The organism is Pseudooceanicola marinus, assembly GCF_020177265.1.
Lineage (GTDB): Bacteria > Pseudomonadota > Alphaproteobacteria > Rhodobacterales > Rhodobacteraceae > Pseudooceanicola > Pseudooceanicola marinus_A.
Genome location: NZ_JAIVMC010000010.1, coordinates 1 through 57,671, shown reverse-complemented (window position 1 = coordinate 57,671; position 57,671 = coordinate 1). Strand labels below are relative to the sequence as shown.

Here is a 57,671-nt window from a genome sequence, read left to right as displayed (position 1 = left end):
CCAGGAACGGCCCGCCATTCTGCACGAGGACGGCACCCGTCGGGACCTGTCGTCGGTGGTGAACGACATCACCGGCGCCGCGCTGACCGCCGCCGGTCTGTGGCGGATCGGCGAGGTGGACCCGCTGTCCCTGCCGGTGCTGGACCCCGAGGCCCGCGTTGGCCCCTGCATCGGGCGCGTGGGCAAGATCATGTGCATCGGCCTGAACTACGCCGACCATGCCGCCGAGGCGGGGATGGACCTGCCGGAGGAACCGATCCTCTTCATGAAGGCCACCTCGGCCATCTGCGGCCCCAATGACCCGCTGATCATCCCCAAGGGCAGCACCGCCACCGACTGGGAGGTCGAGCTGGGCGTGGTGATCGGCAAGACCGCCCGCTACGTCGACGAGGCCGAGGCGATGGAGCACGTGGCCGGCTACTGCCTGGTCAACGACGTGTCGGAACGCGACTTCCAGCAGAAACGCTCCGGCCAGTGGGTGAAGGGCAAGTCCGCCGACAGCTTCGGCCCGCTGGGACCCTGGATGGTGACCCGGGACGAGATCGCGGATCCGCAGGCCCTGCCCATGTGGCTGGAGGTGGACGGGCACCGCTATCAGGACGGCTCCACCGCGACGATGGTCTTCGGGGTGGCGCATCTGGTATCCTACCTCAGCCAGTTCATGACGCTGGAACCGGGCGACGTGATCTTCACCGGCACGCCGCCGGGCGTCGGCATGGGACAGAAACCCGACCCGGTCTACCTGCGCCCGGGCCAGACCCTGCGCCTCGGGATCGAGGGGCTGGGCGAGCAGTGCCAGACCACGGTGCCCTGGGACGCGGTCTGAGCCAAGGGGGATGGCAGAGGGGGGCCTTGCCCCCCGTCCCCGTGCCGGAGACTCCCCCCAGAGTATTTCAGACGAGGTGAAGACAGGGGGGATGCGCGTGCGAGGCCACCATCGCACGGGGGGATGGGCGGTGCGCCCGCCAGGTGGAAAAGGCGGGCACCCGGCAGGGCTCCGTCCCCCTGTCTTCACCTTGTCGAAAATACTCCCGCCGGAGGCCTCGGCCGTCAGGCCGAGACAGGGCCGCGCCGCCTCTACCAGCTTTCGCGGTCGGCGATCTGCGCCTCGCGGAAGCGCACCACCAGCCCGCGGAACCAGAAGACCACATGCGCCGCCAGCGGCTCGGCCTCGAAGCGCAGGCGCAGCAGGCCGGGCTGGCCGGCCAGGGCCGCGGGCGGCGTGCCGACCTCGGTCACCAGCTTGTAGGAGCGTCCGCCGCCCACCCGGTCCACCGCCGGGATCGCCAGCAGCTCGGTCGTGGAGGTATCAAGGGTGTCGTACTGCCCCGCGTGGCGCAGCTCGACCCCGGTCAGGCCCTGCTGGAACTTCTGCACGTAGCGTTCCGGGAACTGCCCCGTGAGCCGTGCCCGCCCCGTATCGGGCAGGAAGGCGCCCAGGGGTTCGCCGGAGGCCAGGTAGGCGCCGCGGGCCAGCCCGCTGCGCGGCAGGAAACGGCCCGAACCGCTGGTCAGCTCCAGCTCGGCCAGTTCGTAGCGCGAGACCTGCAACTGCTGTTCCAGCGTCTCGACCTGTTCTCGGGCCACCGCCGCCTTCGCCGGATGGTCGCCGCGCACCGTCTCATAGGCCAGACGGGCCCCGTCGAGATTGGCCTCCAGCATCTGGGCGCGGTCGGCCAGCAGCGGGTTCTCCAGCCGTGCCAGGGGCGCGCCCGGTTGCATCTCCCCGGCAGGCGCCAGCGCCTGCAGGAAGCCAGCCGTGCGGGCCGTCACCTGGTAGCGCCCGCCGTTGTCCAGCGCCACGGGCAGCACCAGCACATGCGGCGCCTTAACGAAGGCCAGGGCAATCACCAGCGCCGCGAGCAGACCGAGGCGCATGCCCGTCCGGGCGCGTTTCGCGGGCTCGTCCAGCGCCACCTTCGGCACCCGGTCGCGCATCATCGGCACGGCGAACATGGCCATCGCTCCCCAGGCCACCAGCACCACGCCGAGCCCGAGATAGCGCGGCATCAGCGCGAAACCGATGACGAAAAGGATCCGCAGCCGGTAGAGCAGGCCCAGCACCGCGTAGCCCAGCATCGCCCAGTGCCGCCCGGCCTGCGGGTAGCTGCCCGCCCGGCCCAGGGTCATCACCCAGACCCGCGCCTCCTTGAACACCGCCGCCGCCCGGGTCGCCAGGTTGCGCGACCGGATCAGGTCGCACATGACGTAGTAGCCATCCAGCTTCACGATCGGGTTGGCGTTGAACAGCAGCGAGTTCAGCGTGGAGAAGACGAAGATGTTGCCCACCAGGACCTGCAGGTAGCTGCCCTCGACCAGATACCAGGCGATGAAGGCCACCAGCCCCACGCCCACGTCCACCGCGATGCCGGCGGCGCTGATCGCCAGCCGGTGACGCCGGTGCGCGCTGACGTCGGCCTCGGAACAATCCACGTAGGGCATCGGGTAGAGGCCGATGACGTAAAGCCCCCCCTTGCGCAGCCGCACGCCGTAGCGCGTCGCGGTCAGGGCGTGGCCCAGCTCGTGAATCACCTTCAGCAAGGGCGCGACGATCCCGAAGGTCGCCAGCGCCTGCAGCGAGAAGAGGTTGCGGTAGCTTTCCATGATGGCCCAGTCGCTGCGGATGCCCAGCATGAAACAGGCCAGCGCCATCAGGGCCAGAGCCCAGAGATACCAGGGCGCCACCATGCGCCGTGCCAGGGGAGCCAGACGCGGCTGCCAGGGCGCCAGGTCGATCAGCGGGATCGACATGAAGACCGGGTTGAAGGGCTTGCGCCGCAACTGGTCCTCGTCGCGCATGCCGCTCATCTGGCGCAGGAACCCATAGGCGTCGCGCAGCTCCTCCGCGCCCATGTCGCGCCGGGCCTCTTCGTCGCCGTCGTTGATCGCGCGCAGCCGGTGCAGGGCCAGTGCCAGCTTGCGCGGCAGGCTGAAGATCCGCCCCGAGGAGCGATCCTGCGCCAGGTAGAGCCTGCGGTCGCGCCCGTCCGCGCTGAGCCGCAGGGCCAGCTGGCCTACAAGCGCAAACCCAGGTACTGCCATGCCTTCACCTTGCCCCATTCGACCACGTAGCGCGACAGCGCCCGGATCCGCATCACCTCGCCCGCCTCGACCCGGGCAAAGCCCGTCAGCCCGACGATCAGCTCATCCCGCCCCGGCTGGGTCAGCCGGGCCCAGGCGCTGAGTTTCTGGTCGCCGCCCTCGCCTTCCGTGGCCTGCACCGGTGTCTCCACCTCCAGCGGCCAGGTCTCGCCCGACAGACCGCGGAAGTAGACCTCGCCGGTCAGACCGGGACGCAGAAGCGGTGCATCGACCCGGGTGACGGTCAGCGAGACGGCAAAGGCATCCTCGGGCTGGATCGTCGCCACGGCATCGCCCGTGGGCAGGAAGCGGCCCAGCACGTTCGACCCAAGGGACGAGATCACCCGGCCCGCCTCGGGTGCCCGCACCTGAAGCCGGTCCAGCCGCGATTGCAACTGGTCGAGTTGGCGGCGCAGGGCCTCCTGCCGCTGTTCGGACAGCACGTAGGCGCCGTAGTCATTGTCGGCCAGGGCGGTCTGGGCGGTGGCGGCCTCCACCGCCAGCTGCAGCCGCGCCTGGGCCGCCTGTTCCTCGATCTCCGGCGCACCGAAGACCGCCAGCACCTCCCCCGCGTCCACCGCCTCGCCGACCTCGACGCGCATCTCGCGCAGGTAGGCGTCGAAGGGCAGCGTGACCGCGCGCGCCTGGGCCGGCTGGCTGAGCGCGGAGGCGGTGACGATCAGCGGCGCCGGCAGCGCCAGCCAGACGAGGCCCGCCAGCGCAAGCGCCAGCGCGGCCCCCTTCAGCACCCGCGCGCGGGCCGACCGGCGGGCCTTCGACGGGCGGCGCCCGGCGACGGTCACCAGCTCCGCCAGCCCGGCGGTGTCGGCCTCGGGCGAGGGGTCGATCAGCAGGATCGCCGGGGCCTCATGGCCCACGGCCGGCAGGTCCAGCAACAGCTCTCCTGCCTCCATCATCCGCGCCAGAAGGGCGGCATCCAGGGCGCTGTCGTCCAGGTCATCGGCACGGATGCGCAGCGGCTCGGCCGGCTGGCCCTCCTCCGCGCGGTAGCTGGCGATGATCTGGCGGATTTCGTCGAAGACCGGGTCCAGCGCCCGATCCGACACGCGCAGGGCACCGACGCCCCGGCTGCCTGCCCGCCCGTCGCAGAGGGCGACGGCGGCGGCGCGCGCAATGCCCGCCTCGACACAGGCGTCGGCCACGACCTGCGCGGCCGCGGCAGGCGACATCTTCTCGGCCCCGGCCATGCGGGCCAGCGCCAGCAAGGCCGCCGATCCGGCACGCGCCTGGGCGGCCTGGGCCGCCTTGCTGCGCCCGGTACCGGCCTCCGCCGGTCCCGTCGCCAAGGCGCCCGCCGCTTCGCCCGTGATCGCCATCCCGGACTGACGTCCCGCCTGCTCCGCCCGCAGCTTGCGCGCCGCGGCCAGGCAGTCAGGGCCCGAGGCCTTCAGCTGATCCATCAGCCCCGGCAGGTCGGTGACCGAGGGCACCTCCGAGAGGATCCAGGCCAGGTGTTCGCCGTCCTGCGGCAGGATCACCAGCAGGCGGTCCCCCACGCGCCGGATCACGGCCTTGTCCGAGCGCAGCTGGACGATCAGCGCCTCTGGGATGTCCTCCGGCAGGGTGCCATGCAGAAGCACGCCCTGTCCGGCAGGGTCGATGCAGAACAGGGCGTCGAGCGTGTCGATCACGGGATTAACGGTCTTTCAGGGGATCAGGCTTCGATCTTGCCGAACTGCTCTTCGTAGGCGCGGATCGACTGGGTCAGGATCACGGCCAGGCGTTTCGCGGCGAAGGGCGACATGACGATGCGGTTGGCCAGCTTCACGTCCACTTCCTTCTGCTCGTCCATGGTGCCGCGCCAGTGCTGGTGCGTGCCGAAGAGCAGGAAGAATTCCTCGCGGTTGGCGGTCGCCGTGCCGATGTTGGCGTAATGGCTCTGCATCTCGCTGTCGTCCCAGGCGATCTTCACGCCGTTGATGGTGCCGGTCGCGGTCTTGGGGGTGGTATCGTCGCTCATGGTGGTATCCTCAAGTCTCGTGGGTCCGGACGCGCGCGGCGCCCGGGTTTCAGGCCGCTTCAGACGGCGCTTCGTTTTCATTGTCCGCCTGCACGCGGTTTAGCAGGAAGGCGATGATCTGGCGAATGACCATTTCAAACTCCGGCGCATCCAGGTTCCAGACCCCGGCGAACTGCCCCGCGATGCCGGCGCGCAGCGCGTCATCCAGGACCGAGCTTTCGGCACCGGAGTTGACCATCACCGCCAGGGCGCCAACCACCTTCTCGGAGGACAGGTAGTCCATCAGCTGATTGACGAAGACCAGGGTCTGCACCTCGTCGCCGAAGCCCTCGGCGATGAAGTCGCCGCCCAGGTCGCGCTCGGTCATGTCGAACTGCGCCACCGAGAAGGCGGGCAGCATGTCGAAGGGCGTGCCGATGGCATCGTCCAGCTGGGCGCGCGACACGACGTCGATGGCGCCAGGCCCGGCGAAGTTCGACTGCCACAGGGTGCGGAAGGCCGTCTCGCCCTCGAACTGCAGCGGCGACCATTCGGCGTGGAACTCGCCCGCGTAGGCGTCGGAGAAGATCAGGTCCTCGGCGGTGTTGCCGAAGAACAGATCGCCGCCCAGGCCGCCCACCATGATGTCATTGCCCGCATCGCCGCTGATCAGGTCGTAACCGCCGGTCTCATAGGCGAAGTTGGTGTCGATCAGGGTGATCTCGAAGAGACCGCCATCGGCCATCTCCTCGTAGCTGCGCTGGAAGATCACCGTCTCGCCGATCAGGAAGTCCTGGCCGTCGTTGCCATTGATCGTGTCGGCGCCAAAGCCGCCCATGACGAAGTCATTGCCGCCACCCGCATGGATCACATCGTCGAAGCCCAGGTCCATCCGGGTGCCGATCATGTAGTCGATCCGGTCGACCGCCGACTGGCCCGCACGGCGCGTGGCCGGGTCGGTGAAGGTCAGCTCTGCGATGTCGGCAATGATCATGTCGTCGGTGTTGCCGCCCATGATGCTGTCGGCGCCCGCCTGGCCGACGATCAGGTTGTCGCCCGACATGTCGCCCGCGCTGATCGTGTCGTCGCCGCCCAGATCCTCGTTGGTCAGGACAAGGGTACGCACGTCCGAACGGTTGATGAAGGTCATCGTGCCGTCGTCGCCCATCACGATGTCCTCGCCCGCGTCGACGTAGATGTCGTCATTGCCGAGGTTGCCCATCACCAGGTCGGACCCGGTGCCGCTGTCGATCACGTCATCCCCGCCGAAGTCCAGCAGCGTCGCGGTCAGCGACCCCTCGCCCATCACATGCGAGGAAATCCAGCGGCCGTTGTCGCCCAGGATGGCATCCTCGCCCGCGCCGGAGCGGATGGTGTCACCCAGGGCGCCGCCCAGGATCACGTCGTCGCCCGCGGTGGAGGTGATGCTGTCCGCCCCGCCCTCGCTTTCGTCGAAGGTACGCGCATCGCGGACCACGTTGACCAGCGATCCCGCGTCGAGGATCAGCACGCCCTGATCGCCGATGATGGCATTGTCGCCCGAGCCCGCCGCGATCACGTCGCCGCCGTCGCCGCCCAGGATCGCATCGGCGCCCGCGCCGCTGCTGATCGTGTCGCCGGCGCCGGTGTTGGTGTCGGTCGTGGTCAGCTCGGTCAGGTGGGTGTCGGCCCAGTGGATCTCGCCGCTGTCGCCGATCACCCGGTTCTCGCCATCGCCCAGGTCGGCCACGTCCGCATCCCCGCCGAGGATGAAGAAGTCATTGCCTGTGCCCGAGGTGAGGCTGTCGGCCCCGTCGCTGTCGAGATAGGCCGAAACCAGATCCCCGTCCTGCGTGCCGGAGGTGTCATCCAGCAGGTAGGAGCCCGAGTCGCCCAGGCCGCGGTTGTTGCCGTTGCCCGCGTCGATGGTGTCGGCGCCGGTGCCGCCGATGATCACATCGTCGCCCGATCCGGTCTCGATCACATCGTTGCCGCCCAGGTCCTCGTCCGAGGTGCGCATCTCGACCGTGCCTTCGGTGTCGAAGGCCATGCGGCCATTGTCGCCCATCACCCAGTTGGTGCCGCCTGCAGCGCGTACCGTATCGGCACCCACGCCGGCCAGGGCGACCAGCGCGTCATAGCCCGAGGTGATGCTGTCGTCGCCGCCGATGGCGGGCGAGGTGGTGAACAGCTCCAGCGTGCCTTCGGGGATGTCGAAGTGGATCTCGCCATTGTCGCCAAGTGCCACATTGGCCCCGTCGAAGAGATCCGCATCGTCGCTGCCGTCGCCCAACAGGACCGTGTCAGCGCCCGCCCCACCATAGACGCTGTCGTCGCCACCAGTGCCCGGATCGGTGGACAGCAGGTCGTAGCCCGTGCCCACGGTCACATCGACGGTACCGCTGTCGCCAAGTGCGATATTGGTGCCGTCACCCAGGGTGGCGTGGTCGTTGCCGCCGCCCAGGATCGCCAGATCCAGTGCGTCTGCCGCGCTGCCGGTGGTCAAGGTGTCGCTGCCGTCGCGCTCATCATAGGCCGAGACCAGCGAATAGACGGGGGCCGCCGGGTCGCTGACGTCGCCGGTGATCGTGCCACGGTCGCCGAGGACGAAGTTATCCGCCTCGCCCGCCGCGATGCTGTCGGCGCCTTCACCGCCGATGATCACGTCATCGCCCGCACCGGTGGTGATCGTGTCGTCATCCCCGGTGCCACGTGCCGTGGAAAGCGCACGGAAGCTGACCCCCTCGGTCACATGGATCTCGCCATTGTCGCCCAGCACGATGTTGCGCCCGTCACCCAGGTCGGCCTCGTCGCTGCCGTCTCCCAGGATCGCGATGTCGGTCCCTGCGCCGCCGGTGACGGTATCATTGCCGCCGGAGCCCGCATCGGTGGTCAGCAGGTCGTAGCCGGTGCCCACCGTCACATCCAACGTGCCACTGTCGCTGAGCACCATGTTGGTGCCATCACCCATCGTGGCGTGGTCATTGCCGCCGCCGAGGATCGCCAGATCCAGTGCGTCTGCCGCGCTGCCGGTGGTCAGGGTGTCGTTGCCGTCGCGGTCGTCATAGGCCGAGACCAGCGAATACACGGGGGCCGACGGTTCGCTGGTGTTGCCGGTGATCGTGCCACGGTCGCCCAAGACGAAGTTGTCGGCCTCGCCCGCCGCGATGCTGTCGGCGCCTTCACCGCCGATGATCACGTCATCGCCCGCGCCGGTGGTGATCGTGTCGTCATCCCCGGTGCCACGTGCCGTCGACAGGGCGCGGAAACTGACGCCTTCGGTCACATGGACCTCGCCATTGTCGCCAAGCACGATATTGCGCCCGTCGCCCAGGTCGGCCTCGTCGCTGCCGTCTCCCAGGATCGCGATGTCGCGGTCCTCACCGCCGGTGACGGTGTCATTGCCGCCGGAGCCCGCATCGGTGGTCAGCAGGTCGTAGCCGGTGCCCACTGTCTCATCGATGGTGCCGCTGTCGCCCAGGGTCAGGTTCACCCCGTCGCCCAGATCGGCCCAGTCGGCCCCTGCCCCGAGGATGACCATGTCGCGATCATCGCCGCCGGTGACGCTGTCGCTGCCATCGCTTTCATCCATGCGCGAGGTCAGCGCATAGACCGGAACCTCGGTGTCCAGCGTATCGCCGGTGATCTCGCCGCTGTCGCCCAGCACCAGGTTGACCCCGTCGCCGGTGGAGATCGTGTCGCTGCCCTCGCCGCCGACGATCACGTCGTCGCCCGAACCCGTGGTGATCTCGTCATCGCTGGAAGTGGCGAAAGTATCGGAGGAGGTCACCACGACCTTGCGGCCGGTGTACTCGTCGTTGGCCTCGACCGTGATGGTGCCGTCATCGCCCAGGACGTAGTTTACGCCATCGGCCAGTTGGGCCACGTCGCTGCCCCCGCCAAGGGCGATCATGCCGTCGCCGCCGGTGGAAGTGATGGTGTCGTTGCCGTCATCTTCGGTGCCGGCGGTCTCGATCTGCGTCGCCAGCATGGCGATCAGATTCAGCGCATTGGCATCCTCGGCCCGCTGTGCGTCGGTCGGGTTCGCCCCGAGCGGCACATAGGTGCGCAACGCGTTCAGCGCGATCGGGTCCAGGGTGATCGTCCCCGCATCGCCGATGGCGACCAGGCTGGCCGCCGCGGAGGTGATGGAATCGTCGCCGAGCGAGCCCACGGCCACGTCCTTCAGATCCGCCGGGGCCGCGGTGCCGTAGTGGCCCGCGTCGTCGGCGCCGAAGGTGATGATGTCATCGCCGTCGTTCTCGTTCGCCAGGCCCGTCAGCTCGCCGTCGGCAATCGACAGGGTGCCCAGGTCGCCCAGCACCATGTCGGCGCCCAGGCCCGCGCTGATCGTGTCGTCGCCTTCGCCGCCGATGATCAGGTCGTTGCCGCGCCCGGTGGTGATCCGGTCGGCCCCGCCCCGCGCAGAGGCCATGGAGACGATGCCGGTGACCGCATCCAGGATCTGCGCCCCGGTGATGGTGGCAAAGTCGCCGACCACCACGTTGGAGCCGTCCAGATCCTCGATCACCTCGATGGTGCCCTCGGACGAGCCGCCGGCGATCAGCACGTCATTGCCCATGCCCCCCGCCAGGCTGTCGGTGCCATTGTTGGCAGAGGTGATGAAGGTCGAGGCCACGCCGGTGACCACATAGCTGGCCGACATGGTGATCCGGGCGAAATCGCCCACCAGAAGGTCCGCCGACAGGCCGCCGTCCAGCGTATCCTCGCCGCCGCCACCCACCAGGATGTCCGACCCGTTGCCGCCCTTCAGCAGGTCATCGCCATCGGCGGCATCGGCCACCGTCAGGATCATGCTGGAGGTCTGCGACTGGCCGGGCGTCATGGCCAGCAGGTCGATCTCGGACCCACCGGAGGTGGTCAGGGCGAAGGTCCCGCCGGTGGCGATGTCATCGCCCTGCCCGCCGGTGACGGTGTCGCTGCCCAGCCCACCCTGCAGGATGTCGTCGCCCATCTGGCCGTGCAGCACGTCCTCGCCGCCACCGCCGATGATGATGTCCTGACCGTCCTTCAGCGACAGGGCGAAGATGTCGTCGCCACCCTCGGTGCCGCTTTCGCCGGCGGCCTTGCCCCAGCCCCAGACCTCGGTCGTGTTGCCGTCGACCTTGATCAGGTCGCCGTCCGCACCGCCTTCGATGAAGATGTCGTCGCCGCCCGCGCTGATCGTGTCCGACCCGGCGCCGGACAGGATGGTCACGTCGCCCTCGTTGTCGCTGTCGATCTCGATCAGGTCGTCGCCTGCGCCGGTCATCACGATCTTGGTGCCGCCGGCACCCAGGGTGATCGTGTCGGCGTCGCTGCCGGCGGTCCGCTGGGTGCTGGCCGTGTAGCCCTCCATCAGCGCCTTCAGGTCGAGGTTGTCGCCGCTGACCCCGTCGGACGCCCGCAGCCCGCCGTCGGCGGTGTATTCCAGGCCCAGCAGTTCCAGCACCTTCGCCTCGCTCACCCCGCCATCGGCGAAGGTGGTGATGAAGAGATCGCGCATGCCGTAGTCGTCGTCACCGATATAGACCACGTTGCCGCCGTCGATGTTGACGTTGTCCTGCCCCTCTTCGCCGAAGATGATGTAGGTACCGCTGGCATCTTCCGCGGTGATGGTGTCGTTGCCGTCGCCGGCAAAGACCACGTGCAGCCCGGTGGACGGAAGCGTTATCTCGTCGTCGCCTTCCCGGGTGTAGGTGATGGTCGAGGCGGTGCTGCCGTCGGATTTCGGTTTCACCCCGGATAGGTCGATGCGGTTGTTGCCCGCCCCGGCCGGCAGGATGATCGCCGCCGCATCCTGGTCGATCGTGCTTTCGACCCGCTTGCCGTTCTGGGTGTAGATCAGCGTGTAGGGAGAGTTCGGCCCGTCGATGGAGACGGAATCGTCGCCGTCCTCGTAGATGTCGGTCATCGAGGCCCCGGCGCGCGAGCCGATGTTCAGGATCGCCGTACCGCCCGTGTCGCCGATGTCGCTGGACAGCGAGGTCAGCACCGGCAGTCCGCCGAAGTCGATGTTCTCGTTCACGTCGATGATCGTCCAGCTACCGCCGAAGCTGAACAGCCACAGGTCGATCTCCACCCAGACATCCAGGCTCAGGTTCACGCCACCGTCGCCGATGAAGATCGTGCCCAGGAAACCGCCGAGGCTGCCGGCATCGGCGGCGCTTTCGACCACCGCGATCAGCTCCGGCAGGCGCAGCTTGCCGTCGTGGTTGGGGTCGTTCAGGCCAAGCCGGAAATAGGCGCCGCCGTCCAGGTCGGCCCCGGCAATCCCCAGGTTCAGCGACACGGCGAAGCCGAAGTAGACGTCGATGATCGAACCGATGCCGCTTTCGATGTAGATCCCGTCCAGCAGGCGTTCCGCGTCCATCGTCTCGACGAAGTTCACGATCCCGCCCAGATCGTAGCCGACGGTCAGCCCGCCCTTCAGCTTCAGCGTGACCGAAGCCTTGAAGGCGCTTTGCACCATGTCCGCGACCCAGCCCGGCAGACCGATGGCATCAAACAGCTCGTCGGCCAAGTTGATCTGGCGATAGGGCAGGTTGAACAGGGTGAAGTGCAACTCCACCAGGCCGACGTCCTCGTAATTGCCCAGGAAGATGTCGATGACCGAGAAGGGATCGGTCAGCAGCGGGAACTCGACGGCAAAGCCCTGCGTGGTATTGCCGAAGATCCCGAACTGGCTGGCCGAAACCGTGCTGGTCAGGTCGGTCGAGATAGACTTCTGGTCGATCGTGTTCAACCGGGCCTCGCCGCTTTCCAGATCGTCGGTGGAGCCGGAGAAGTCGTAGTCGCCGAAGACGACCACCCCGCCCGTCGCCTCCAGGTCTTCGAGGAAATCGTTCAGGTCGGTGATCACCTGACCGATCGTCTGCACCATGCGCACGATCGGGAAGGCGGTGGCGAGGCCGTTGAAGATGACGTTGAACGGGAAGGTGCTGTCGAGGAAGCCGAAGAATTCCGCGGCCGGGTCGATGAAGCCACGGATCGGGTCGAGGACCGGCGCCAGGATGCCTTCGTAAAGCTGGCTGAGGTCGATGCGGACGTCGTGGAAGGCGAGGGCCGTCATGTCCAGCCCGTCTTCGAGGGTGTAGACGGCGCGGAATTCCAGCTCGGTGGCGACCGAGGGAATGAACTGCACACCGCCCAGCAAGAGCGGCTCGCCCGTACTGGGATCGAGGATGTCGCCCTGAAGCGACAGCATCACGTCGATCCGCGCCTCGAAGCCGAAGTCGATCATGTTGCCGGTATCGAGCTGCGAGAAGTAGACCACCTTCTCGTAGCTCAGCGGGTCGCCGTGGCTGTCGGTGATGTCGATGCCGCCGAAATCGCGGTAGGCGGTGGTGGAGGTGATGGCACGACCATCGCCCTGCTGGCCCGGATCGGTGATCGTCAGGCCCTGATCGCCGTAAAGATCCACGTAAAGCTGGGCGGACAGGCGCAGCTCGCCGTCGCCCGCATGTTCCGAGGCGGCGGAGTCATACAGCGGATCGCTGGTGTCGGCCTCGGTCGTCGCGGTCACGCCCAGGATGCCGAAGAGTTCCATCGAGGTGGTGAAATCGCCCGCGTCCACGGCGAAGTCGATGACCATCTCCGACTCGTCGGTGTCGTTCAGCAGGAAGAACCCGTTGCGGTCGTAGCCGAAGCCGATGTTGACAGAGTAGCCCAGGGACATCTGCAACTCGGCGCCTTCGGCCATCTCCAGGTTGAAGCCCGGGATGCCCAGGTCGAAGCCGATGTCGAGCACCTCGTTGAAGATCTCGGCGGAGAAGTTCAGCGCGCCGTAGACATAGCTTTCGTCGGTGCTGCCGTCGGTGTTCAGGTAGGCGTGCAGGTACTGGGTGTCCGTGGTGCCCAGCAGGTCGTTCAGCGCATCGTTCAGGAAGCCGGTGATCAGGTCCACCGTGGTCGGCATGGTGCCATCGGCCAGCGGTGTTTCCGCATAGGCCATCGCGGCCTCCAGCACGTTGATGCGGAAGTCGTCGAAGAAGGTGACACCGGCGCCGATCTGCTCGCCCACGATGGGCAGGTTGATCGATCCCAGGAAGTCGTCGATCGCCGACTGCATCATGTCCAGGATCATGTCCAGACCGTCGAGGACCAGCACCGGATCGTTCAGCAGAGCCGCGACATTGATGTTGTCGAGGAAGCTGGACAGGTCCGGGAACTCGATGTCCGGCATGTAGATCTCGGACAGTCCCGCGCCCGAGGCCAGGTCGATCAGCGCCCCTTCGAAGACGTCGGAAACACTCACGCCGTCGTCCAGCAGGTCGGACCAGCTGGCCCCGTCCTTCAGATTGACCAGGGAGACGTTCCAGGTCAGCCCGTCGGTGGCCGGATCGAACAGGCCGATGCTGTCGCTCAGCGGCAGGTTGACGTCGATGCCAATGGAGATGTCGACGTCGAACAGGTCGGCATAGCTCAGATCGGGATCCTCGCCGATGTCGAACAGATGCGACAGGTCGTACTGGCCCTCGTGTTCGTCGCCGTCGATGTCGTTGAATCCGAAGGAGATATAGGCCGGATCGCCCGATCCGTCCGCCGCGCCGATGAAGGCATGGCCGTTGTCCACCGCGACCTGCAGCGGGCCCAGGGCCAGGGTCATGTTCAGACCTTCGGTCACGCCGGCGAACATCGACAGGTTGATGCCGCTGGCCTCGGTATCCAGGTAGGCCCGGATCGAGCCGTCCTCGACCGCCTCGTAAAGAACTTCGGAGGTCAGCGTGCCGGCACCGTAGCTGCCGTCGCCCGATAGGCCCAGGGCCTCGGCGATATTGGCCCCGCCCAGATCGGTCAGGGCAAATTCGATCTCCTCGGAGATGTCGACGCCCATCAGGGTGAAATCGTAGGTGTCGTAGCCCAGCACGGCGTCGAAGCCGGTGGAGACCAGGACGACATTGCCCGATCCGTCGCCAACCGCATGCACCAGCTGCGCCACCAGAACGGTGGTGCCCGGCGCGCCGGTCTCGAAGACATCCGAGCGCGCCACCGACAGCTCCGCCAGGGCGGCATTCACGGCCGCGACGAATTCCTCTTCGGTGCGGCCGACCACCGCGTCGATCTCGACGGTCACCCGTCCCTCGCCCACGCCTAGGTCGAAGCTGTAGGCGGCCTCGAAATCGCTGATCTCGCTCAGCGCGATGGTCTGCAGCCCGTCCACCTCTTCGGAGGCGGTCTCGGCCGCGCCGGTCAGGGCCTCGGCGCCGGTATCATCAGTGGCAGAGGCCAGGCTGTCGGTCAGGCTGACCTCGCCCGTGGCCTCATCATAGCTGAAGCTGACGGTGTCGCCGAAGGCGCCCTTGACCGCCGTGTCGACCAGCGCCACCACCTCTGCGATGGTCTCGGCGCCATCGAGGTCGATATCCACCTTCTCCAGCACGCCCTCGGCATTGACCCGCGACACGCGCAGCTCGGCCCCGCCGCCGGGGCGCATGTTGACCGTGCCGACCGTCGCCAGCGCCGAAATCGCAGTGGAGGCCGAGGCCACCGTGGAGGGTTCGGCCAACAGCGTCGACAGGTCCAGACCGAAGACGAAATCGAGCGACAGCAGCGGATCGAAGACGATCTCGCCATCGCCCGAGGCATCCACCAGTCCGGTCACGGTCGCGGCCAGGTCCTCACCCACCACGTCGGCCAGTTGATCGCCGATCAGCTCTGCTAGGTCGATCTGGAAGGGCAGGCTCTCGCTATAATCGTCCAGGAACTCGAAGCTGAGACCGAAGACCAGGGTGGCGGCCTCCTCGTCCCAGGTCAGTTCCACGGTGTCTTCACCGAAGAAGCTTTCGAGGAAGCCGTCCAGCTCATCCAGGGCGGCCTGCGGGTCGTTGCGGATCTCCTGCAGCTTTTCCAGGAAATCGGCGGAGAAGCTGATGGTGTCGAGAAGCGAGAAGTTCAGCAGCGGAATGTCGGCGGCGAGGAAGGGCAGGTTGTCTTCCAGGGCGTCGCCGACGACCACCAGCATGTTGGCGATGGACACCAGGCTGTCGAGAATGTCGTCGCCTTCCAGCGCCGCCAGCCCTTCGAGGGCCGCTTCGGCGTCGGGGTCGTTGGCGATGATCGCGATCTCGGCGGTGTCGCCGATCGCGGTCAGGTCGGTCACGGTGACACCCAAGCCGTCGATGACGTCCTCGTTCAGCCCGTTGATGCCGGCCACGTTGATCGACACGTCGCCCAGCAGGGCAGAGAACTGCGCTAGCACGTCGTCGCCGTCGTAGCCATGGGCGTTGACGAACTGCACCGCGCTGCCCGACAGCGCGGCCTCGCCCGAGGCATCCAGCGCCAGGCCCTCGCCGTCGGTGACGATGGTGCCGCCGAAGTCCAGCCGCCCGATCAGGCCCTGCAACCCGGTGGCCAGCGTGGTTTCCACCTCGCCGTCATCGCCCAGGTCGACCTGGTTCACCACCGCGTTCCACAGGTTGTTGAAACTGATACGGCTGCTGGCCGAGCCGTCGGGGTTGCTGCCCACAAGGCTGGCGTAAAGCTCGGCCCCGAAGGCCACGTGGTTGAGGGAGGAATCCTCGCCGCCCACGACGATGGAGGCGATACCCAGATCCGCCGTGCCGGTGATGTCGCTGGCCTGGGCGTTGACCGTCAGCTCCAGCGAGACGTCGGTCAGGAAGGCATTGTCCATCACGCTGTCGATGATGCTGTCGCCCTGCCCTGCCGCGCCCTGAAGCGCGTTGCCGCCAGCGGCGATCAGGTCGCTACCCAGGTCGGCCAGGTCGATTCCGAAGGCGGAGGTCATCGTGCCCGACAGCGAGGCCGTCAGCAGCGCCGACAGGTTGGTGTCGCCCAACATGCCGAAGCCCAGCTCCTCGGCGGTGAAATACACCTCATCGTCGCTGGTGATCTCTGCGCTGGCCGTGACCTCGGGCAGGCTGAAGATCAGCGCGCCATCGTCGGTCAGATCCAGCATTGCGCCGGCCCAGATGTCCTGCAACTCGGCGTTGACCCAGGCCAGCAGCCCGTTCAGCGTGGTAGCTCGAAGGATCGCGCCATCCGCGACCGAGACCTCGACCTGGCGGTCTTCCTCCGCGTCGATGGCAAAGGCCAGCCCGTCGCCGTCGGTGTTGGCCGACACGCTGACGCCGATCCCCTCGGCGGCCAGCGCGGCGTTGAAGTCGGCGATCAGATCGCCCAGATCGGTCCAGCCGGTCTCGGAACTGACATCGACCTTCCGGTCCACACCATCGACGGTGAAGGTGAAGCGCAGGTCGGTCACGCCCGTCAGGTTGTCGAGGTCCAGCGCATTCAGCTCGAAGGAGGTGACGGCATCCTGGAAGCCCAGGAAGCTCTCCTGCACGGAGGTCTCACCATCCGGCGCCGCGCCGGAGCCAGCCAGCACTGCCGCATCCGGGTCGCCGGCATCGACGTAGTAATCCAACGCGGCCAGAGCGTAGCCGTCGAAGCCGAGGGCCGAAAGGCTCACCTCGTCCCGCAGGGTGCCGCCGGTCTCGGTGACGCTCGTCAGGGCGAAGCTGGTGTAGGTTTCCGCGCCGCTGTCGGGATCCGTGGTGCGCTGCGACGTGGTGGCCTTCAGCGCGCCCAGCGACGAGACGGAGAAGGTCATGCCGTACTGGGTGCCCAGCAGGGAAGAATTCAGCAGCGCGGCCAGGGCGTTCATCCGTTCGGCCACGCTCAGGGAGGTGTCCTGCAGCTCGGGCGCGGCGGTCAGATCGACGGTGACGTTCAGCGTGACATCGGTGCCCTGCTGCACGGCAAAGGTCATGGTGCTGTAACCGGCCAGCGCATCCATCTGCGCATCGGTCAGCACGTCGGCCTCGAAGGTGACGATCTCGTTGGTCAGCAGCGTCTCGATGGTCTGCGCATCGAAGCCCAGGACGCCCTCGTCGATGACGAAGGCCGACACCAGGTCGTCGAAGACCGCCGCGATCGCCTCGGCCGCGTCGGTCAGGCTGATGTCGGTCATCGGGATCTCGATGTCGAACATCGTGTCGGTCAGCACGCCCGACAGCGCGGTCCCGGTGTCGGTGAGGAAGTCGATAAGGTCGCCCGTCGACATGGTCGCCAGCGCGTTCACCAGGTTCTCGAACACCTCCTTCAGCTCGTCGCTGAGCACGGTGGCCGAGGTGTCCAGATCCAGGCCGAGGTCGATGCTGTTCAGCATCGTGTCCAGGATGTTGCCGCCGTTGCCGTCCGACAGCACGGCGGAGACGGTGACATCGGTGCCAAAGGTCTGCGTCGCGCCGGAGAAGTCGAGTGTGCCGGTCAGGCCCACGTCCAGCATGCGATAGCTGGTGCCTTCCTCGATGGCGGCATAGTCGCTGCTGCCGGCCTCGGCCAGAAGCACGTCCAGCGACAGGTCGGCCCCAGTGGTGGTGCCGTAGAACTCGAAGTCGAGAGAGCCCAGCCCGCCGGAGAAGTCGATCGCGCCGCCCAGGTCCAGGTCCTCGGCGCCGGTGACGGCCAGGCGGAAGCTGGCGGTGTCGACGCTGTCGATGCCCAGCTCCAGCAGGCCCAGCGTGGCCGACAGGTCGCCGGTCAGCGGCAGAGCCCCGCCCACGGTCAGCAGCGGATCGAATTCGAAATTGTCGACGTGCACTTCCAGCGCGTTCAGCGCGGCGGTACCTGCGTCGACCTCGATCGAGGCGGAGATGTCGAAGCTGAAGCCGTTGCCGACGCTGCCGGCGGCGTTCAGGTCGAAGGGCAGGTCCAGCCCCGGCAGCGCATCGGCCAGCAGGGTGGTGAAATCGGCGCTGAAGTCCTCGGACAGCAGCGTGACCTCGGCGGTGACGGACCCGTTGCCGCCATCGGAGAAGGTCACCAGCGTCTCACCGTCCACCTCGATGTCCGTCAGGGTGAAGCTGAGGGCGGAGACCGAGCTGTCCAGCGAGGGCACCACGAGATCCAGCAGTGCCTCGGCGTCGGCCTCGGCGTCGGTCGCGCCCTGGTCATCCAGGTAGTCGACCAGTTCCGACATCAGGTCACCGCTGAGGACGCTGTCGCTGTCGAAGATGGTCGACAGGCCGGCGGCATCAATCGTGTAGCCCAGAGAGGTGGAGCCGCTGCTGGCCAGGCGGTCGTGGAAGGTGTCACTGAACAGGTCGTCAACCGTGCCCGCCAGCCCCGAGCGCAGCTCGTCCAGCGCGCCCTGGATCCGGGTCACGGTATCGGTAACCGCCGACAGGTCCTCGGTGTTGTCCAGCAGCGGGTCCAGCAGCGCCATCGCCGCCTCGCCCGAACTTTCCAGCGACTCCAGCAGATCATCGGCCTGCTGCGCCTGATCGTCGAAGGACTGGGCCAGACCCAGCATCAGCTCGGTCAGGTCCTGGGTGCCGCCCAGGTCGATGGTCAGGTTGGCATCGAGCATGACACGGGGTTCAAGAGGGATCGCGCGCTGATCGACTTCGAGCGACGGTTCTGCACGGAGCTTGCGTTGCTGTCCCATTCTGGTCCCTCTGGCCGTTCAGGCCCCAACAAGAATCAACCTTACCGTCAGAAGCTGGCGGTGAAGGAGAAAGAAATGTTCTGTACGTCGTCGCCGTCGCGTTTCTCGATCGGTTCGGCAATCGAGGCGGTGAATTCACCCATCTTGGTCTGGTAGGCCAGCGAAAGGCCCACCGACTGGCGCAGGTGCGCGCTGTCGTCGACGTTCGGGCTGTCGATGCCCGGCAGGTCGGACAGGGTCGCGGCATCCCAGAAAGCCCCCACGGCCAGATCGGGGCGCGCGGTCGGCACCATCACCTCCAGCGTCGCCGCCACGTAGCGGGTTCCGCCCAGGGCGTCGCCGGTGGAGGCGTCGATCGGGCCGATGCCGCCGTAGGCGAAGCCGCGCGGCATGTCGCCGCCCAGGAAGGCGCGTTCGTTGATCGCCACATAGCCGTCGTCGCCTTTGCGCACCACGCCGCCCGACAGGCCCAGGTTCAGGACCGCGGGGCCGAAGACCGGCTGGTAGATGTCGACATGGGCCGTGGTCTCGGTGAACTCGCGGCTGTCGCCCAGGCCCGAGGCCCGGATGGCGAAGCCGAGGTCGGCGCCCGGCTCCAGCACCGACTTGCTCTGCCGGTTGCTCCAGCTCAGCGAGGCCTCAAGTCCGGTCGCGTCGCTGTCACCCATATCCGCCTGGATCAGCGGCGACAGGGCGTCATCCGCCTCGCTCAGGTCGTCGGCGACGTGAAACAGCCCGACGCGGTAGCGCAGCTGCGGCGTGATGGCGGCGCCCACACCGACGCTCACACCGTAGCTTTCGCGCCGGTAGGAGCGGAAATCCCATTCGTCGACCTCGGCGGTCAGGCCGAAGTCCAGCACCGTGTCCGCGCCAAGCGCGGTCTGGCCGAAAGCCACCGCCTTCTCGACGTCGAGGCTCAGGCCCTGGCCGCGATCCCCCAGCCGATAGTCCAGCGACAGGTCGATGCCGGCGCTGAACAGATCCTCGATCTCCAGCCCCAGATCGGCGGTGGCACCGTAGACCGACGACACGCCGGCGCCGGCGATCATCGCCCCCTTGGAGGCGACCTGCGCCTGGCCGACAGGGGCGAAGGCGATCAGCACGGCGCCCGACAGGACGCCCCCGACGCCCAGCAGGGCCAGCGACTTGCGAATGGTGCCCGGGCGCCCGTGTCCGGGGCGCGGTTGGTAGGGCGAAAGGCTCATTGGGTTCCCTCCCCGGGGGCACGGCTGGCGGAGATCTGGCATTTGCTGCCCGGAAGGACGTCGGGCGCTTCCAGGGTGAAGAAGACCGAGATCGTCCCGGAGGCAATGTCGGCCAGTTGGGCGGCGTAATCGAAGGTGACCGGATAGGGCGCGGCGCGGTCGTCGTTCACGGCGATGGCATAGCCCCCTGCCCCCACGAAGCCGGCCAGGGCCGCGGCCGGCACGAAGGCTTCGACCCGCAGCGGCTGATTGACGTAGAGGGTGGCCAGGGGCCGGCCGCTGGCGCTTTCGCCCGGGTCGATCAGGTCCTCGCCGACGACACCGTCGACGGGGGCCAGGACACGGGCCTTCTCGACCAGCAGCTGCGCGCGGTCGGCCTCCAGCCGGGCCATGTCCAGCGCCTGCTCCTCGCGCAGGATCTCGGCCTCGGCCATGGCCAGCTCCAGCGCGGCGCTCTCGTATTCGGCGGGGCTGATCGCGCGGCGCTCCAGCGCGGTCTTCAGGCGGGCCTCGCGTTCAGCGGCGCCGGCCTGGCGGATGCGGGCCGCCTCCAGCGTGGCTGTATTGGCGGCGCGGGCCTCGGCCAGGCGCAGGTCGGCGCGCGTCATCTCGCTGTCCAGTTCGACCAGCGGGTCACCGACGCGCACCTGCTGACCGGGCCGCACCAGAACCGTCTCGGCGACGCCGTTGATCTGGGCGGCGACCTCCACCACGCGCAGCGGGCGGATGGTGCAGTTGAACTCGGTCACGCCGAGACCAGGGCGCGGTCCGGCAAGGCTGGACGTGGAGGTGGTCGTCCCCTCTCCCGACTGCAGGGCCTGGGCCCGGGCCTCGAAATCCGCGCGGCTGGTGGATTGACCAAAGGCGGCGCCCGCGGGCACCGCCATCATGGCACAGATCAGCCAGCCCCGGATCGTGGCCCCTCGCATGGCTCAGAACCCTTGCTGCGTCGTCAGGTCGGCGCCCATCAGGTAGTTCAGCCGGGCCCAGGCCCGCAGGAACTCCGCCTCGTAGAAGGCCACCTGGGCGCGGGATTCGTTCACCCGTAGCTGACGCGCGGCCACGGCCAGATCGACGCTTTCCCCGGAGGAGACCCGGTTGCGTTCCACCTCCAGCGCGCGGGAGGCGTGGTAGGCGGCGTTCTTCGACTGGCGGATTGCCTTCGACAGCTCGCCGAGGCGGGCATGGGCGGTGCGGATCTCCGTTTCCACGGACCGCTTGCGGGCGTGGTAGCGCAGCGCGGCGGTGCGCACCTCCATCCGCTTGGTCGGTTCGGACAGGCCGGTGCCGTTGGCGTTGAAGATCGGGATCGTCAGGCTGACGCCGACGGTTTCATCCACGGTGAGGGAGCCGCCGCCGAAGCGGCTGTTAGAACGATCCTCGCGTTCGATCGTGGCATAGGCCTCCAGCACCGGCGAAATGTCAGAGGCATGGGCCTCCTTGCGCTCGAACTCGGTGCTGACCACCTGCAGGGCCGCGCTCATGATCGCGGGGTTGTTTTCCAGCGCGGTGCTGACCGCCTGTTCGACGTTCACCCGGCCCGGCGCGTTCAGCAGATCATCGGGGAAGTCGAGCGGCGCCAGATCCGACACCACCAGCCCGGTCAGCTGTGACAGGTTGCTGAGCGCCTCGGCCCGACGGGCGCTTTCCAGCGATTCCTCGGCGGCAATCGTGTCACGCTCGCTGCGCAGCGAGGAGGATTGCAAGACGTTGCTCAGCCCGGTGTCGACCAGCGCACCCTGGCTGTTGATCTGCCGGTTCAGCAGGTAGCGGCGTTCCTGCAGCGACGCGATGCGGGCCTTGGCCTGGCTGGCCACGATGTAGTTGTCGAAGACCTCGAAGACAACATCGCGCACGGCGGCGATGTAATCGACCTCGGCCCCGGACTGCACGCTTTTCGCCCGCTGCACCCGGTAGCGCCGGGCGGGATCGAAGAGCGGCTGCACAAGGCTGGCCGAGGAGGTGGCCACGGGGTAGTTCGCCTTGCCGCGCTCGAAGACGGCGTTGTCGGAATCGCGCACGTTCTGGCGGACACCGTCGTAGGAGAAGTTGATGTAGACCTGCGGCAGCCGCGCGTAGATGGCGCGCATCCGCTCGGCATCCGCCTGGTTGATTGCCTGGGCCGCGTGGCCGATCGTCGGGTTGCGCGCCAGGGCGTTCTCGATCAGCGCGTTCATCGGCACGGCAGCGGCGCCGGTGTTGACGGTCGTGGTATAGGTGCCGATGGCCTTTTCCTGGCGTTCCAGCACCTCGGCCAGATCTTCGTCCAGCAGCGCCCGCGTTTCGGCGTCCGGCCCCTGGTCCAGCAGCGACTTCAGGTTGTTTCCACTCGACGCATCATGCTGGCAGCCCGCCAGAACGATGCCCGCCACGACAGCCGCGAGGGCCCGTTGTCCAATGCTCATGCTCTTCCGCTCCGCGGCTTTGCCGCCCTCTGTCCTGCCCGTTGCCGCATGGCTCCGGCAGACGTCTGCCGGCCTGCCCCGGGCTTGTCGGCATTAATTTGCCGCCCCAATCTCACCCTCACTTTTCGTTGAGACTGGCTTGATTTCAAGCTGCAAGGCATTCGGTGGAATGGATTTTTCTCCACACGGGGCGCACCGGCTGCAACCCGTCTCACCGTCCGCCTCAGGGTCAACGCTGCCGGAGGGTTGCGCCAACGGCGGAAAATCTCCGACCCCACCTAAAAAGGTCACTTGCGAAGCGCGTCAAAAATCAAGGACTTACACGAACGATTTATCTTTTTGAAACCCGCGCGGAAAGTTCACCGGGACGGCACAACCTATACGCTTGCGTCTTGTTCCCTGACGCCGCGCCTTTCGTGCTAAGCGCGGCCAAAAAGTCACAGCCGAGCCTAAATAGGGGATATGGTCCTTCGGAGCCTTCCTCGCCCACGGCGAATAGTTGTCCGGGCGTCAAATCTTAGCCCGGCCGATCCGCGCGGCACAGGCGCCATGGCAAGGGCCGGTTCCCACCCCATGCAACCTGCTAACCGCGGCCGGAGCGGAACGTCAGTCGGCGTCGTCCGATGCGCGTTCCGCATCGGAGGAGATCGCATACCGTCGCATCTTGTCGTTCAGGGTGCGCCGTGGAATCCCGAGCGCCTCCGCTGCACGCAGCGTGTTGCCCGCGTGGGCGTCCAGAACCGCCGAAATCTCCCGCGCCTCGAATTCCGCGACGCGATCGGCCAGTGTCATCGGGGACGATCGGGGGGCGCCGGTGCCTTCAAGTTCAACCAGCCCCAGGGCATAGGCCTCGGCGCTTGATTTCAGCTCGCGCACGTTGCCGACCCAGGCCTGGCGCTTGAGCTTCTGCAGCAGGGCCCAGGGCAGCGTCGGATCCTCGCGGCCATAGCGGCGGGCGGCCAGCTGCGCGTAATGGGCGAAGATCAGCGGGATGTCCTCACCGGCCTCGCGCAGGGTGGGCGTGGTCAGCTCCGCCCCCGCCAGCCGGAAGAAGAGGTCCGGACGGAAGGTGTCGAGCAGGCGCAGGTTGGTTTTCGTCGTTGCGATCACCCGCACATCCAGCGGCCGCGCCACCGTGTCGCCCAGGCGTTCGAAACAGCGTTCCTGAAGAACCCGCAACAGCTTGGCCTGGATGGCCACCGGCATCGTTTCGACCTCATCCAGCATCAGGGTGCCACCATGGGCGGCCTCCAGCTTGCCCGCGCGGCCCTCGGCATCATGGGCCAGGGCTCCTTCCCCGTGGCCAAAGAGGATGGTTTCGGCCATCGCTTCGGGCAGGGCCGCGCAGTTCAGTGCCACGAAGGGGCCGCCGGCGCGCGTGCTCGCGGCGTGGATGGCCCGGGCGGCCAGCTCCTTGCCCGTCCCTGTCTCGCCGGTGATGAGCACATCGAGGTCGACGGAGGCGAGCACCGAGATACGCTTGCGGAACTGCTGCATTGCCCGCGACCGGCCAAGGATACTGTCGTCGGCCCGCTCGATCAGGACCTGTTGCAGGCGCGCGACCTCCTTGCGGGCGGCCTGAGCCTCCAGCGTGCGGCGCACGACCGCCAGCAGATGCGCGGAATCGTAGGGCTTCTCCAGGAAGTCTTCGGCCCCCGCGCGCATCGCGTCGACGGCATGGACCACATCGCCATGGCCGGTCAGCAGCACGACGGGCACGCCGTGATGCTGTTGACGCAACTCCTTGAGAAGGGCGATGCCATCCATGCCCGGCATGCGCAGGTCACTGATGACCAGATCCGGCTGCTTCGGCATCGCGGCCAGGGCCGGGGCCGCCGCGTCGAAGGTCTCCACCCCGTAGCCCGAGGCCTCAAGCAGATCGGCGAGGGCCGACAGGTGGTCCTCGTCGTCATCCACGATGAAAATGCTGGCGTTCATGCGGCCTGGGCTTCCTTGGCAGGGGCCAGAGGCAAGGTGACCGTCACCCGTGTGCCCTGGCCGAGATCGGAGGTGATATCGAGCGTGCCGTCGAAATCTGACAGGATCGCCTTGCAGATCGCAAGGCCGAGGCCAAGGCTTTCGCCGGTCATCTTGGTCGAGAAGAAGGGTTCGGTGACATCGGGCAGGTCCGTCTCGGCGATGCCGTTGCCAGTGTCGGCCACGCACAGCCGGGCCTGGCCGTTCCCGGTCGTCAAGGTGACGGTGATCTGGGCGTCGGGCATCCCGGCCACCGCATCGAGGGCATTCAGCAGCAGATTGGCCACGACCTGTTCCATCCGGACGGCGCCGGCCAGCACCTCGACCTTCTCCTCCGGCGGCTGGAACAGCGGCGTGACCCCGATGTCGCGTGCCCGCGGCGAGACCAATTCAAGCGCCGAGGCCACCGGCCCCCTCAGGTCGATCAGCGAGCGTTCCGCCACATCCTTGCGCGCGAAGCTCCGCAGGTGCTTGGTTGTCCGCTGCATGCGGCGGATCAACCCGCGCGCCTTGCCCAGGCGCCGTGTCGTGGCCGCATCCGCCTTGTCCACGCCAAGCTCCGCCGCCGACAGGGTGGCCTCCATCGCCGCGAGGGGCTGGCTGATCTCGTGCACGATCGCGGCGGACATGCGCCCCAGGGCCGCCATCTTCTCCGTGTGGACCAGCGCCTCCTGCGTGGCGCGCAGGTCGATCTCCACCTGGGTGCGCGCCTCCACTTCCCGGGCCAGATCGGCGGTGCGGGCACGCACCATGGTTTCCAGTTTCTCGGACTGCGACAGGCGCAGGGCGATGATCTGACGGCGCTGGTCCCAGGCCTTGACCATCGCGACCATCGCCAGGGTCGCAAGCGCCGCCAGAGCCCCGGCCCCAAGCGCCACCATCCGCAGCCCGGCGGTGGAGCGGGCGGCGATCACCTGCCAGCCGGTGGACGGCATGGCGGAGATGCGGCCGATCCAGCCTTCCCCGGTCACGTCCCTTTCCTCGGGGGGCGCCGCCAGAAGCGGCGGGGCCGTCGCCAGCTCGGTGCCCTCATAGGCGCGCGTGAGCTGCAGCTCGGCCAGGACATGGGGACCGGGCGGCGTCAGCGCACGGTATTCCCAATCCGGCCGCGCCGACAGGAAGACGACGCCGTTCTCGTCAGCCAGGGCCACATCGGCATCGGCCGTGCGCCAGATGGCCTGCAAGGCGCCCAGGTCCATCTTGACGGCCAGCACGCCGCGCGCGCCCGCCGCGTCGACCCGGGTGGCCAGGAAATAGCCCGGCACCCCGGTGGTCACCCCGATGCCGTAGAACCGCCCCTGCCCCTGCGCCATCGCGTCCTTGAAGTAGGGCCGGAAGGCGTAGTTTTCCCCGATGAAGCTGCTCGGCTGGTTCCAGTTCGAGGCCGCAATCGTCTCGCCCCGGGCGTCGATCAGGTACAACTGCTCCGCCTGGGCATGCACCGCGATCCGTTCCAGGTAGCGGTTGGCCTCCTGCAGGGGGCCGCTGCCGGACAGTGCGTTGCGCACCCGCATGTCCTCGGCTGCGACCGCGGGCAGAGAGCGCAGGCGCTCCACCTCCGCCTCCACGGCCCGTTCGGTCAGCAGCAGGGTCTGGTCCAGCTGCTTGCGCGCCGTGCCGAGGGCGAGGTTCTGCGCGACAGCCCAGACCAGCACCCCCACAAGGCCCGCAAGAAGAAGAGGCCGGACCAGCGTCATGGGGTCAGCCGTTCGACAGGCCCCGCGCCCAGGGCGGGCCGCCGGGCAGATCCTTCTCGCGGCGTGCCTGCAGCCAGTTCAGACCCAGCAGGAGGACCACCAGGACGAAGCCTGCCGCCTCGACCAGCAGGTCGGGCCAGAACAGGGCGACGACCCCGGGCAGGAGCAGCACGCGCATCCAGAGCGCCATCGGGCGCCACAGGAACCCTTCGAGCACCGCGGCAAAAGCCACGAGCCCGAGGATCGCCAGCGCCCCGCCCCAGATCACCAGCGGCAGGGGGCCGCCGACGATGATCTCTTCGTTGAACACCATGAACAGCGGGATCAGGTAGAGGCCCTTGGCGTATTTCCATGCCTGAACGCTCGTCTCCATCGGTTTGGATCCCGCAATCGCGGCGCCGGCGAACCCGGCGAGGGCCACGGGCGGCGTCACGTTGCTGTCCTGAGAATACCAGAACACGACCAGATGCGCGATCAGCAGCGGGATGCCGAACTCCTCGGTCAGCGCCGGCCCCACCAGGATGATCAGCACGATGTAGGCCGCCGTCACCGGCAGGCCCATGCCCAGCACCAGGCTGGCCAGCAGGACGAGGATCAGCGCCAGCACGATGTTGCCGCCCGAGAAGGCGATCATCATGGCCGAGAATTTCAGCCCCAGGCCGGTCAGCCCGACGACCCCCACGATGATCCCCGCCACGGCACAGGCGACGGAGACGGCGACGGCATTGCGCGCACCGAGGTCCAGCGCCTCGAAGGTCAGCTTGATCCCACGCTTGAGCATTGCGACGAAGCCCGACGCGGTCGGTCCGGAGGCCAGGAAGGTCCAGAGCGCCCGCGCCGAGGCGGCCGCGATGATCGACAGGATCGCATAGAAGCCGACCCGCATCGGTGAATAGCCGGCCACCAGCAGAGCAACCAGCACGACGAGCGGCAAGAGGAAATGCCAGCCTTCGGCCAGGACCTTGCGGGTGTGGGGCAGATCCTCGGCGGACAGGCCCTTCATGCCCTGCTTCACCGCCGCGATATGCACCAGCAGGTAGACCGCGCCGAAATACAGCACCGCGGGAAAGATCGAGATCAGGACGATCTCGACATAGGGCACACGGGTAAATTCGCTCATCAGGAAGGCGCCGGCCCCCATCAATGGCGGCATGATCTGCCCGCCGGTCGAGGCGGCGGCCTCGATCCCGCCAGCCTGGGCCGGTCGGTAGCCCAGCTTCTTCATCAGCGGGATGGTGAAGGCCCCGGTCGTGACCACGTTGGCGATGGCGGAGCCGGAGATCGAGCCCATGCCCGCGCTGGCAATCACCGCGGCCTTGGCCGGGCCGCCGCGCTGCTTGCCGGCGGCGGCATAGGCCAGGTCGATGAAGAACTTGCCCGCGCCGGTCACTTCCAGGAAGGCGCCGAACAGCACGAAGATGAAGACGAAGGTGGCCGCAACGCCCAGGGGAATGCCGAAGATCCCCTCGGCCCCGAGGGTCATCTGGCTGGCCAGGCGATCCAGCGAATAGCCGCGATGGTTCAGGATGCCGGGCATCCAGTCGGCCAGGAAGGGCAGTTCGCCGCGGTTGCCGGCAAAGGCATAGCAGATGAAGACGACGCCGATCACCGTCATGCCAAGGCCGACGGCGCGGCGGGCGGCCTCCAGCACGACGATGACAGTCGCGACGCCCATGACGATGTCGGTGGTGCGGGGGAAGATCTGGTTGGCGATGGTGTCGATGTTCATCGGCACCCAGGCCCCGGCGCCGATGCTCATCACGATCAGGATGCCGTCGATGACCCAGCCTGTCACGCCCCGCGGCCGGTGGCGCCCGAAGGCCGGGTAGATCAGGAAACACAGGACCAGGACGAAACCCAGGTGAATGGGGCGCTGGAAGAACAGCCCCAACGGCTGCACGCCGGCGGTGTAGAGTTGAAAGAGCGACAGGGCGATCCCGATCACCGTGATGGCCCGCACGACCATCTTCGGCTGTTCAATCGGCAAAAGGGTGTCGTCAGTGGTCGAACTCATTGGCCCTCATTCCTTTCCAGAGCGATCCGCACCCTTTGATGCGTCGCGACCGCCGACAGGGAGACAATCGCGTCTCCGACCTGCAGGCGGTGGTTTACGGGACCCGCACCGGGACGCAGGACATAGGCGTCTCCCGGAACGGGCTCATTGATGTCGAGAATGAAATAGCCGCCCTGCCCGTCGGAGACCTGCCGCCCGCGCCCGGGGATATGGTCCAGTCCGGCCGCGAAATCAGGCAGGTGCGCGCGAACCAGGACCATGTGGCCTGCCTGGTTCTGGTAACAGTCGGACACCGGGAACCCCTGAACCGAATGGTTCCAGAGCACGCACCACTCCTGCCCCTCGGCAACATCGAAACGGGCGAACTCGGTGCCGTCTTCAAGCGTGGCGGTCAGCGCCTCCGCCCCCACCGGGACCGGCAGCAGCAGAAGAAGGAGGAGAGGGAGTGCTTTCACTCCCCCTCCCCCGATCGTCCCGATCATGGACGCAGTTTGTCCGGAACGGTGGAACCGATCTCTTCGTAGTAGCGGATGGCGCCGGGGTGCAGCGGCACCGGAGTGGCCGACAGGGCGAATTCGACGGTCGTCTCACGCGCTGCCGGGTGCACCGCGCGCAAGTCCTCGATGTGCTCGTACATCGCCTTGGTGATGGCATAGGCCACGTCATCGGACATCTCGGAGGAGACCGTCAGCACGTTCGGGATCCCCAGCACGGTGATGTCCTCGTCGACGCCGTTGTAGCTGCCGCCCGCGAGGGTGGTCTTGGCGAAGGTGTCGTGCTGCGCCATGGCGGCGTCCAGCTCGGCCTCGGTCAGCGCAATGATCGTGATGTCCTGCGTCGTCGCGAGGTTCAGGATCGACGAGGTCGGCGCGCCCACGGACCAGAAGCCGACGTCGATATCGCCGTTGGCCAGCGCATCGGCGGTCTCGTTGAAGTTCAGGCGCTGTTCCTCGATGTCATCATAGCTGATGCCGTTGGCTTCGAGGATCGCGTTGGTGTTCACCTCGGTGCCGGAGCCCGGTGCGCCAACGGAAACGCGCTTGCCGGGCAGATCCGCGAGCGAGGTCACGCCGGAGCCTTCGAGGGCCACGATCTGCACCATGTTGGCGTAGAGCGAGCCCAGGCCACGGATCATCGGCAGTTCCTGGCCTTCAAAACGGCCGGTGCCGGAATAGGCCTGCGCCACGGTGTCGGCCAGGCCGATGGCCAGGTCCGCGTCGCCCCGGGCGATCAGGCCCATGTTCTCGACCGACGCGCCGGTGACTTCGGCGGTCGCGGCATAGCCCTCGATGTGGTTGTTGATGATTTCCGCCAGGCCACCGCCCATCGGATAGTAGACGCCGCCGGTGCCACCGGTCGCGATGGACAGCTGGGTTTGCGCCATTGCCGGCGCGCCAAAGCCGATCGCCGCCGCACAGGCAGCGCCCAGCAGGCCAAAGGTCCGGCGGTTTACAGAATAACTCATGGTCGTCCTCCCTTGTCGGGCATTTTGCCCAAAATTGTCCCGACTCCTCTTCGAGATGGCGGAAGCCTCGCGCATTTAGAGGGGGGACGTCAGCCAAAAACTGACAAAAAACGCGAAGTTTCGTGGCAGGACACCGCCAGCCCCGGGGCAGAAATCCGCCAGACCCCGCCAGGCGGCCAGGCAAAGAGCCGCCTGTCCAGGGTCTGCTGCGGTGTACGCGGGGGGCTCCTCCGACCGGTCCGGGACAGGCCCGGGGTCCCCTCTAGCTCCACGCACGGAGACGGGTGGCTCAGACGCTGCGGATCATGCCGCCGTCGCAGCGCATCATGCTGCCGGTCACATAGCTGGCCGGATCGCTGCACAGGAAGGCGCCGACCGCGCCGAATTCCTCAACCGTGCCGTAGCGCCCGGCGGGGATGGTCGCCCGCGAGGCCGCGCGGACCTCTTCCACGGGTTTGCCCTGGCGTTCCGCCGCGGCACCGTCCAGCTGATCGACGCGGGCCGTGTGGATTCGACCCGGCAGCAGCATGTTGCAGGTTACCCCTTCGCCGGCGACCTCGGTCGCCAGTGTCTTGTTCCATCCCACCAGGGCGCCGCGCAGGGTGTTGGACAGCGACAGGTTGGGGATCGGCTGTTCCACCCCGGAGGAAGCGATGGTCAGCACCCGCCCCCAGCCCTGGGCGCACATGCCCGGCAGCAGAAGGCCGGTCAGTTCAATCACCGAGGCCACCATGGCCTGCGCCTGGGCCAGCAGGTCGGCGGCGGCGATGTCCCGCGCCGGGCCGGGCTTCGGGCCGCCGGTGTTGTTCACCAGAATGTCCACCCCGCCGAACCGCTCCTGCACCTCGGCCGCCAGCCGGGTGGCGAAATCAGGGGCGGACAGATCCACCGTCAGCCAGTCGGCCTGGCCCGCGCCACGCGCGTTGATCGCGGCCGCTGCCTCGGCCAGGGCCGTTTTGTCCCGCCCCGTCAGCATCACGCGCGCCCCTTCGGCGGCCAGCGCCTCGGCCACGCCCAGCCCGAGGCCGCGCGACGAGGCCAGCACCAGCGCGCGGCGGTTCTTCAAACCCAGATCCATCTCATCTCTCCTTCAGCCGGTTCTCGGTCCGGCGCATCAGTCGTTCCAGTTCCTCGATGTCCCGCGCCGCCAGTCGCGGCCCGGGGGCGCGGGTCGCGGCACAGGCGATGGCGCCGCGCCGCATCAGGATGTGCTTGCGCAGGGCCAGCCCCCAGCCCGGCTGCTGCTCATGGCGCAGGATCGGCAGGTAGCGGTCGAAAAGATCCTCGGCCGCCTCGACCTGCCCTGCCGCGTGCAGGGCGACGGTCTGCACCAGCGCCTCGGGATAGGCGAAGCCGGTCATCGCCCCGTCCGCGCCCCGAGCCAGTTCCTGTGGCAGGTAAAGCCCGCCATTGCCGCACAGGATCGACAGACGGGCCACCGCCGGATCCGCTTCCTGCTCGCGCAGTGCCGAGATCTTGGTCAGCCCCGGCCAGTCCTCATGTTTCAACATGACCATCTGCGGCAGATCCTGCGACAGCCGCCGGATCAGCGCAGGCGACACCACCACCCCGGTCGACAGGGGAAAGTCCTGGTAGACCAGCGGCACGTCGGCCCCCAGACCCTGGGCCGCCGCATGGAAATAGCCCTCGATCCGATCCTCGCGCGCCGGGCCGCGTGTGGGCGCCACCATGACTCCGGCCGCGCCCCGCTCCATCGCGTAGCGCCCGAGTGCACAGAGGCTGGCCAGGCCCGGGTCCGACACGCCCACAACGACAGGCAGGTCGGTGCGCCCCAGGACGCGGTCAACGACCTGGTGCCGCTCCTCCGGGCTCAGCTTGTCGGCCTCCCCCATCATGCCGAGGATGGTGATCCCGGTCACGCCGTGGCCCTCGTAGAAGGCGACGAGCCGATCCAGACTGTCGAAATCCACGGCCCCGCTTTCGGTGAAGGGCGTGGCGGCGATGATGTAGACCCCGCGGCTCCGACGGGTGAGCAGCGCGCCCATCCGTCAGTTCGCGAAGATGCCGGAGGTGTCGGCGAAGCCCTTGATCTCGATCGGGTTGCCGGACGGATCGAAGAAGAACATCGTGCGCTGTTCGCCTGGTTCGCCGGCAAAACGAACCACCGGCGGGATGTCGAAGGCGACGCCCTTTTCCTCCAGCCGGGCGGCCAGCGCCTTCCAGTCGTCCAGGCCCAGCACGGCGCCCATGTGGGGCATCATCACCATATGCTCACCCACCTTGCCGGTGCGCGTCGTCTCGAAGGGCTTGCCCAGGTGCAGTGACAGTTGGTGGCCGAAGAAATCGAAATCGACCCAGGTTTCGGTCGAGCGCCCTTCGGCGCAGCCCAGGACGTCGCCGTAGAAGCGGCGGGTTTCATCCAGGTCGGTGACATGCAGGGCAAGGTGGAAAACTGACTTCATGGGGAGGGCTCCGGGTTTGGTCTTGTCTTGGGGTAGCCAATCATCAGAGAAAGGAAAAACGAATTTTCCTTCCTCCCAGCGAAAGAAAAACTGTTGGACACGCGATTTCTGGAAAGTCTTCTGGCGGTGATCGACCATGGCTCGATCGCCGCGGCGGCGCAGATCCAGGCCCTGACGCCGGCGGCCGTCAGCCAGAGGATCCAGGTGCTGGAACGAGAGCTGGGTCGGACCCTGCTGGAGCGGAAGGCCAACGCCTCCGGCCCCTCGGCGGCCTGTCGCGACCTGCTGCCGGCCATGCGGCGCCTGGTGCAGCAGGCGCAGGACCTGCGCCGCGCCGCCGACCCCGGGCTGGCCCGCGGCGTGTTCCGGCTGGGGGCGATTTCCACGATGTTGACCGCAGAGATCCCCAAGCTGCTGCCGGAGCTGCGCGACAGCGCGCCCGGGCTGGAACTTCAGATCACGCCCGGCACCTCTGCCGCGCTCTACGAGGCGGTGCGGGCGGGCGAGTTGCTCGCGGCGCTGATCGTGACCCCGCCCTTTCCCCTGCCCGTCGGTCTGCAGCAGCATCCGCTACGCCGCGAGCCGCTGCGCCTGCTGCTGCCCGAAGGCCACCCGGCCCGCACCGCCGAAGCGGCCTTCGACGATCTTCCGCAGATCGCCTACGATCCCGAAAGCTGGGGCGGCCAGATCGCCGCGCGCTACCTGGCCGATCACGGGGTCACGCCGCAGGTGCTTTGCGCCCTCGACAGCCTGGAGGTCATCTCGGACCTGGTCGCCAGCGGCATCGGGGCCGCGCTGGTGCCCGACTGGGCCGGGTTGCAAGGGGCGCACCCCCTGCCCGATGGCGCCGCTTACCAACGCCACCTCGTGCTGCTGACACCGGCCACGCCCGAGAGGGCGGCTGCGCAGCAGGCGATCCTGCGGTCTTTGCTCAGTAGCCGTCCTGACGGCTGACAAGGTGCAGGAAGGGCAGGCCCGCCTCACCCCGACAGATGTTCTCGGCGATCACCCGACCGGCGGTCTCGGCCCGCACCAGCGAGGCCACATGCGGGCTGACGGTGATCTTCGGATGGGCGCGGAACGGATGATCCTCGGGCAACGGCTCGATGCGGAAAGTGTCCAGCGTCGCATGGCCCAGGTGCCCGTCGTCCAGCGCCGCGATCAGCGCGGCGTCGTCGATCACGGCCCCTCGCCCCGGGTTGATGACCACGCCCCCGAGGGCCAGACGCGCCAGGGTCTCGGCGTTCAGCAGGTTTTCCGTCTGCGGCGTCGTTGGCAACAGGCAGACGGCGATCTCCGTGCCGGCCAGCACGGTCTCCAGCCCTTCGGGGCCATGGTGACAGGTCACCCCGTCGAGGGCCTTGGGCCGCCGACTCCAGCCATGGACGTCGAAATTCAGCGCAGACAGGGCCTGGGCGCAGGCGCCGCCCAATTCCCCAAGGCCCAGCACCGCCACCCGGCGCTGCCGCGCCAGCCGTGGCGCGACCTGGTTCCAGCCGGAGGACGACAGGATGTAACGGTCCATGCCCACATGATGACGCAGCACATGGGCCACCACGTATTCCACCATGCCCTCGCGCTGACCCGGATCAACCATGCGGGCGAGGGGCAATGTCAACGTCGGGTTCTGCAGCACTCGGTCGACACCGGCCCAGATAGACAGGGCCGCCCTGGCCCGCACGAACCCCGAAAAGTCGGTAATCAGGTCATTGGGCGCGAAGACGAGGTAGTCGACCTCCGCCGGATCCATCTCCCGGCGGATCACCGTGGGCAGCTTCGCCTCCTGCAGCGCGGCGGTGAGGACGGGGAGAAAGGAGTCGTAGAAGACGTCCGGGGCGGAAAACAGAACTTGAACCGTGCGGTCAGGCGACATGCGGGCGCTCCTGGGGCTTGCGTCATCAACGCCTTTTCCACCGCGGCAGAGGATTCTCAAAATCCTGCCCGGGCCGACGACGCGAAATCCCCGGCCAGAGCCCCGTTTCCGGCCCTCAAGCTGACCAAGATGAGAGCGAAACGCCCAAAATTTCTCCACCACCGCTTTGCGGGACAGGCCACGACAGGCCGCCACACAGAGACAATGCGCCCGCGTCGTACAGTCGGCAGCGTGAGATTTTAATCATTCTTGTCAGATGATTAAGGAGAACCTCCTTGGGGACAGCAACCTATCCGAAACCGGATAGTATAATTTGGGCTTATACATTTAGTCGCTAGATAATCCCGTTTTATCTGGCCTCCTGTCCCTCGCCGCCCCGAGTTTGGCGGCACAGCGCACTCGACGATGCGCGATCCAACAGGAGACCCACCTTGACCTTCAAACTCGCATCCCTCGGCCTTGCCGCCGCCCTGCTGACCTCCACCGCCGCCCTTGCCGAAGGGGAGCCCCCCGCGGAAGTCGCGCCGATCCAGGCCGACGGCTATGAGGCCGGCATCGACGGCACCTTCGCCCCCCATGCCTTCCCCTCCCTCGACGGTGGCATCCAGGGCTTCAACGTCGACCTCGCCGCGGCCATGGCCGAGAAGCTGGGCGTCGACATCGAGATCGTCCCCGGCCAGTACACCGGCCTCTTCCCCGCCCTGCATTCCGGCACCTTCGACTATATCGCCGCACCGACCACGGTGACCGAGGAACGGTCCAAGACCATGCTCTTCACCGAAGGGTTCATGGAGACCAACTTCGGCTTCGCCACCCTGACCGGCTCGGACATCGACAGCGTCGAGGACCTGCAGGGCAAGACCGTCACCGCCAACAAGGGCTCTCTCTACGAGACCTGGCTGACCGAGAAGGCCGAGGAAATGGACCTGACCGTGCTGACCTTCGGCACCCAGGCCGATGCCTTCGAAGCCGTCACCTCGGGCCGAGCCGACGCCAGCATGGCCGGCATGACCGTGACCGCCTGGGCCGGACAGCAGAACCCGCGCCTGGAGTTCGCCTTCCAGATCAACACCGGCCTCAGCTGGGCCCTGCCCTTCCGTCGTGACGACTACGCCACGCGCAACCTCTTCGACTCGGTCCTGGAATGCCTGAAGACCGACGGCACCATGGCCGCCCTGTCGGAGAAGTGGTTCGGCCTGACTCCCGAGGAGGGCGAGCTGATCGTCACCCCCGACGCCGGCTATGGCACCCCGGGCTTCGAAGGCTACCAGCCCGACGAACATGAGGTGTCCTGCACCTTCGAGTGATCGCGGTCACTCCTTCCCCGGGCCGGGGCAACTCCCGGCCCGACAACTTCTTCCCCAAGGTTCCACATGACGGCAGCACAGCCCCTCCCCACGCTTGAAATCACCGCGCTGGAAAAGCGCTTTGGCGAGACGCAGGTGCTGCGCTCGATCGACCTGAAGGTCCAAAACGGCGAGCTGGTCTTCGTCATCGGCCCGTCGGGGTCGGGCAAATCCACCATGCTGCGCTGCTGCAACCGCCTGGAGGAGCCGACCTCTGGCGCGATCCATGTCAGCGGCAAGCCCATGCTGGGCATCCCCCGCAAGGAGCTGGACCGGATGCGCCTGCAGGTCGGCATGGTGTTCCAGGGCTTCTTTCTCTACCCGCACCTCACGGCGCTGAAGAACGTGACGCTGGCGCAGCGCAAGGCGCTGAAGCGCCCCCGCGCCGAGGCCGAGGCCCGCGCGCTGGAGATGCTCGACAAGGTGGGGCTGAAGCACAAGGCCGACGCCATGCCCAGCGAGCTGTCGGGCGGCCAGCAACAGCGGGTGGCCATCGCCCGCGCCCTGGCTCTGGATCCCAAGGTGATGCTGTTCGATGAACCCACCTCCGCGCTGGACCCGGAACTGGTCGGATCGGTCCTGAAGGTGATGCGCGACCTGCGCGAGGGCGGCATGACGATGATCGTGGTCAGCCACGAGATGCAGTTCGCCCGCGAAGCCGCCGATCGCGTCGTCTTCATGGACGGCGGCGTGATCGTCGAGGAAGGCCCGCCCGAAGAGATCTTCGGCAACCCGAAGTCCGACCGGCTGAAGGCCTTCCTGTCGCGCGTCTCGGGCGAGGCCGCCTGATGGATTTCCTCGACGCCTTCCTCAACCCCGAGATCATCGCGCGCTACCTGCCGGCGCTGATCCGGGCCGTCTGGGTGACGCTCTGGATCTCGGTCCTGGTGGTGATCTCGGGCCTGGCGCTTGGCGCCCTTCTGGCGGGTCTGCGGGCCTATCAGAAACGCTGGCTCAGCTGGCCCATCGTTCTGTTTGCCGACCTGATGCGCGCCCTGCCGCCGCTGGTCCTGATGCTGGTGCTGTTCTTCGGCCTGCCCTCGGTCGGGATCATCCTGGCCGACTGGTTCGTCCTCTACCTGATCCTGACGCTGGTGCTGGCGGCCTTCGTCGAGGAGATCTTCTGGGCCACCATGACCTCGCTGCCGCGCGGCCAGTGGGAGGCGGGGGCGGCCACGGGCCTGTCCTTCCTGCAGGTGCTGCTGCACGTGATCTTTCCGCAGGCGCTGCGGATGAACATCCCGCCGCTGGTCAACCGCTCTCTGACGATCTCCAAGATGACGGCCTATGGCTCGGTCATCGGGGTGAAGGAAATCGTCTCGGTGGCGGGATCGGCCCAGGCCTTCTCCGGCTCGGCCACGCCGCTGACCATGGCCGCGCTGGCCTACCTGATCATCTTCTATCCGGCGATGCTGCTTTCGCGCTACATCGAGAACCGGTTCCACTACGAGCATTGAGGGACCGGCATGGACACCATCATCGACGCCTTCTTCAACATCGACATCATGCGCCAGGCCACGCCCCTGCTGCTGAAAGGGGCCTGGGTGACGCTGCAACTCTGTGCGGTGGTCATCCTGCTGGGGCTCTGCGGCGGCCTGGCGCTGGCGCTGCTGGCTTCGTCCCGGTCGGCCCTGCTGCGGCTGCCGGCCTTCGTCTTCATCGACATCTTCCGCGCCATTCCGCCGCTGATCCTGCTGATCCTGATCTATGCCGGTCTGCCCTTCGTCGGCGTCCGCGTGCCGCCCTTCGTGGCGGTCTGCATCGCCTTCCTGCTGAACAACTCGGCCTATTTCGCCGAGATCTTCCGCTCCGGCATCAAGGCCATTCCGCGAGGTCAAATGGAGGCGGCGCGCGCCACCGGGCTCAGCCCCTCCCAGGCCCAGGCTTGGGTGATCCTGCCCCAGGCCATCCGCAACGTGCTGCCCGACCTGCTGTCCAACGTGGTGGAGATCGTCAAGCTGACCTCGATCGCCTCGGTCGTGTCGCTGTCCGAGCTTCTCTACAGCGCCAACATGGCCCGTGCGGTGACCTACAATTCCTCGCCCCTGGTGATGGCCGCCGGCCTCTACCTCCTCCTCCTGTGGCCGCTCGTTCGCGTCATCTCGCGCTTCCAGCGCGGCCTTTCGATCAGCCATTGACCTAGTAGAAGAGAGCGTAACGATGACACGCATGATCCTGGCCGCAGCACAGATGGGCGGCATCCAAAAGGACGAGAGCCGCGAGGCGGTGGTGGCGCGGATGCTGGCGCTGATGGAAAAGGCCCACGCCGCGGGCGCGGGGTTCATCGCCTACCCCGAAATGTGCCTGACCACTTTCTTCCCGCGCTTCTACGTCGAGGACCGCGCCGAGTTCGACCACTGGTTCGAGACCGAAATGCCTGGCCCCGCCACCCAGCCGCTGTTCGACGCCGCGAAGGCCTATGGTATGGGCATGACCTTCGGCTATTGCGAACTGACGCCCGAGGGGCAGCATTTCAACACCGCGATCATCGTCTCTCCGCAGGGCGAGATCGTGCTGAAATACCGCAAGACCCACCTGCCCGGCCATGCCGAATACGAGCCCGAGCGCAGCCACCAGCACCTGGAGAAGCGCTATTTCCTGCCCGGCAATACCGGCTTCAACGTGGTGCGCAGCCAAGGCGCGATCATGGGTCTGGCGATCTGCAATGACCGCCGCTGGCCGGAAAGCTGGCGTGAGCTGGGCCTGCAGGGGGTCGAACTGGTCTGCATCGGCTACAACACCCCCAGCCAGAACAACCTGTCGAAGGACGAGGGGCTGGAGAAGCGGCTCTACCACCACGAACTGTCGGTCTGCGCCGGGGCCTACCAGAACTCCACCTATGCCATGGCCGTGGCCAAGTGCGGCATGGAGGATGGCAATCACATGATCGGCGGCACGATCATCGTCGACCCCGACGGCTTCGTCATCGCCCGGGCCGAGACGGAAGGCGACGAGGTGATCACCGCCGAGGCCGACTTCGCCAAATGCGCCTTCGGCAAGTCCACCGTGTTCAACTTTGCAGCCCACCGCCGGATCGAGCACTATGGCCGCATCGCCACCCAGACGGGCGTCAAGCTGCCGGAGTGACCCAATGACATTCGATTGCGTAATCCACGGCGGCCAGATCGCCACGACCGAAGGTGTCAGCACCGGCGACATCGGCATCAAGGACGGCAAGATCGCCGCCATGGCGGAGACCATCCCGGGTGGCGACCGGCGCATCGACGCGGGCGGGCGCATCGTGATGCCCGGCGGGATCGAGACCCACGCCCATATCGCGCAGGAAAGCTCCTCGGGCGTGATGACGGCGGACGACTACCTGTCCGGCTCGATCTCGGCGGCCTTTGGCGGCAATTCGTCCTTCATCCCCTTCGCGGCACAGCAGCGCGGCGAGAACGTGGATGATGTGCTGGCCACCTACGACGCGCGCGGCGCGCGGTCCGTCATCGACTATTCCTACCACCTGATCATTTCCGACCCGCGCCCCGAGGTGCTGGCGGATCAGCTGCCCCGCGCCTTCGGGCGCGGCATCACCAGCTTCAAGGTCTTCATGACCTATGACCTGATGAACATCGGCGATGGCGGGATGCTCGATATCCTGACCGTGGCGCGACAGCACGGCGCCATCACCATGGTCCATGCCGAGAACAACGACATGGTCAAATGGATGAACCGCCAGCTGGCCGACCGGGGCCTGACAGCGCCGAAGTACCATGCCATCTCGCGCCCCGAGCTGGCCGAGCAGGAGGCGATCAACCGCGCCGTGCAGCTGGCAAAGCTCGCCGATGCGGCGCTCTTCGTCGTCCATGTCTCGACCGAGGGCGGGGCCGAGATCATCCGGCGCGAGCAGTTCAACGGCGCCAAGCTCTTTGCCGAGACCTGCCCGCAGTACCTGTCGCTGACCCGCGACGATCTGGACCGGCCCGGCATGGAGGGGGCGAAATACATCTGTTCCCCGCCCCTGCGCGACACCGCCACGCAGGAGGCGCTGTGGCATCACATCCGCATGGGCACCTTCGTCGGCGTGCATTCCGACCACGCCCCCTATCGCGCGGATGAGACCGGCAAGTTCCTCAACGGGTCCGACGTGCCTTACCCAAAGATCGCCAATGGCATGCCCGGCATCGCCCTGCGCCTGCCCTGGCTCTTCTCCGAAGGGGTCGTGGCGGGGCGCATCACGCTGGAACAGTTCGTGGCGCTGTCGTCCACCAACACCGCCAAGGTCTTCGGCTGCACCAGCAAGGGGCGTCTGGCGCCCGGCATAGATGCCGACATCGCCATCTGGGACCCCGAGGCGCGCTACACCGTCACGCTGGAGGACCAGCACGACAACATGGATTACACGCCGCTTGAGGGGCGCGAGCTGACCGGCCGCCCCGAGACGGTGCTGACCCGGGGCGAGGTGATCGTCGACAAGGGCGCGCTGAAGGCCAGCGAGGGCCAGGGCCGGTTCTTCGGCCGCGCCCCCGTCGATCTGCGCGCCCGGCCCGGTGCGCCGGTGAAGGAATTCGACCCGGCGCAAAACTTCGGCACGGACCTGCGCGTATGACCGACATCCTGCTGATCAATCCCAATTCCTCGGCCACCGTGACCCGCGGCATGGACCAGACGGCCCGCGCCATGCTGCCGCCGGGCCTGTCGCTCACTTCTCTCGACCTGCCCGAAAGCCCCGCGACCATCGCCAGCGACGAAGATGTCGCCCGCGCCGGGCTGGGGGTGCTGGAGCTGGCCCGCGCCACGCCCGCGCGTGCGGTGATCACCGGCTGTTTCTCCGACCCCGGTCTGGACCTCTTGCGCGCCATGCCGGACGGCCCCGTCGCCATCGGCTGCCAGGAGGCGGCGCTGCTGTCGGCCCTGGCCCGCGCCGACCGTTTCGGCGTGATCGCCCTGGGTCCCGCCTCGATCCCGCGCCACATGCGCAAGATGCGCATGATGGGGATCGAGGGACGTCTGGCCGGAGAGCTGCACCTGTCGGGCTGTTCGGCCGAGGCGCCGATGCGCGACCCCGAGGCCTATGCCCTGATCCGCACCCGCGCCGAGGAGCTGGGCGCCATGGGCGCCGGCGCCATCGTGCTGGGCTGCGCCGGCATGGCCCTGATCCGCGCCCGGCTGGAAGCGGAAACCGGCCTCGCCGTGATCGACCCGGTTTCCGCCGCCGTCGCCCAGGCCGTTGCGGCGTTGCAGGGCGATCCGGGTTTCGCCTTCGACACGGCCAGCGCATGACCAAGGGCCCCGAGAACCTGCCCGAGACCTCCATGCGCCTGCTGGAGATCTTCGCCGCCATGATGGGTCAGCGCACCACGGTGGCCACGGCGGAGAGCCTCGGGATCTCGCAACCCGCCGTCTCGGCCGGGCTGCGCCAGCTGGAGGCGCAACTGGGGCTGACCCTGTTCGAGCGCACCGGCCGCCACCTGGAGCCGACGCTGGAGGCCCGCAACCTCTACGAGGAGATCCGGCCGCTGTTCGGGATCGTGCGCAGTTTTGCCATGCGCGCCCGCGACCTGCGCAACGGGCGCGTTGGGCGGCTTCGGGTGATCGCCACCCCGCCGCCGGGCTACTCGGTGATCCCCCGGGCCATGCGCGGTTTTCTGGACACCCGCCCCGATGTCACCGTCAGCTTCGACGTGCGCCGGTTGGACAATGTGTTGCACGCGGTCCAGACCGGCCAGGCGGACGTCGGCATCGGCCTCGCCTCCGCCCGCATTCCCAACGTGAACACCGAGGAGCTGAGGTTGGGCCAGATGGTCGCCCTGCTGCCCCGCGATCACCCCCTGGCCCGCCATGAGACGATCGAGGTCGCCGCCCTGACCGGCGAGCGTTTCATCGGCATCGACCAGGAAAGCTATCTTGGCCGGATGGTCGCACAGGCCTTCGAGGAGGCCCATGTCACCTATCACCCGCAGCTGGAAACCCGGTATTGCCAGACCGCCGCCTCGCTGGCGGCCAGCGGCATGGGGGTCTGCATCGTCGACCCCTGGTCGGCCCAGCCCTACCTGGAGGGGCCGGCCAGCTTCGGGGGTCTGGTGGCCCGGCCCCTGGCCCAGCCCTGCCCTGTGCGCTGCATGATGTTCACCCGGCGCGGGGTGCCCCATTCGGGCCTGTTGCAGGTCTTCATGGAGGAGATGCGCCGCGCCACCGCCGCGCTGGACATTCCGGGCCTTGCCGCCACGCGCGCCGGCGCTGCCACGGAGGGGCGCTGAGGTGAGCCGTTCCATCGCCATCACCGGCGGCGCCGGTTTCGTGGGCCTGGCCCTGGCCGAGGCGCTGCGGCAGCAGGGCGACCGCGTGACCCTGCTGGACCTCGCCCCGCCCGATCCGCAGCTCTTTGCCCGGCCCGAACTGGCGGGCACGCGCTACCTGCCCTGCGATATCCTGGACGAGGCCCTTCTGCGGCACAGCCTGGCCGAAAGCGGTGCCGAGCTGATCGTCCATGCTGCCGCCATCACCCCCAATGGGGAGACCAGCCAAGCCCGAGCCCTGACCATCGCCGAGGTCAACGTCACCGGAGCGCTGCGCCTGCTGGCCGCAGCACAGGCCACGGGGATCCGCGACGTTGTCCTGCTGTCCTCGATCTCGGTCTACGGCGCCCTTGGCGGCGGCGCGGTCGAACTGCGCGAGGACGCGCCCGCGACCCCCGACACGCTTTATGGCGAGACCAAGCTGGCGGCGGAAATGCTCTGTGCCCGGATCGCGCCGACGCTGGGGCTGCGCCTGGCCACCCTGCGCCTCGGCCCGCTCTTCGGTCCCTGGGAAAGCCTGCGAGAGGCCCGCCCCGACCTGTCACCGCATGCGCAACTGCGGCAGCTGTCCGCGCGCGGCACGCCGGTGCGCCTGGCGCATGAAATGCGCGGCGACTGGATCTATTCCCGCGACGCCGCCGCGATGATCGCCGCCGTGACCACCCGGATGGACACCGCGGCGGGCGGGTGTTTCAACATTGCCGGCGGCGCGCCCTTCGCCCTGACCGACTGGGCTCGCGCCATGGGCCTGCCCGCCCCGACCCTCACCCCCGACACCCCCGACATCGCCCCCCGCGCCGATCCGCGCCGCGGCCCGATGTCCACCGCCGCCATCGCCGCGCTGACCGGCATCGACGGCGGACGTTCGATGACCGAGGCCGTGGCCGACGAGATGGCCTGGCTGGCAAGCTGGCAGGAGACCCGCGCATGACCACACCGCCCCCCGGCCCTCTGAGCGGCCAAAGCGCGCTTATCACCGGCGCCTCCTCCGGCATCGGCCGCGCCATCGCCCTGCGCCTGGCCCGGGCCGGTGCGACGGTCTGGGCCACCGATGTCACCGAAGAGGTCGTGGAAGGTGGCCCGCCGGTGGCCGAGCCCCTGGCCGAGATCTCTCCCGCCTCGCGCTTCGCGCTGCTGGACGTGCGCGACCATGCCGCCTGCGCCGCGCTGTGCCGGCAGATCGCGGACGCGCATGGCCGCCTCGACCTGGTGGTGCCCTCGGCCATGACGCCCGGGCGCGGCAGCCTGGCGCAAACCACGCCTGAGGACTGGCAGCGGGTCATGGCGGTGAATGTCGACGGGGTCTACAACGTGCTGTCCGGCGGCCTGGCACAGATGCTGGCGCAAGAGCCCGTCGAAGAGGTGCGCGGACGCATCGTCATCATCGGCTCGCAGCACGGCATGGTCGCTTCACCCGGCGGGTTTTCCTACGGGGTGTCGAAGGCCGCGGTCCTGCAAATGATGCGCCAGATCGCCGTCGAACACGCGCACGAGGGGATCATCTGCAACGCGGTGTCCCCCGGCAAGATCCTCACCGGCAAGAGCGGACCTGCCGCCGCCCCGGAGATGATCGCCTATTCCGAGGCGCGCACCCCGCTGCCACGCCTGGGCACCCCTGGCGATGTTGCCCAGGCCGTCCTGTTCCTGGCCGATCCGGCGACCACCTTCGTGACCGGGCACAACCTTCTGGTCGATGGGGGCTGGATGGCCGGTTGACCCAAGCCATCTGAACCAGCTCCGTCGCTCCCGCGCCTAGGCGCTCCGTGCCTCGGCCCCATCTGGCTCTGGCTGCGCGGCGATTGCGGCAAGGCCCTGGGTGACGACTTCGATGCCCCGGTCAACGATGGCCTCCGCCCAGTCCGGCTCCGCCGGGCAATAGGCGTCACGCATCTTCGCCTTGACCATCCCGGCCTGGGGGTTGGCGAGCCCTCCGTTCAGATGCAGCCAACCGTCGAAGCGCACCGCATCCCTCACCACGTCAGGGGCGCGTGTCCCGAACTCCAGCCCGATCGGCGTCCACTGCAGGTCAGGCCCGGCGCGCCTATACCCATCGAGGATCGACGCCTTGCTTCCCGCATAGCCGGTCTTCGGGTCCTTCGTATGGGCGACCTGGCCGTACCAGGCCGAGGCCCGCCGCCCCTCTTCGCTGTCCGGCGCCGCCCCGGACAGGCATTCGCCGAAGCCGAAGGGCCCGAGCCCGGTGTGCACGTCGATCAGCCCGGCGATCCGGGCCCCTGTCAGATGGTCCTGCACGATCCGTGCCACGGTCCGGGCGCTCCAGGACGGGCGGAGCCCACCGTAGTAGAGCCCCTCGGGATGGGCATACTGCCCCAGCTTGATGGCCTGTTTCAGCGCCTCGTCGCCCCGGTGGGCACGGAAGGCTTCCAGCCCTGCATCGGACCGGGCCAGCGCCTCGGCATCCGGTCCATCGGGGATCAGCACGTCAGCGATCTCGTCATAGCCCTCGTTCTCCAGGGTCCCGGGATTGTCCCAGTCAATGAAGTGACGGTTGAGGTCGATATTGTCCTCGTTGAAGCGGCGCTCATGGGCGAAGCCCCAGGGATTGATCGCATGGACAAGAAGCAGGGCCAGCTCGCCATCGGGATCCAGGCAGATCTGTTTCAACGCTTCGACCTGGACGGCGGAGCCTGCATAGCCCTCCACCCCATGAAGCGACGACTCCAGAATCAGCACCTTTTTGCAGCCAGCCGGCCCCAGGCGCGCAACATCCGTGGCCAGCGGCTCCCCCGAAGGGCCATGTAGTGGATGTGCGTAGGAAGTTAGCGACGCGCCCGCATGGTTCGCGGCGGAAAGGAACCTTTCCCTGGCGTCATTATAATCGTCGGCAATTCGCCTTGACATGGCAGCGACCTCTCTAGGACCATTATTGTATGCAAAATGCAATTGAGCCGATCCGTCAAGGTTGGTCGTCACAACAGGGAACTCTCATGCTTCATTTGAACCTCAAGACCGGCGCCCTGGCGGCACTGCTTTGCAGCAGCGTTCTGGCAGGCCCGGCCCTTGCAGATCTGGCGTCCGATCAGCTGGACGTCGCCATGTCTCGCGAAACCGACTTCATCGACCCGATCCACACCTCCAGCGCGGATTCGCATCTGTTCGGCACACTGATCTTCGACACCCTGATGTACGCCGACCGGGAAACGGGCGAGATGCTGCCGTCGCTGGCGACGGACTGGACCTGGGTGGATGACACGACGGTGGAATTCACCCTGCGCGAGGGCGTGACCTACCAGAACGGCGAACCCTTCAACGCCGATGACGTCGTCTATACCTTCGGCCTGCTGATGGACATGAGCAACGGGTTCCGCCAGCAGGAGCAGGACTTCGGCAACATCACCGAGGTCGAGAAACTGGGCGACTACAGCGTGCGGATTACCTTGGGCGAACCCGAGCCCGTCTTCGCGAACCTGCTGGCCTCGCGCATCGTGATCTGGCCGGACCAGTACACCGCCGAGCACGGCCACCTGATCCACGCGACCGAGCCCGTCGGCACCGGCCCCTATGCGCTGGTCAGCATGACCCGCGGCTCCGACTACATGCTGGAGGCGAACCCCGACTACTTCGCCGGTGCCCGCCCCGCACCGAGCATCGGCAATATCCGCGTCCGCGTGATCCCGGAAACCCAAACCCAGATCGCGGAAATCGCCTCCGGCGGCATCGACTTCGCGATGAACCTGAACGACAGCGACCTTCTGGCGTTGCAAGGGATGCCGGGGATCGACGTCACCTATGGTCAGACCACGCGGTCCTACTTCCTATCGATGGAGACACAGCAGGAAGAGGGCAACCCGATGGGCAATGCCGATGTCCGCCGTGCCATCAGCCATGCGATCAACAAGCCCGACATCGTGCATGGCCTGATCAGCCCCGAAGCGGCCGTGCTTCAGACCAACTGCAACCCGACGCAGAACTATTGCCTGACGGACATCGAACCGACCTATGCCTACGAACTGGAAAAGGCCCGGGAGCTGATGGAAAGCGCCGGCTACGCCGACGGTTTCGAGGTCGATCTGATTGCCGAGTCCGGGCTGCGGTCGATCGCCGAGGCCCTTCAGGGCGAGCTGGCCAAGATCAACATCCGGCTGGACCTCGACCTCAAACCCCTGCCCGCCTGGCGCACCGAGTACATCCAGCACGAAAGCGAAATGAGCATTGTCGGCTGGGGCAACGGCGTGTCGGCGCTGGACGTCTCGAACTCTCTTGGCATCTTCTTCAACGGCTCGTCAACCGACTACGCCTATGACCCCGAGATCGCCGCCTGGACCGCCGAGGCCATGCACACCATGGATCCGGCCAAACGCGAGGAGCTGTATCGCAACGCGCTGACCCGGATCAACGAAGAGGCCTACGTGGTGCCCCTCTACGGTCCGGTCGCGGCCTATGTCACCTCTGACGACGTGATGTTCGAGGCGCCGTTCATCGACTTCCCGGATCTCTCCCTCGTCAGCTGGAAGGGCTGATCCGGACCATGCTCTCCTTTGCAAGGGATCGTATCCTTCTTTCAGTCTGCGTTCTGCTGACGGCCACCTTCGTGGGGTTCCTGCTGTTGCAGGCCTCGGGCGATCTGGCGGCGTCGCTGGCGGGGGAAAACGCCTCCGCCGACGACATCGCGCAGTTGCGCCAGCAACTGGGGCTCGATCAACCGCTCCTGCTGCGCTACTGGCACTGGCTGATCGGCGCCTTGCAGGGAGACCTGGGCACCTCCTACTTCACCCGCGAACCGGTCACCGGCCTCTTCGCGGAACGGCTCGGCGCCACGCTGACCCTCGCCATCGCGGCCCTCGTGATCTCGGTGGTAGTCAGCCTGCCGCTTGGTGTCTTCGCGGCGCTGAAGCCCAATTCCTGGGTCGACGGGCTGCTGAGCCTGCTGGCCCTCTCGGGTCAGGCCGTGCCCAGCTTCTGGCTCGGCCTGATCTTCATCAGCTTCTTCGGCGTCACCCTGCGCTGGCTGCCGATTTCCGGCTCCGACACGGCAATGCATTTCGTTCTGCCCAGCGTCGTGCTCGCGGTCAGCGCCATTCCGGCGCTGGCCCGCCTCGTGCGCTCCGGGATGATCGAGGTGCTGTCGCAGGACTATATCCGCACCGCCCGATCCAAGGGCCTGCCCCGGCACCGGGTGCTGATGCGGCATGCCCTGCGCAATGCGCTCCTGCCGGTGATCTCTCTCACCGCGGTGCAACTGGGCGCGCTCCTGGGCGGGTCGGTGATCGTCGAGGCGGTCTTCGCCATCGACGGGATCGGCCAACTGACCTTCCGTTCGATCCAGCGCGGAGACTTCCCCGTGGTGCAGGCGATGCTGGTCTTCGTGGCCCTCAGCTACACCGTGCTGACGCTGGTCGCCGACCTGATGAACGCCTGGATAGATCCGCGCCTGCGGAGCCGGAAATGACCTGGAAAACACAATGACCGACACCTCCCCGGACAGGCTGCCCGCCGCGACGGAGCCCACGCCCCGCCGTCTGCGCCTGCGACGCGCCCTGCGGCATCAGGGCGTGGTGCTGGGCGGCGGCCTGATAATCCTCGCCGTTCTGATCGCCCTCTTCGCGCCCTTGCTGGCCCCCGCCGATCCGATCGCCCAGAACCTTACCGGCCGTCTCCTGCCCCCCGTCTGGCTGGACGGCGGATCCACCGAGCACCTGCTGGGCACCGACCATCTCGGGCGCGACTACCTGTCCCGCCTGATCTACGGCACGCGTGTCTCCTTGATCGTGGGCCTGTCGGTGATGGCGCTGTCCGGTGTCATCGGCACCACCCTGGGCTTCATCGCGGGCTATTTCGGTGGCCGGGTGGACATGGTCGTGATGTACATCATCACCACCCGCCTGACGATGCCCAGCCTGCTGATCGCCCTCGCCCTGATCGCCATCATCGGCGGATCTCTGACCACGATGATCCTGGTGATGGGCCTGCTGTTCTGGGACCGCTACGCCGTCGTGGTCCGCACGGCCACCGCCCAGATCGTGCAAGGCGACTTCGTCTCCGCGGCTCGAGTCGCCGGCGCCTCGGCCCCCTGGATCATCTGGAACGAGATCCGCCCCAACGTGATGCATCACGTGCTGGTCATCGCCACGCTGGAAATGGCCATGGCCGTGCTGTCCGAAGCCAGCCTCTCCTTCCTCGGCCTGGGCGTACCCGCGCCGACCCCCTCCTGGGGGCTGATGATCGCCGAGGGCCGCACCTTCCTCTTCGCGAAACCCTACCTGGTCTGGATCCCCGGCATCGCCATCTTCCTGATGGTGCTGGCGATCAACATGCTCGGCGACGGGCTGCGCGATATCTCTCAACCGGACGGACGCCGATGACCGCGCTGCTTTCCCTTTCCGGCCTGACGGTCGACATTCCCGTCGCCGCAGGCACGCTCCACGCCCTGCGCGGCGTCACCCTCGACGTGCGCGAGGGCGAAGTCTTCGCCATCGTCGGCGAGTCCGGCTGCGGCAAGTCCCTGACCGCGGCCGCCATCCTCGGTCTGCTGCCCGACAGCGCGACCCTCAGGGCCGAACGGATGACCTGGGACAGCCAGGACATGACCCGCATGTCCCGGCGTCAGCGCATGGCGATGTCCGGCCCGCAGATCTCTGCCATCTTCCAGGACCCGCTGACCGCCCTGAACCCGATCCTGTCGGTGGGCGAGCAGATGACAGAAGGCTTCCTGGCACATCGCCTGGGGTCCCGGTCGCAGGCCCGCGCGCGCGCCGCCGAACTGCTCGAAGCCGTGGGCGTCACCCCCGCCGAGCGCCGCATGGCACAATTCCCGCACGAGCTTTCGGGCGGGCTGCGCCAGAGGGTGATGATCGCCATGTCGCTCATGTGCCACCCCCGTCTCGTCGTGGCGGACGAACCCACCACGGCGCTGGACGTTACCACCCAAGTCGAAATCCTGCGCCTGCTTCAGGATCGCCAGAAGGAGGCCGGCCTTTCCCTGGTCCTGATCACCCATGACCTGGGCGTCGTCGCCCATATCGCCGACCGCGTCGCGGTGATGTATGCGGGCGAAGTGGTCGAACAAGGCAGCGTCGCGCAGGTGGTCGGCTCCCCGGCTCATCCCTACACCCGGGCGCTGCTCGACTGCCTGCCCGACCTGGGACAGCCCGAGCGCAAGCTGACACCGATCCCCGGCGTCGTCCCCGCGCTGACGGGCGATCTCACCGGCTGCGCCTTCCGCAATCGCTGTCCGCACGCCCACGCCGCCTGCGCCGGGGGGATCCCCTGGCACCGGGCCGATACCGGCCAGGGCTATCGCTGCGTCCTGGCCCCCACATCGGAGGAGGCCGCATGAGCGATCCGGTCGTGCTCTCCGCAAGCGAGGTCTCCGTCAGCTTCCGCCAGCGCCAGGGCCTGTTCCGCCCGCCGCAGATGATCCCGGCCGTTCGCGATGTCTCGTTCGAGGTCGCCCAGGGAGAGGTCTTCGGCATCGTCGGCGAAAGTGGCTCGGGCAAGTCGACCATGGCCAAGATGATCCTGCGCCTGCTGCGACCAGATGCCGGCCGCCTGACCCTCGCCGGGCAGCCGATGGCCACCATCGCACCCTACAGGTTCGCCCGTCTCGTCCAGCCGGTCTTCCAGGATCCCTATTCCTCCCTGAACCCGCGCCGCAGCCTGCGCGAGATCATCGAGATGCCCGCTGCCGTCGCGGGCGACCTAGCACCCGCCGAGCGCCAGGACCGTGCGAGAGAGCTTTTCACCCGCGTTGGCCTGCCGATGCGCCTGTTCGAGGCCTACCCGAACCAGATTTCCGGTGGCCAGCGCCAGCGCGTCGCCATCGCGCGCGCGCTGATGACACGGCCCCGTGTGCTGATCTGCGACGAGCCGACCTCGGCGCTGGATGTCTCCGTGCAGGCCCAGATCCTCGACCTGTTCGAGGAGCTGCGCGCCCAATTCGCCCTGACCTATGTGTTTATCAGCCACAACCTGGCCGTCGTCGAACGCATCGCCGACCGCGTCGGCGTCATGTATCGCGGCCAGATGGTGGAACAGGGCCCGGCGCAACAGATCTTCGGCGCGCCCTCCCATCCCTATACCCGGATGCTGCTGGCAAGCGCCCTGCCCCCGCAGCCCGGCCGCCCGCTGCCGGTGATCAACAGAGACTTCGACAGCGCCCCGGCGCAGCCATAACCCTCTTTCAGGACCCGCCATGCTCCCCCTCCTCGACATCCTGCGCGCCCATGGCGAGCTTTCCACCGTCTCCCGCAGCGTCCAGCCGAAACACCAGCTGGCCGCCGTCACCCGTGCATCCCAGAAGGCCAGCGAGAAGGCGGTTCTGTTCCACGACGTGGCGGGGACCGACATGCCGGTCATCACCAATGTCTTCGGCAGCCACGACCGCCTGCGCCGGATGATCGCCACCGCCGCCGAGCAGACCTTTTGCGAACGCTGGAACGCGTTGACCGAGGAGGCGGGCGCGGCCCGGGCCGAGGATTGCCTGGTGCCCTTCGAGGGCGACGACGACTTCGTCTCGGGCAAGCTGTCGGATCTGCCGGCTATCACCTACCACGCCCGCGACGGCGGCCCCTATTTCACCTCCGCTATCTACCTGGCCAAGGATCCCGAAACCGGGGTGCCGAACCTCAGCTTCCACCGCAGCCAGATCATCGCCGATGACGAGCTGCGGGTGCGCCTCGGCGGCCCGCACGACCTGACCCGCTATCAGAAGATCGCCGAGGAGAAGGGCGAGGCACTGGAAGCGGCGCTGCTGCTGTCCGGCCCGCCGGAGATCTTCCTCGGCGCCTGCGCCTCGCTGCCCTATGAGGCGTCGGAGCTGAACATGGCCGCCAAGATCCGCGGCGAGGCGATCGCCATGCGCCGCTGCAAGACCATCGACCTGGAGGTGCCCGCCTCGGTCGACATCGTGGTCGAGGGCCGCTTCCTGCCCAACGTCAAACGCCCCGAGGGGCCCTTTGGCGAGTTCATGGGCAATTACGTCGAGGTGGGCGACAACCACGTCTTCGAGGTGACCCATGTCAGCTATCGCCGCGACGCGGTCTTCCACTCGCTGCTCTGCGGCTCGCCCGAAGATCTGCGCCCGCTGGAGGCGGTCACGGCGGCCCGGGTCTACAAGCATGTGGCGGGCACCGTGCGGGGGGTCCTCGACGTGTCCTGCCGACCCAACGTCATGATCTCGATCATCAAGATCCGGAAGATGTACGAGGGCCACGCCCAGCACGTCTTCCTGGCCGCGCTGGCCTCGCATCTGGATTACAACAAGGTGGTGATCGTGGTGGATGAGGACGTCGACATCCAGGACATGGACGACGTGATGTGGGCCTATATGACCCGCGGCCGCGCCGATACCCGCGCAATGATCCTCAACGACATTCCGGGCTTCTATCGGGATGAGAAGAAGGACCACTGGGGCCGGCTCTGCATCGACGCCACCATGCCCTGGGGTCGCGAGGCCGAGTTCGCCCGCAAGACCGTGCCCGGCGAGGACGACATCGACCTCAAGGCCTGGTTGGATTGACCTACGGTAGGTCATGGCGTTTGGCGCTGCCCCTGCCTAGAGTGACTGCCCAACAAGGGCTGGCCAACACATGGGCCAGCCAAGACGGGCCAAGGGAGACTGACAGGGATGGCGGGGAAATTCGACGGGTTCGGCCCACTTCAGACCTCCCCGCTGCGCGACCAGGTCTACACTGCGCTCCGGCAGCGGATCAGCAACGGGCTCTTTCCTGATACCGGCGTGGTTGAACAGGAACTGTCGGAAACCCTTCAGGTGTCCAGAACCCCCGTCCGGGAGGCCCTGTTCCAGCTTTGCCGCGAGGGTGTTCTGGTCAAGCGCGGACGAGGATACCACCTGCCGCCCCTCTCGCCCGAAGAGCGCTCCCAGATCAGCGAGGTCCGCGAGGTGCTCGACCCCCTGATGGTGCGCCTGGCGCTCAAGCGGAGCGGCGCGACAATTCTGGAGCGCCTTCGCCCCGCCTACATCGCCGAACAGGCCGCTCATCGTGCAGGGGACACGCGCGCCTTCGTCCAGGCCCACGCCGAGTTTCGCGCCGCGCTGCGCGACGGCGCCCGAAATGATCGGCTGGCCCAGATCATCGAGCTGCTGGATGATCAGATCATCCGGCAGCGCATGATCACCCACGCCATCCCCGAAAACCGCGACCACACCCTGCGGACGCACGCGAGGATCATCGCCGCGGCCGAAACCGGTGAACCGGAACATGGCGCGGAGGCGATGGAAGAGCTGATGCGCTTCGCGCAAGTCTACCTCAACTCCTGCTAAGTCACATCTGGCTCGCCGGACAAAGAGGTCGATAGGTCAACGGGGGAAGGGCCCTGGCATATCCTTCCGCAACGCGCCCGGAACAGCGCCCAGGCTTTCGCTCCGGCACTGCAGACCGGCGTCGCAACGGCGAAGTCAGTCCCGAGCGGCGCGACCTTCCTGTCCGACAGAGCCCACAGGGAGAAACCGATCCAGCGTCTGCCACCGGAAGGATCAACCAAGAGGCCGAGAGGTGGCGGCCCTTTGCATGGTACGCCCGCCGGCGCGTCCGTTCGCCAGCGGGCGTCGGGGCAAGACGCTCAGGCAAAGCGACGCCGAGACTGGAACAAGAACGGACCAGGAATGTGGCGCAAACTGAGTGGCAGAACCACTTGCGCAGGGCGACCGAGTCGTCTAAACGCCTGAAACACACCACGGATGGCGAGTTGGCGGAGTGGTGACGCAGCGGATTGCAAATCCGTGTACACCGGTTCGATTCCGGTACTCGCCTCCATTTTCTTCTAGATCAATGACTTAGCTTCAGGCTTTTCGAGTGTGACACAACGGTGGAACACAAGAGCCATGAAGTTGTCGTCATATCTGGCCCCGTCCCGACATGGGATCTTCTACTTCCGGTGGCCCCTCCCCCAACCTCAGAATGCACCGCGCGCCACGCTACGGCTGTCCCTCGGCACCCGCTGTCCGAAGCACGCTAGCGATTTGGCAAGGTATCTCGCGTCTCATGGCCGGGTGCTGGCAAGCGATCCGAGAATGGCGAGACTTCGAAAAGACAAGATCCGACAGTTGGTCAGGGAGCACTTCACGGCCTCCCTTACCGAGTACAAGGAGCGTCTGAACGACACAGGGCTGAGTGCGCGGCACTTGCAGGCTTACAAAGATGAGATCGAAGTACTGGACCCCGAGACCGGTTGTCCTGACATGTCCGACGACTATCTCGACGGCCCGACCTTGACCCGTTTCAAGGCTTTTGCCGGTCTGAGCGACGGCGACTGGGCAGAAAACGAACGTCCTCTTCTTGACGAAGTGAGAAAAGGTCGCCTTGGGATGCTGAGAGAGCTTCTGAAGGCAGTAGAGCGCCGAGAGAGTTACTCCTTTGGGCAGGCTGGCACTCAGCCCCCTCAGATGCCGAAGGCCCCTGAGGAGCCCTCACAGACGCTCACCGGCACCCTAGCGGATTACCTTGCCGAGCACAGCAGGCAGTGGGCTCCCAAGACGGTTTCCCAGAACCGGGCCTACTTGGATATTCTCGTGGAATATTTCGGCAGTGAGAAGCCCTTGGGGAGCATCACCAAGCAAGATGCAGCCGAAGTCAAGAAGGTGCTGCAAGCTCTGCCTGCGAGCCGGAACACCAAACCGGAACTCAAGAACCTTCCTCTCCGCGAGGTGATCAAGGCTCCTAACTTCAAGCGGATTTCACCCAAGACAATCAACAGCCATATCCAGATCTATCAGGCCTTCTTTGACTGGGCCGTCCGCCACGGCCACTGCACAGAGAAGCTGTTTCAAGGCATGAAGGTCGCCAAAGCCAAACACCCTGAGACAGAGCGCAAAGCGTTCTCCGAAGCGCAAGTCCGCTCGATCTTCGCCGCGCTTACAGAGGATCGCTCTAAGCTGGTCCGCAAACCCAGTCACAAATGGGGCATACTCCTTGGGCTATACACGGGCGCTCGTCTGAATGAGATCTGCCAACTTCAAGTCTCAGATGTACAGCGAGAGGGCGAGATTCCGTATCTGCTGATCACAGATGAAGGTGATGACAGCAAGAGGCTGAAGACTGACGCAGCCAACCGGAAAGTCCCTCTTCACCCGGACCTGATACGGCTAGGATTTCTTGATTTTGTTGCGGAGCGCCAATCTGGCAAGCGACTGTTCTCAGACTTCAGCTACAGCAAGAACGGCGGCTACGGGAGAAACCTTGGACGTTGGAGCAACGAGACTTTTCTACCCAAGCTCGGCATCAAGGAACCTGGGCTTGTCTTTCATAGCTTTCGCCACACAGTCGCGACGAACCTTAATCAGGCAGATGTGCCGGAGCCGATCATCAAAAGCATCCTAGGCCATGCACAAGAAGGGGTGACCCAAGAGGTGTACATGAAGAGCGGCTATACCTTGAGCCAGCTACGCGATGCCATCCAGAAGCTATACCAAAAGGACGAGACGTTCGGAACGCAACAACCTTAGAATGCTCAATCCAGGGCACTCGAGCACCGCCTATCAAAGCTTAGCTCAACTAGGTGACCGGACGCGCGCTTTGCGCAGGAAGCAGGTATCGCGAAGCGGTGACCGGTGGCAGCTCTGGAAGTCGCTACCGGCCCAATCCGGCCATTCACCGGGTTGATCGCCGCTGCAGCGCAGCTTCCCCAATCCGGCCATCGGTGGCATCTTCAGCATGATCTCGAAGGCCAAGGTTGGAAGGGCGTCGGTGGCAGACATCGGCAGCTGAGCGTTTACCAGACGCAAAATGAACGTTTCTGGATGTTTCGGTCCATCCCCAAACCCAATCTCGTCTCCCCACGCTAGACTGCCCAAGCGCAACCAGTCAAAAAGGCATGGGGCTACGCCCTGGATCATTTCTGAAGAAAGTTCGATCTCCAAGAGGTTTAAGTGCCGATATCTGTAGAACATATCGTGGATGCTCTCTCGAGTCTCGGAGGCGAGGCCCACCTCGATAAGATAGTAGAAAGAGTGGCATTGATAGCCCCTCCACCTCTCCCACGCGATCCGGGAGCAAGCATTCGGGCTCGAATTCAGGAAAGATGCGCTGAGGCCAAAAGCTATAAGGGAGGCGAAAACCTTTTCGAAAGCAAATTTGGAGTTAATGCACGCAGAGGCGTTTGGAAACTGCGTTTGGACCAGCTCTCACCTTCGAATCCCGACAACATTCAAGATGGAAGCGACGCATTCATCTCGGCGCCGGAGGGCAAGGCTGCCTTAAGAATCCACTTAAGGCGAGAGCGCTCCAAGAAACTCATTGACGCTTTTAAGGCCACGCTAAACGACCCTTGCTGCGAAGCATGTGGAATGCGTTTCTCCGACGTTTATGGTGATCTTGGCGCTGGCTACATCGAGGCGCATCACAAGATTCCAGTGTCCAGTCTAGACGAGGCATCTTGCACGCATATATCTGATTTGGCGGCTCTATGCGCCAACTGCCATCGTATAATTCATAAGAACGGTTTGATGCCCGTCGAAGATCTGGCTCGTTTTCTGAGCCGAAGGCGCGCCGGTAAAGACTGATCACTACGGCTACGTTCCTCACAGGGCACGAGGCTCATCACGGCAGGCGACGAAAACGGCAAGGAGCAGATAGCGGACGTGTCACCCACCGGCCGCGTTTCCTGTGTAGCTCGATACCGGCCCAGAGCCGACCTTCCCGTTCTTACGCGGATGCCGCGTTGCGGCCCGACATAGCGGACATGTGAAGGTCCTCGGATCTGGTGCCAACCCTGCCTTGCACAAGCCGCAAGAAAGCGCAATATACGGTAACACTGAGGGGGGCAGATGCCATGGATGGGGTAGTAGGATCAATTTCGGAGTTGTTCCGGACTTACTTCTTTGACGTAACCTCGCTCTTAATCGCATCAGCCGCGCTCATCTATGCGGCCCTCGCCCTTCGTGTCTCAAGAAAAGCCCAGGCCAGTACGCTAAAGTCGGAGGTGGCCACGTTGAAGATGAAGGCTCAAGAGAAACGTATGCGTGCAGAACGTAGCTTTGTGACGCTGCAATCAGCCTGCCAAGAGATGCGCCGCCAGTGGAGCGTTCATCACAATCGCCATTACCCCATTCTGGGAAATCAAGACTTTCGCAGGAAGGATACGCTGCATATCGCACACGTGGAGACTGAAGGACGCGCGTTGCTCAGAGGGCTTGAACTGAACATGTCGGAAATGGGGGCGTCGAGCATGGCGGCGCTCGATGAGTACATTCAGCGTGCCGATGAAACGACCTTGCAAATTGAGCAACTGGCTCTTCGACTGTCACCTCCCAAACCCATATCTGCGTGATACGGCCCAGAGCCGACCTTCAGCCATAGTTAAGAATGCCGCAGCGCAGCTCGCCAAAGCTGCCGTTCGCCGCTCTCGCAAAAACCAACGGGGTCGCAAGTTTTGTAGCGCGGACTGAAACGCCGTTTCGCTGCGATTGTGTCAATGTCGGCATTGATAAGGCCGTTCACAAACGGTGGATTTTTCGCTTCACCTTGGGGAAGACGGTAAGAACCCGCATGTGCATATGCTGATGACCATGCGGCGGCTTTGCGAGGACGGGCTTGCTGCCAAGCGCATCCAAGGCGTGGACAAGCGGGGCTTCGTTACCACGGCCCGCGCCCGCCGGGAAAAGATCGCGAATTTCTTCCTCTTTGCCTTTGGCGGCTCGACCGACGGCCGCGTAGACCGGCGCTCCTATGCCGAGCGGGGGATTCGGAAGAAACCCGACCGACATGTCCCCCCGGATAGGGTGGAACGAGCACAAAAGCGCCACGAGCGCGAGCTGCGGGAGATTGAGACCCGGTACAACCAAAGGCGAGACGAACGCCCCCGCCGGGAATGGGATCTTCCGGAGGACCAGAAAGACCCATGGGAAAGAGATGATAGGTGAAGTTTGACGGTCTGGGTGTTGATCATATCAGCGCAGAGTAATAACGTTTCGCAGGGCGCTGAGCGGTTATGAGAGTGGGCCAAGAATGGATTGGAAAGAAAAGATTTCAGGGTGCTTTGGTCACGAACTGGCAGGCTTCGCGGCTCATCCGTTGGATGAACAACGCGCGTTCGGTCTTCTGACCGAGCTGCGGAAGGCAAGTATCGGCTGGCAAGAGGTGGCCGATGAATTCGAGAACTATCTGATGTCGAAAACCGGTAATGCGCAATTCAGCGCGGAACAGATGAAGAAGGTTCAGGAGCACTTCAAACCGTGGCTTCTTGATTAGGGGAACTGTCGCGCATCATCTCGCAAGTGCAGAAAGACTCTGCTGGCGATCCGGCTCAAAGCCGACCTTCGCGTCAAGCGCAGCGGATGACCGGTCGCAGCCCTGAGCTGCCCTTGGCCTCGAGTTGCCTGTGCGGCGAAGCGGACGAAGTGAACTTTCGCTGCGACTGGTCCAATGGCGGCTTTCGGACAGTAAGGCAAAACGTACGGATTTTGGCGAAACGGTGCTATTGATTTTCGGGAGCTGTTATCGATTCAAGCGGATCTTCGGCGCTTAGAAGATCTAGAGGTTTTGCAAGCTCGGCGCGCATCCTCTCATACTCTTCTGGATCGTGTTGACGAAGCCATTCCATCATAAAGTCGGCTTGCATAGCTGCTGCAATCTCGGCGGCTGCCTGGTACAATAACTCGCTTTCGAATCCAATCTCATCACGCAAAAGTCGATCGGCAACTTCGGGAGTTATCGGGGGTGGGGAGGTGGGCGACATAAGCACGTCTACTGCCCATTGCCGGAGAGGCTCCGGACCAACATAGTCATTTCTCCGAGGTTTTTCGATTATTCCAACCGCGATCTCCAACATGGCAGCAGTTGTGTTGCGTCTAGTGCGTTCAGTGTTCCAGTGGAATACAGAAGCTCCCACCACAATCGGGATGAGAATTGCGCCGATAACCTTCCCGCAAATTTCTGCTTTGTCCCAAATGTCTTTGTTATCAATCATGCTTGCCCACTTCTACTACATTTCAAAAGCCTAGGTCTTGTGCAGCATCGCTTCAAACAAAAATCAAGCACTTGTCCTTCTAGGCGCATCAGCTTGGACAAAAAGCCTCTGATACAACCTACGTGACAAAAATAGTCGTTTTTGTCACAGACTTCTGGCTTGCTAAAATCGATGGAAAACCTTGTGACACAAACCCTTGACGATACTCAGTTTGATTTTGTCACCTCTTGAGATTCGGGCGTTCAAGCGTATTACAGCATCAGATAAAGTGGGCTCGGAGGGGCCGATCGCTGCACCCCGCCTGAACGGCAGCTTTCCGGTTCCGAGACAAGCTGAGCAAAGTCCGCTACCTGCGCGTTGCCGCCGTTCATGCATGACGCAGCGAACGACCGCTTCCCCCCCCGCTATGTAGGTCACGCCGGGTCCGACGGCGTGATCCTGGCGGAATGTCCGCTTCTACGTCCTGGTAAGGGTGTGTTCGCACACGCAGAGAAGGTCCGTTTCCCGCCCATGATTTCGGTACGTGGGTGAGTGGCTTCGATCTGCGGCTTGTGCGCCTGTTGAGAAAAGCTGCGTGCAGTGCTCCGGGACACTAGGGTCAGGACCCATTGTTTTCCGCAGGTTGGCGTGATTCACGGCTCGAAAAACGAGCGGTGACATGTCTGATCTTTTCTGGCTGACCGACGCGCAGATGGCGCGTCTTGAGCCCTA

43 protein-coding genes and 1 tRNA gene (1 of these 44 running past the window's edge) are annotated in these 57,671 nt (G+C 66.2%); 25 read left to right on the top strand and 19 right to left on the bottom strand.

What is annotated here, in order from left to right:
- Positions 1–826: the 3' portion of a fumarylacetoacetate hydrolase family protein gene (locus LC066_RS17380; RefSeq protein WP_224901664.1), read on the top strand. The gene continues 29 nt to the left of window position 1, outside the view; the window shows 826 of its 855 coding nt (coding positions 30–855); its start codon lies off the left edge, out of view; it ends in the stop codon at positions 824–826.
- Positions 827–1,077: 251 nt separating this feature from the next.
- Here LC066_RS17380 and LC066_RS17375 read toward each other — a convergent pair whose 3' ends face one another.
- The 15 genes from LC066_RS17375 to LC066_RS17305 form a co-directional block, all read right to left on the bottom strand.
- A complete protein-coding gene (locus LC066_RS17375) occupies positions 1,078–3,042 on the bottom strand; it encodes a site-2 protease family protein (protein WP_224901661.1) in 1,965 nt (654 codons plus the stop codon).
- Positions 3,015–4,733: an HlyD family efflux transporter periplasmic adaptor subunit gene (locus tag LC066_RS21545; protein WP_224901658.1), complete on the bottom strand. Its 1,719-nt coding sequence runs from the start codon at positions 4,731–4,733 to the stop codon at positions 3,015–3,017. Before LC066_RS21545 ends, LC066_RS17375 begins: the two co-directional genes overlap by 28 nt.
- Before the next feature lie 23 nt (positions 4,734–4,756).
- Positions 4,757–5,062: a DUF3467 domain-containing protein gene (locus LC066_RS17365; protein WP_222479624.1), complete on the bottom strand. Its 306-nt coding sequence runs from the start codon at positions 5,060–5,062 to the stop codon at positions 4,757–4,759.
- 49 nt (positions 5,063–5,111) lie between these two features.
- A complete protein-coding gene (locus LC066_RS17360) occupies positions 5,112–18,353 on the bottom strand; it encodes a beta strand repeat-containing protein (RefSeq protein WP_224901654.1) in 13,242 nt (4,413 codons plus the stop codon).
- A gap of 125 nt (positions 18,354–18,478) precedes the next feature.
- Positions 18,479–19,636 (bottom strand): BamA/TamA family outer membrane protein, encoded by a 1,158-nt coding sequence (locus LC066_RS17355; RefSeq protein ID WP_224901652.1) that lies wholly within the window; start codon positions 19,634–19,636, stop codon positions 18,479–18,481.
- Positions 19,633–20,565, bottom strand: a complete 933-nt coding sequence (locus LC066_RS17350) for an efflux RND transporter periplasmic adaptor subunit (RefSeq protein WP_224901649.1) — start codon at positions 20,563–20,565, stop codon at positions 19,633–19,635. The genes LC066_RS17355 and LC066_RS17350 overlap by 4 nt, the downstream gene beginning before the upstream one ends.
- Positions 20,566–20,568: 3 nt before the next feature.
- Positions 20,569–22,041 (bottom strand): TolC family protein, encoded by a 1,473-nt coding sequence (locus LC066_RS17345; protein WP_224901646.1) that lies wholly within the window; start codon positions 22,039–22,041, stop codon positions 20,569–20,571.
- A 606-nt stretch (positions 22,042–22,647) separates the two neighbouring features.
- Positions 22,648–23,979, bottom strand: coding sequence for a sigma-54-dependent transcriptional regulator (locus LC066_RS17340; RefSeq protein ID WP_224901643.1), 1,332 nt, complete (start codon positions 23,977–23,979; stop codon positions 22,648–22,650).
- Positions 23,976–25,715 (bottom strand): sensor histidine kinase, encoded by a 1,740-nt coding sequence (locus LC066_RS17335; protein WP_224901640.1) that lies wholly within the window; start codon positions 25,713–25,715, stop codon positions 23,976–23,978. Before LC066_RS17335 ends, LC066_RS17340 begins: the two co-directional genes overlap by 4 nt.
- A gap of 4 nt (positions 25,716–25,719) precedes the next feature.
- The gene (locus LC066_RS17330) at positions 25,720–27,729 is read right to left on the bottom strand and encodes a TRAP transporter permease (protein ID WP_224901637.1); all 2,010 of its coding nucleotides are present in this window, start codon (positions 27,727–27,729) and stop codon (positions 25,720–25,722) included.
- Complete coding sequence (locus tag LC066_RS17325) at positions 27,726–28,211, bottom strand: DUF1850 domain-containing protein (protein WP_224901634.1); 486 nt, start codon at positions 28,209–28,211, stop codon at positions 27,726–27,728. The genes LC066_RS17330 and LC066_RS17325 overlap by 4 nt, the downstream gene beginning before the upstream one ends.
- Positions 28,208–29,194, bottom strand: a complete 987-nt coding sequence (locus LC066_RS17320; protein WP_224901631.1) for a TAXI family TRAP transporter solute-binding subunit — start codon at positions 29,192–29,194, stop codon at positions 28,208–28,210. The genes LC066_RS17325 and LC066_RS17320 overlap by 4 nt, the downstream gene beginning before the upstream one ends.
- A 289-nt stretch (positions 29,195–29,483) precedes the next feature.
- Complete coding sequence (locus LC066_RS17315; RefSeq protein WP_224901629.1) at positions 29,484–30,272, bottom strand: SDR family oxidoreductase; 789 nt, start codon at positions 30,270–30,272, stop codon at positions 29,484–29,486.
- A gap of 1 nt (position 30,273) precedes the next feature.
- On the bottom strand, positions 30,274–31,200 hold the full coding sequence (locus tag LC066_RS17310; RefSeq protein ID WP_224901626.1) for a dihydrodipicolinate synthase family protein: 927 nt from the start codon (positions 31,198–31,200) through the stop codon (positions 30,274–30,276).
- Positions 31,201–31,203: 3 nt separating this feature from the next.
- Positions 31,204–31,617, bottom strand: coding sequence for a VOC family protein (locus LC066_RS17305; protein WP_085887696.1), 414 nt, complete (start codon positions 31,615–31,617; stop codon positions 31,204–31,206).
- 93 nt (positions 31,618–31,710) lie between these two features.
- Between LC066_RS17305 and LC066_RS17300 the strand changes: the two genes are divergently transcribed.
- The gene (locus tag LC066_RS17300) at positions 31,711–32,571 is read left to right on the top strand and encodes a LysR substrate-binding domain-containing protein (protein WP_224901623.1); all 861 of its coding nucleotides are present in this window, start codon (positions 31,711–31,713) and stop codon (positions 32,569–32,571) included.
- Here the strand turns inward: LC066_RS17300 and LC066_RS17295 are convergent.
- A complete protein-coding gene (locus LC066_RS17295; RefSeq protein ID WP_224901620.1) occupies positions 32,549–33,490 on the bottom strand; it encodes a 2-hydroxyacid dehydrogenase in 942 nt (313 codons plus the stop codon). The two genes, LC066_RS17300 and LC066_RS17295, sit on opposite strands and share 23 nt — an antisense overlap.
- A gap of 431 nt (positions 33,491–33,921) precedes the next feature.
- Here LC066_RS17295 and LC066_RS17290 point away from each other — a divergent pair, with 431 nt between their 5' ends.
- The 10 genes from LC066_RS17290 to LC066_RS17245 all read left to right on the top strand — a co-directional run bounded on the left by LC066_RS17290 (position 33,922) and on the right by LC066_RS17245 (position 42,791).
- Positions 33,922–34,797 (top strand): transporter substrate-binding domain-containing protein, encoded by an 876-nt coding sequence (locus LC066_RS17290; protein WP_224901617.1) that lies wholly within the window; start codon positions 33,922–33,924, stop codon positions 34,795–34,797.
- A gap of 66 nt (positions 34,798–34,863) precedes the next feature.
- Complete coding sequence (locus tag LC066_RS17285; protein WP_224901614.1) at positions 34,864–35,625, top strand: amino acid ABC transporter ATP-binding protein; 762 nt, start codon at positions 34,864–34,866, stop codon at positions 35,623–35,625.
- Positions 35,625–36,293, top strand: a complete 669-nt coding sequence (locus tag LC066_RS17280) for an amino acid ABC transporter permease (protein WP_224901611.1) — start codon at positions 35,625–35,627, stop codon at positions 36,291–36,293. The genes LC066_RS17285 and LC066_RS17280 overlap by 1 nt, the downstream gene beginning before the upstream one ends.
- A 9-nt stretch (positions 36,294–36,302) precedes the next feature.
- Complete coding sequence (locus LC066_RS17275) at positions 36,303–36,974, top strand: amino acid ABC transporter permease (protein ID WP_224901608.1); 672 nt, start codon at positions 36,303–36,305, stop codon at positions 36,972–36,974.
- A 22-nt stretch (positions 36,975–36,996) separates the two neighbouring features.
- Positions 36,997–37,923: an N-carbamoyl-D-amino-acid hydrolase gene (locus LC066_RS17270; protein WP_222479589.1), complete on the top strand. Its 927-nt coding sequence runs from the start codon at positions 36,997–36,999 to the stop codon at positions 37,921–37,923.
- 4 nt (positions 37,924–37,927) lie between these two features.
- Positions 37,928–39,385, top strand: a complete 1,458-nt coding sequence (hydA, locus tag LC066_RS17265) for a dihydropyrimidinase (RefSeq protein ID WP_224901605.1) — start codon at positions 37,928–37,930, stop codon at positions 39,383–39,385.
- Complete coding sequence (locus tag LC066_RS17260) at positions 39,382–40,059, top strand: aspartate/glutamate racemase family protein (RefSeq protein ID WP_224901602.1); 678 nt, start codon at positions 39,382–39,384, stop codon at positions 40,057–40,059. The genes hydA and LC066_RS17260 overlap by 4 nt, the downstream gene beginning before the upstream one ends.
- A complete protein-coding gene (locus tag LC066_RS17255) occupies positions 40,056–41,036 on the top strand; it encodes a LysR family transcriptional regulator (protein WP_224901599.1) in 981 nt (326 codons plus the stop codon). The genes LC066_RS17260 and LC066_RS17255 overlap by 4 nt, the downstream gene beginning before the upstream one ends.
- A gap of 1 nt (position 41,037) precedes the next feature.
- The gene (locus LC066_RS17250) at positions 41,038–42,006 is read left to right on the top strand and encodes an NAD-dependent epimerase/dehydratase family protein (RefSeq protein ID WP_224901596.1); all 969 of its coding nucleotides are present in this window, start codon (positions 41,038–41,040) and stop codon (positions 42,004–42,006) included.
- Complete coding sequence (locus LC066_RS17245; RefSeq protein ID WP_224901594.1) at positions 42,003–42,791, top strand: SDR family NAD(P)-dependent oxidoreductase; 789 nt, start codon at positions 42,003–42,005, stop codon at positions 42,789–42,791. Before LC066_RS17250 ends, LC066_RS17245 begins: the two co-directional genes overlap by 4 nt.
- Before the next feature lie 36 nt (positions 42,792–42,827).
- Here LC066_RS17245 and LC066_RS17240 read toward each other — a convergent pair whose 3' ends face one another.
- On the bottom strand, positions 42,828–43,937 hold the full coding sequence (locus tag LC066_RS17240; protein ID WP_224901591.1) for a DUF2817 domain-containing protein: 1,110 nt from the start codon (positions 43,935–43,937) through the stop codon (positions 42,828–42,830).
- An 86-nt stretch (positions 43,938–44,023) separates the two neighbouring features.
- Between LC066_RS17240 and LC066_RS17235 the strand changes: the two genes are divergently transcribed.
- The 9 genes from LC066_RS17235 to LC066_RS17195 all read left to right on the top strand — a co-directional run bounded on the left by LC066_RS17235 (position 44,024) and on the right by LC066_RS17195 (position 53,499).
- Positions 44,024–45,556 (top strand): ABC transporter substrate-binding protein, encoded by a 1,533-nt coding sequence (locus tag LC066_RS17235; RefSeq protein WP_224901588.1) that lies wholly within the window; start codon positions 44,024–44,026, stop codon positions 45,554–45,556.
- A gap of 8 nt (positions 45,557–45,564) precedes the next feature.
- Positions 45,565–46,485 (top strand): ABC transporter permease, encoded by a 921-nt coding sequence (locus LC066_RS17230; protein WP_224901585.1) that lies wholly within the window; start codon positions 45,565–45,567, stop codon positions 46,483–46,485.
- A 13-nt stretch (positions 46,486–46,498) separates the two neighbouring features.
- Positions 46,499–47,398, top strand: a complete 900-nt coding sequence (locus LC066_RS17225; protein WP_224901582.1) for an ABC transporter permease — start codon at positions 46,499–46,501, stop codon at positions 47,396–47,398.
- A complete protein-coding gene (locus LC066_RS17220; protein WP_224901578.1) occupies positions 47,395–48,372 on the top strand; it encodes an ABC transporter ATP-binding protein in 978 nt (325 codons plus the stop codon). Before LC066_RS17225 ends, LC066_RS17220 begins: the two co-directional genes overlap by 4 nt.
- The gene (locus LC066_RS17215) at positions 48,369–49,208 is read left to right on the top strand and encodes an ATP-binding cassette domain-containing protein (RefSeq protein WP_224901575.1); all 840 of its coding nucleotides are present in this window, start codon (positions 48,369–48,371) and stop codon (positions 49,206–49,208) included. The genes LC066_RS17220 and LC066_RS17215 overlap by 4 nt, the downstream gene beginning before the upstream one ends.
- A gap of 19 nt (positions 49,209–49,227) precedes the next feature.
- Entirely contained in the window at positions 49,228–50,553 is a 1,326-nt protein-coding gene (locus tag LC066_RS17210) for a UbiD family decarboxylase (RefSeq protein WP_224901572.1), read from the top strand.
- A gap of 108 nt (positions 50,554–50,661) precedes the next feature.
- Entirely contained in the window at positions 50,662–51,318 is a 657-nt protein-coding gene (locus LC066_RS17205) for a GntR family transcriptional regulator (protein ID WP_224901569.1), read from the top strand.
- A 419-nt stretch (positions 51,319–51,737) separates the two neighbouring features.
- Positions 51,738–51,811: transfer RNA gene (locus LC066_RS17200), tRNA-Cys, on the top strand.
- Between the two features lie 425 nt (positions 51,812–52,236).
- On the top strand, positions 52,237–53,499 hold the full coding sequence (locus LC066_RS17195; RefSeq protein ID WP_224901560.1) for a site-specific integrase: 1,263 nt from the start codon (positions 52,237–52,239) through the stop codon (positions 53,497–53,499).
- 45 nt (positions 53,500–53,544) lie between these two features.
- Here LC066_RS17195 and LC066_RS17190 read toward each other — a convergent pair whose 3' ends face one another.
- Positions 53,545–53,913, bottom strand: coding sequence for a hypothetical protein (locus LC066_RS17190; protein WP_224901558.1), 369 nt, complete (start codon positions 53,911–53,913; stop codon positions 53,545–53,547).
- 9 nt (positions 53,914–53,922) lie between these two features.
- Here LC066_RS17190 and LC066_RS21580 point away from each other — a divergent pair, with 9 nt between their 5' ends.
- The 4 genes from LC066_RS21580 (at position 53,923) to LC066_RS17170 (ending at position 56,242) form a co-directional block, all read left to right on the top strand.
- Entirely contained in the window at positions 53,923–54,555 is a 633-nt protein-coding gene (locus tag LC066_RS21580; RefSeq protein ID WP_412103256.1) for an HNH endonuclease, read from the top strand.
- Between the two features lie 419 nt (positions 54,556–54,974).
- The gene (locus LC066_RS17180; protein WP_224901553.1) at positions 54,975–55,322 is read left to right on the top strand and encodes a hypothetical protein; all 348 of its coding nucleotides are present in this window, start codon (positions 54,975–54,977) and stop codon (positions 55,320–55,322) included.
- Between the two features lie 226 nt (positions 55,323–55,548).
- Positions 55,549–55,914 (top strand): hypothetical protein, encoded by a 366-nt coding sequence (locus LC066_RS17175; RefSeq protein ID WP_412103255.1) that lies wholly within the window; start codon positions 55,549–55,551, stop codon positions 55,912–55,914.
- A gap of 85 nt (positions 55,915–55,999) precedes the next feature.
- On the top strand, positions 56,000–56,242 hold the full coding sequence (locus LC066_RS17170) for a hypothetical protein (RefSeq protein WP_224901546.1): 243 nt from the start codon (positions 56,000–56,002) through the stop codon (positions 56,240–56,242).
- A gap of 226 nt (positions 56,243–56,468) precedes the next feature.
- Here the strand turns inward: LC066_RS17170 and LC066_RS17165 are convergent, their stop codons facing one another.
- The gene (locus tag LC066_RS17165; protein WP_224901543.1) at positions 56,469–56,960 is read right to left on the bottom strand and encodes a hypothetical protein; all 492 of its coding nucleotides are present in this window, start codon (positions 56,958–56,960) and stop codon (positions 56,469–56,471) included.
- Positions 56,961–57,671 lie beyond the last annotated feature (711 nt).

Bases quoted from the DNA above. Each gene is read 5' to 3' on its own strand.
- LC066_RS17325 (WP_224901634.1), bottom strand. From the start codon at position 28,211: ATGATCGGGACGATCGGGGGAGGGGGAGTGAAAGCACTCCCTCTCCTC.
- LC066_RS17235 (WP_224901588.1), top strand. From the start codon at position 44,024: ATGCTTCATTTGAACCTCAAGACCGGCGCCCTGGCGGCACTGCTTTGC.
- LC066_RS17215 (WP_224901575.1), top strand. From the start codon at position 48,369: ATGAGCGATCCGGTCGTGCTCTCCGCAAGCGAGGTCTCCGTCAGCTTC.
- LC066_RS17195 (WP_224901560.1), top strand. From the start codon at position 52,237: ATGTCCGACGACTATCTCGACGGCCCGACCTTGACCCGTTTCAAGGCT.
- LC066_RS17255 (WP_224901599.1), top strand. From the start codon at position 40,056: ATGACCAAGGGCCCCGAGAACCTGCCCGAGACCTCCATGCGCCTGCTG.
- LC066_RS17205 (WP_224901569.1), top strand. From the start codon at position 50,662: ATGGCGGGGAAATTCGACGGGTTCGGCCCACTTCAGACCTCCCCGCTG.
- LC066_RS17175 (WP_412103255.1), top strand. From the start codon at position 55,549: ATGCTGATGACCATGCGGCGGCTTTGCGAGGACGGGCTTGCTGCCAAG.
- LC066_RS17375 (WP_224901661.1), bottom strand. From the start codon at position 3,042: ATGGCAGTACCTGGGTTTGCGCTTGTAGGCCAGCTGGCCCTGCGGCTC.
- LC066_RS17240 (WP_224901591.1), bottom strand. From the start codon at position 43,937: ATGTCAAGGCGAATTGCCGACGATTATAATGACGCCAGGGAAAGGTTC.
- hydA (WP_224901605.1), top strand. From the start codon at position 37,928: ATGACATTCGATTGCGTAATCCACGGCGGCCAGATCGCCACGACCGAA.
- LC066_RS17225 (WP_224901582.1), top strand. From the start codon at position 46,499: ATGACCGACACCTCCCCGGACAGGCTGCCCGCCGCGACGGAGCCCACG.
- LC066_RS17210 (WP_224901572.1), top strand. From the start codon at position 49,228: ATGCTCCCCCTCCTCGACATCCTGCGCGCCCATGGCGAGCTTTCCACC.
- LC066_RS17285 (WP_224901614.1), top strand. From the start codon at position 34,864: ATGACGGCAGCACAGCCCCTCCCCACGCTTGAAATCACCGCGCTGGAA.
- LC066_RS17320 (WP_224901631.1), bottom strand. From the start codon at position 29,194: ATGAGTTATTCTGTAAACCGCCGGACCTTTGGCCTGCTGGGCGCTGCC.
- LC066_RS17330 (WP_224901637.1), bottom strand. From the start codon at position 27,729: ATGAGTTCGACCACTGACGACACCCTTTTGCCGATTGAACAGCCGAAG.
- LC066_RS17315 (WP_224901629.1), bottom strand. From the start codon at position 30,272: ATGGATCTGGGTTTGAAGAACCGCCGCGCGCTGGTGCTGGCCTCGTCG.
- LC066_RS17360 (WP_224901654.1), bottom strand. From the start codon at position 18,353: ATGCTCGATGCCAACCTGACCATCGACCTGGGCGGCACCCAGGACCTG.
- LC066_RS17365 (WP_222479624.1), bottom strand. From the start codon at position 5,062: ATGAGCGACGATACCACCCCCAAGACCGCGACCGGCACCATCAACGGC.
- LC066_RS17340 (WP_224901643.1), bottom strand. From the start codon at position 23,979: ATGAACGCCAGCATTTTCATCGTGGATGACGACGAGGACCACCTGTCG.
- LC066_RS17170 (WP_224901546.1), top strand. From the start codon at position 56,000: ATGGATTGGAAAGAAAAGATTTCAGGGTGCTTTGGTCACGAACTGGCA.
- LC066_RS17165 (WP_224901543.1), bottom strand. From the start codon at position 56,960: ATGATTGATAACAAAGACATTTGGGACAAAGCAGAAATTTGCGGGAAG.
- LC066_RS17245 (WP_224901594.1), top strand. From the start codon at position 42,003: ATGACCACACCGCCCCCCGGCCCTCTGAGCGGCCAAAGCGCGCTTATC.
- LC066_RS17230 (WP_224901585.1), top strand. From the start codon at position 45,565: ATGCTCTCCTTTGCAAGGGATCGTATCCTTCTTTCAGTCTGCGTTCTG.
- LC066_RS17275 (WP_224901608.1), top strand. From the start codon at position 36,303: ATGGACACCATCATCGACGCCTTCTTCAACATCGACATCATGCGCCAG.
- LC066_RS17345 (WP_224901646.1), bottom strand. From the start codon at position 22,041: ATGAGCATTGGACAACGGGCCCTCGCGGCTGTCGTGGCGGGCATCGTT.
- LC066_RS17355 (WP_224901652.1), bottom strand. From the start codon at position 19,636: ATGAGCCTTTCGCCCTACCAACCGCGCCCCGGACACGGGCGCCCGGGC.
- LC066_RS17350 (WP_224901649.1), bottom strand. From the start codon at position 20,565: ATGCGAGGGGCCACGATCCGGGGCTGGCTGATCTGTGCCATGATGGCG.
- LC066_RS17220 (WP_224901578.1), top strand. From the start codon at position 47,395: ATGACCGCGCTGCTTTCCCTTTCCGGCCTGACGGTCGACATTCCCGTC.
- LC066_RS17305 (WP_085887696.1), bottom strand. From the start codon at position 31,617: ATGAAGTCAGTTTTCCACCTTGCCCTGCATGTCACCGACCTGGATGAA.
- LC066_RS17270 (WP_222479589.1), top strand. From the start codon at position 36,997: ATGACACGCATGATCCTGGCCGCAGCACAGATGGGCGGCATCCAAAAG.
- LC066_RS17280 (WP_224901611.1), top strand. From the start codon at position 35,625: ATGGATTTCCTCGACGCCTTCCTCAACCCCGAGATCATCGCGCGCTAC.
- LC066_RS17310 (WP_224901626.1), bottom strand. From the start codon at position 31,200: ATGGGCGCGCTGCTCACCCGTCGGAGCCGCGGGGTCTACATCATCGCC.
- LC066_RS17260 (WP_224901602.1), top strand. From the start codon at position 39,382: ATGACCGACATCCTGCTGATCAATCCCAATTCCTCGGCCACCGTGACC.
- LC066_RS17295 (WP_224901620.1), bottom strand. From the start codon at position 33,490: ATGTCGCCTGACCGCACGGTTCAAGTTCTGTTTTCCGCCCCGGACGTC.
- LC066_RS17335 (WP_224901640.1), bottom strand. From the start codon at position 25,715: ATGACGCTGGTCCGGCCTCTTCTTCTTGCGGGCCTTGTGGGGGTGCTG.